The organism is Streptomyces sp. NPDC088157, from assembly GCF_044741545.1.
In the GTDB taxonomy this organism is placed as follows: domain Bacteria; phylum Actinomycetota; class Actinomycetes; order Streptomycetales; family Streptomycetaceae; genus Streptomyces.
The window spans coordinates 286958-341299 of the sequence record NZ_JBIUSU010000006.1; the positions used below are offsets into that span (position 1 = coordinate 286958).

Below are 54342 nucleotides of genomic sequence, written 5' to 3' on the forward strand. Positions count from 1 at the left end.
CAGGGGCGCAAGGTGGAGGCGCGGGCCGAGTTGTCCGCCGAGGCGGCCCGCAAGGACGGCCCCTTCTCCGGAGCGGGCGAACCCGCCTGACACGGGGCACTCGCGGATCCGACCCGCGGTCGTGACACACGACCGCACGTCATTCACCGGCGGGGCCGGGACGACCTGTGCACAGCAGGCCGCTCCCGGCCCCGCCGGTTTCATCGTTGCGCCGTCGCCGGACGGCTCCACCGGCGGCCACGGCGGCCACGGCGGCCGCCGGGTTCGCCGGGTGCTCGCGGTCCGTTCCCGGTGCCGTGTGCGCCGAGCCACGGCACCGGGACGAGAGGTCGTCCACGTCGAGGCCTTCGAGGGACGGGGCGGCGGACCGCGGGCCCGCCCCGCGACCGACACATTCCCCTTAGGGTTTGACGATCAGTCAATTCAGCTGCGCATATGCTTCTTTTCGTCGTCGGCGCCCCGTTCCGGATCACAATGCGGCAGCGGCACCTCACACCTTGTGGTTGCTCACTTGACTACCAGCGGTCACACACGGTTGGCTCCGAGCCAACGAATCCCTCTCGCCGGTGCGCACCTCTTCGCTCCGGCGGTGCTCGCCCCGTCCTCCCTGCTCTGCCGCACAGCGAGGTGCAGCCCCCCATGAACACTCCCCTCTCCGCCCCGACCGCTCCCGCTCCACTCGGGTCCGCACGCCTCACCGCCCTGGCCGCGGCCTGCTGCCTCCTCCTGCTGACCGGCTGCTCCGGCGCCACGTCGTCCGGCTCGGACACGGACGCGGCAGGCCGGTCCGGCGACCGGATCAAGATCACCCTGATCACCCACGGCGCCAAGGGCGACGCCTTCTGGGAACTCGTACGCAAGGGCGCCGAGGCCGCCGCCGCCAAGGACGGCGTCGATCTGACATACGCCAGCGACTCCGACGCCGGCGGACAGGCCGAGCTGGTGCGGGAGGCGGTCAGCGACCGGGTCGACGGCATCGCGGTGACCCTCGCCAAGCCACAGGCCATGAAGGGCCCGGTGGCCCGGGCCAAGGCGGCCGGCATACCCGTGGTGGGACTCAACTCTGGTATCGACGCCTGGCGTTCGGTGGGACTTCTGGAGTACTTCGGCCAGGACGAGAGTGTCGCGGGCCGCGCCGTCGGCGACAAACTCGACGGCCTCGGGGCGAAGCACGCCCTGTGCGTCATCCACGAGCGGGGCAACATCGCTCTGGAGGCGCGCTGCGCGGGCGTGAAGAAGACGTTCACCGGCGAGACCGAGATGCTCTACGTCGACGGAACGGACATGGACGCCACGACCGCCACCGTCGAGGCACGCCTCCGGCAGGAACCCGACATCGACGAAGTCATCACCCTGGGCGCGCAGTTCGCGCTCGCCGCGGTGCAGGCGGCAGGGAAGGCCGACAGCAAGGCCAAGGTCGCCACCTTCGACCTCAACAAGGATCTGGTCACGGCCGTGCGCGACGGCGGCGTGCAGTTCGCGGTGGACCAACAGCCTTATCTCCAGGGCTATCTGGCCGTCGACGCGCTCTGGCTCCACAAGACCAACGGCAACGTCAGCGGCGGCGGTGTGGCGCCCGTACTGACGGGCCCGGCCTTCGTCACGAAGACCAACGTCGCCGCAGTCGCCCGCTTCGCCGCCGCCGGAACCCGCTGACCCGGCAGTTCGCCTCCCTCCCCCGCTCCGCTCCCCCTCGCTGATCGCCCTAGGACGACTATGTCTCCACGGACAGGTGCCCGGCGCCGACGTCTCGGCTCCATACGTCTCTCCCTGATCCTGCTGGCGCTGGTGCCCAGCGTCACCCTCGCCGCCATGTGGGGTGTGACGACGACCCAGATGTTCACGGAAGGGCTGCGGCTGCGCGCGCAGACCGAACTGAGCCGTTCGACCGGTGCCATGGGCACCGAGGCGACGCTCACGCTCCAGCAGGAACGCAGCCTGTCGGCCGTGTGGCTGGCCTCGCGGCCCGCCGGTTCACGGGCCGCGCTGGAGGCACAGCGCGAGAGGACGGACGCGGCGGTCGCCAAGCTCGTCTCCCGGTCGGACGCCATCCAGCAGGCGCCCGCCCGGGTCAGGGACCGGCTGTACTCGGTCGTCGCCTCCGTGGGCAGCCTGGAGTACTACCGGGGCCAGGTGGACGACCCCACCGACATCACCCCCGCTCAGGCACTCGATCAGTACACCTCGATCATCGACGACCAGATCCACGCCTTCGAGGAGCTGTCCCAGGTCGACGACGGCGACCTCACCTCGCAGGCCGGCCCGCTCGTCGCCCTGGAGCACGCGGCCGAACTCGTCTCCGAGGAGGACCTGCAGCTCACGCTGGCCGGACCCGAGAAGCGGATGGACGAGAAGACCTGGGCCTCGTTCGGGCAGTTGGTGAACACCCGGCGCTGGCTCGTGCAGGACCAGATCGTCCCCTCGCTCACCGGCACGGCGAAGGCGCAGACCGAGAAGATCCTGACGAGCTACCAGTGGCAGATCCTGGAGTCCGTCGAGGACAAGGTGCTCGCGGCCCGGGCGAAACAGAGCGAGAACGGTGACGTCGCCCTGCCGGAGGTGCAGAAGGAGTGGCGGTCCGCCCTCATCGTGGTCTCCGACCAGTACTCGGGGCTGATCCGGCTGCAGACCACTGCCCTGCTGCAGCGCAGCGCGGACGAATCGCGTGAGCTGCTCATCACGGCCGCCTCGCTGAGCGCCGGCGGTCTCGTCGCCCTGCTGCTGTGCGTCGGCATGTCCTGGCGGATCACCCGTTCGTTGTCCCGGCGGCTGCACGGGCTGCGGATGGCCACGCTGAGCCTGGCGCAGGAAAGGCTCCCGGACGTCGTGGCCCGGCTGGACCGGGGCGAGACCGTCGACGTGGACTCGGCGACCCCTCCGCTGGACTACGGGGGCGACGAACTCGGCCAGGTGGCGGAGGCGTTCAACGCGGCCCAGCGCACCGCCGTGCACACCGCGGTCGAACTCGCCGACACCCGGCGCGGATTCCAGAAGGTCATCCTGGGCATCGCCCGGCAGAGCCAGAACCTGGTCAACCTCCAGCTCAGCAAGCTCGACGCACTGGAGCGGCGGCACCAGGACCCGGACGTCCTCAACGGGCTGTACGAACTGGACTCCACGGCGAGCCAGTTGCGCCGCTACGAGGAGAATCTCGTCATCATCAGCGGCGGCCGGCCGGGACGCAGCTGGACGGAGCCGGTGGCGCTGGTCGACATCCTGCGCAGTGCCGTCGGGGAGGTAGCCGAGTACCGGCGGGCCGAGGTGCACACCGAGGAGGACGTCTGCATCGCGCCGCCCGCGGTGGCGGACCTGATCCACCTGCTCGCCGAGCTCATCGACAACGCGACGTCCTACTCGCCGGCGCCCAGCCCGGTCGGGGTGCGGGCCGCGCTGGTGGCCAGGGGCCTGGCGATCGAGGTCGAGGACCGGGGCCTCGGCATGTCCGAGGAGGACTACGCCTCGTTCAACGCGCAGTTGGCGGTCCCTCCCCAGTTCGACGTGGTGGCGCTCGCCGACGATCTGCGGCTCGGCATGTTCGTGATCGCCCGGCTCGCGACCCGGCACGGCATCGCCGTCACCCTGCGCTCGTCGCCGTACGGCGGGACCACGGCGATCGTGCTGGTCCCGCACGACGTGGTGGTCCGCGAGGCCCCCGGCCCGGCGACCCCGGCGACGGGTGTCTCCGCCGAGCCTACGACCGCCGGTTCCCTCAAAGCAGACCTCCCTTCGCGCGAGCGGGACACGGCAGGCACGCCGGGCACGGCAGGCACGGCAGGCACGGCAGGCACGGCAGGGGAAGCGTCCGACGCGGGGCGGGAGAGCTCCGGTGGTTCCCGTAGGTCCCGGGCCACCCCGGCCCCGGCCCCGGCCCGCGACGCGTCGTCCTCGTCCTCGTCCTCCAGAGGGTGGGACCCGGCGCTCAGCCGGCCGGGCTCGGTGGGCAACGCGTCCGACCCGACCGACTCGCCCTCCGCGACGGGGGATGCGCCCTCGCCGGGCAGGTCGTCGATCCCGACAGGCAATGCGCCGCTCCCGGCACGCAGGTCCGCCACCCCGGCGACCTCCGCGAAGCCTGCGACCGGCGCCGCACACACCTCTTCGGCGGCGGCGGTCGACGAGCCGCCCTCCGCGGACGCCTCGTCGACCGTCGCGCCCTCCGCGACGGGCGTGACGGCCGCGACCGGTGCGTCCCTCCCCGGCTCCACGGCGCCGGACGCCTCGCCCGACGGTGACGCCCGGACGGGACGGGCGGCGACTTTCACCGCCCGGCCCCCGGGGGCGGCCGCTCGACCCGAAGGTCTCGCCCGGTTGCCGCGGAGGGTCCCGCAGACCAGTCTCGCCACCGAGTTGCGCGAGGAGGCCGGTGCCGCCGAGGCGGACGGTTTCCCGGACGACTTCACCGCGGAGCGCGCCGCCTCTTCCCTGGCCGGCTTCCAGCGCGGCACGCTGCGAGCACACGCCGACGCCGACGGGCCGCTCGCCGACCCGCGACAGACATCCGCCGAGGAGGTTCCCGGCCCGCCGGTGACCACCGCGGGCGCCTCCCGGACCCCGACACCCCCCGCCGACCGCTCATGAAGGAATTCGCCATGACACGCTCCGTCCCCGGCACGAACACCCAGCTCGACCAGCTGCTCACCGGCCTCGTGGACCGGGTCGCCGACGTCAACCAGGCCGTCGTCCTCTCCGAGGACGGCCTGGTGGTGAGCAAGTCCACCGGATTCCTGCGTGAGGACGCCGAACGGCTGGCGGCGACCGCGTCCGGCCTGATGAGCCTCAGCAAGGGCGTCAGCATGGACTTCCGCGGCGGCCCGGTGCGCCAGGCTCTCATCGAGATGGCCAACAGCTTCCTCATCCTCACCTCGGCCGGCCCGGGCGCCCATCTCGTCGTGCTGGCGGGCAAGAACGCTGACGTGGGCGTGGTGGCGTACCAGATGAACATGCTGGTGAAGAAGATCGGCGAGCACCTCAGCGCGGCGCCGCGGGCCCATGTCGGTCCCGCCGTCGGCACCAACGGCGGGTGAGGTGAGCGGAGGCGACGAAGCGGGCCGACTCGTCAGGCCGTTCACCCTCACCGGTGGCCGGACCCGGCCCAGCCGTGCCGACTTCACGCTCATCACGACAGTGACCGCCGTCGACCCGCCGCCGGAGCGGGCCACCCGGCCGCAGCCGGAGCACGCCCGGATCCTGCGGCTGTGCGCCCGGCCGCTCGCCGTGGCCGAGCTCGCGGCCCGTCTCGACCTGCCGGTGAGCGTGGTCGTCATCATGCTCTGCGATCTGCTGGAGGCGGGCCTGATCACGGCCCGGCCGCCCCGTCCCGTCGCCGGCACCCCGGATCTCGATCTGCTGGAGAAAGTGAGGGACGGCCTTGGCCGGATCTGATCCCACCGCTCCCACCGCCCTCAGCACCGCGCCGACGGCTCCCGACACGGTGAAGATCCTCATCGCCGGCGGCTTCGGCGTCGGCAAGACCACGATGGTCGGGGCGGTCAGCGAGATCACGCCGCTGCGCACCGAGGAGCCGCTGACCGTCGCCGGGCTGGACGTGGACGACCTGAAGGGCATCGAGGAGAAGCGGTCCACCACCGTCGCCCTCGACTTCGGGCGCATCACCATCGGCGACGACCTGGTGCTGTACCTCTTCGGCACGCCGGGCCAGCAGCGGTTCTGGTTCATGTGGAACGACCTGGCGATCGGCGCCCTGGGGGCGGTGGTGCTCCTCGACGTACGACGGCCGGAGTGCAGCTTCGCGGCGATCGACTTCTTCGAGCGCCGGGGCATCCCCTTCGTGGTCGCGGTGAACGGCTTCGACGGGTTGCACCCGTATCCGACGGACGAGATCAAGGAGTCGCTGGCGTTGCCCGCGCATGTTCCGGTGCTGCTGTGCGACGCGCGCGAGCGGAAGTCGTGCCGGGACGTGCTGATCGCTCTGATCGACCGGCTGATCGAAGACGTGGAACTCCGGTCGGGCCCGTTCCGCTGAGGCCCCGACCCGGTCAGCGCGCTCCCGCCGCCCGCAGTACGGCGACCGTGTCCGGGTGCGGTCCCGCGGCCGCCCACTCGAGCGGCGTCAGCCCGGTGCCGTGGTCTTCGCGAAGGCCGGGGTCGGCGCCGTGGGCGAGGAGGACGCGGACCGTGTCGGTGTGACCCCAACAGGCGGCCGCGCACAGGGGCGTTCCCTCGGCTCCGGGGCCCGCGCTCTCGGCATCGGGCGGCGCACCGGCCGCCAGCAGTCTGCGCGCGGTGTCGGCGGCTCCCTGGACGCAGGCGGCGTACAACGGTGTCGTCCCGTCGGCGTCGGCGGCAGCCGGGTCGGCGCCGGCTCTGAGCAGCAGGTCCACCCGAGGGCCTTCCTCGGACATCGCCGCCGACATCAGGCGCTTCGTCAGTTTCTTCTGCCGTCTCCTGTTCACGGTCGCCGAGACTAGCCCGGCCCGTTGACGAGATCGCTCGAATTTCCACGGGCCTCGCACAGGGACGAGGCGGGAAACCGCCAAGCGTGTCCCAGTGATTGACCTGTTCCCCCCACGCCCCTACCTTCTGACCGATTCACCGAACCGAGTTCGATATTTCGAACTTTCGATCGGCGTCAAAGGTCAATACCGGTCGGTATCAAAGGGCACCCCGCACCCCTTGGAGCGCGGGCACCCCGCACCCCCCTGGAGCGCACATGACCCCCAACCCGTCCCGCCGTCTCTTCCTGGGCGCGGCCGCCTCCGTCCCCCTGGCTCTCACCCTCGGCGTCCCCTCCGCCCAGGCGGCCGACTCCGCGTACGTGATGAGCTACTTCACCGAAACGACCAGCCTCGGCGCCGGCTCCGACTACGGCCTCCACCTCGCCGTCAGCACGGACGGGTTGCAGTGGATGCCGCTGAACCAGAACAACCCCGTGGTCACCCCGACCGAGGGGGCGCTCGGGCTTCGCGACCCGTTCATCCTGCGCAAGCAGGACGGCACCTTCGTGGTGCTCGCCACCGACCTCAAGGGCACCGACTGGAGTTACGTCAGCCAGTACGTGCATGTGTGGAACTCGGCCGACCTGCGCACCTTCACCGGCTACCACCGGCTGAAGCTGCACGACATGAACACCCACTGCTGGGCGCCGGAGGCGTTCTGGGACGCGGGGCGAGGACAGTACGCGCTCATCTACTCCGCCGTGAACTCCAGCGGGCACAACGTGATCATGGTCAACTACACGACCGACTTCGTCACCGCCTCGGCGCCCCAGGTGTTCTTCGACCCGGGCTACGACGTGATCGACGGCGACATGGCCGTGGGTGTGAACGGCGTCAACTACCTCTACTTCAAGAAGGACCAGACGCTGGTGGGCGCGCGGTCCGGTTCACTCGACCCCGGCAGCTTCACGGCCTTCAACACGGGAGTCGCACACGGCGGCACGGAGGCCCCGACCCTCGTCAAGTCCCTCACCTCCGGCACCTGGTGGCTCTGGGGGGACACCTACACACCCAACGGCGTCTTCTACGCCTGGCAGTCCACGGACCTGTCGTCCGGCACCTGGACCGCGCTCGACCAGAAGACGTACACCCAGCCGGTGAACTCCAAGCACTGCGGCATCACGCCGATCACCGGCACCCAGTACAGCAACCTGGTCGCCAAGTGGGGCGCACCCGCCTGGAACCGGCTCAAGTCCTACAACTACCCCGACCGCTACGTCCGCCACGCCAACTACGTCGGCCGCATCGACACGTACCCCTTCGACCTGTACACCGACTCGGAGTGGAAGCTCGTCCCCGGCCTGGCCGACAGCGCCGGAGTCTCCTTCCAGTCGGTGAACTACCCGACCCGGTACCTGCGGCACTACAACTACCAGCTCCAACTCGACGTCAACGACGGCACATCGACGTTCGCCGGGGACGCGACCTTCTACCGCACGGCGGGCCTGGCGGACTCGACGTGGTCGTCGTTCCGCTCGTACAACAACCCGACGCGCTACATCCGGCACGCGAACTACGTACTGCGCATCGACCCGGTCTCGACGACCACCGAGAAGCAGGACGCGACGTTCCACGTGGGTTACTGAGCACCGGACCCGTCACTCAGGAGCGGGCGGCCCGCCGGACCCCGGGGGCCACAGCCGGTACGGCCTCACCGTCGACGAGCGCGATCAGCCCGCCGACGGTGAGGGTGGTTCCGTTCAGGACGGCCCGGGTTTCCCCATGGTGCGGGGAGACCCGGGCCGGTCCGTCCGCTGTCGTGTCCGACGGTTCGAGGGGTCCGGCGGAACGTCAGCCCAGCCCGGCCGACTTCAGCCAGGCCTTGGCGACGTCCAGCGGGTCCTTGCTCTCCAGCTGCACCTGGGAGTCCAGGTCGAGCAGGGTCTTCGTGTCGAGCTTGGCGGAGACCGCGTTGAGCGCGTCGATGCCCTCCTGGGAGAGTCCGCTCTTGTAGACCAGCGGGGTCACGTTCGCGAATCCGAAGAGGTTCTTCGGGTCCTGGAGGACGACGAACTTCTCCTTGGTGATGGTCGGGTCCGTGGTGAAGATGTCCGCCGCCTGCACGGTGTTCTTCTTCAGCGCGGCCTGGGTCAGCGGGCCGCCCGCGTCGAGGGCCTTGAAGGACTTGAACTTCAGCCCGTACTCCGACTCCAGACCGAGGATGCCCTGCTGGCGGGTCTGGAACTCGGGCGATCCGCCGAGGACCAGCTCCGGCGCGACGGCCTTGAGGTCGGCGAGCGTGGACGTCGCGGTGAGGTTGTACTTCTTCGCGGTCGCCGCGTTGACCGTGACGGAGTCCTTGTCCTCGGCCGGCGACGACTCCAGCAGCGTCAGCTTGGAGTCCAGCTTGGCCTTCGCAGCGGCGTTCACGGTCGCGAGCGAGGTCTGCTCGGCCTTCGCGTCCAGGTAGGCCAGCAGCGAGCCGTTGTACTCCGGCAGAACGGTGATGGAACCGTTCTTGAGCAGGCCGTACGTGGTCTCACGGCTGCCGATGTTGGGCTTGTAGGACACCTTGACGCCCTTGGCCTTCAGGGCCTCGCCGTAGATGTCGGCGAGCAGGATGCTTTCGGCGAAGTTGTTGGAGCCGACGACCACGGTGTCACCGGCCGCCTTGTCGCCGGCGAGCGGGTCGGAGGTGTCGTCGGACGAGGAGGAACATCCCGCCAGCAGGATTGTCACCGCCGCGAGGGCGACGGCCGCCGCACCTGGGTGGTTCCTGAGGGACCTGCTGCTGTGGGCGTTGGTAGTCACGGTTCCCGTTCCGGGCTGGGGGGTTGATGAGAAATCAAACACTCTGGCCTGATCCAATCCAGCCGCTTCTCGATCAGTCAAGAGGAGCCGGGTTACCGATTGGCTTCGATCCGTGATCACTTGTGTACGGATCGAAGATCACCTGTGTACTCCCCGGGAGGCCCCCAAGAGGCCCCTGCACACCCCTTCGTAATGGATTCTTGACGTAGGGCGACGCGCTCGACCGTTCGAAGAGGGGATAGTCTCGCCGGAGTTGGCGTCCGCCACAGCAGTCGGCGGAGGCCACAGCGGTGTGCGGGGGCCGCTTCCATATCATTCACATTCGGACACGTGTGTGCAGAAAGTCGGCATGCATGCGAACCCCCCTTGCACGCCTGCAACACCTTCTTGAAGGAGGCCCGGTGTCCACGAAAGAGGTGGACGCGTCCGCCCGGCCGGCATCCTCGGCACCGACGTCCACGCGACGGGGCCTGCGGGGCTTCGCCGACCGATGGCCCTTCCAGCGCAAACTGAACGTACTCGTCGGTATCCCGCTGACGGTGATCGCGCTGCTGCTGACGTACCTCATCGTCGACCTGGTGCAGGAGTCCAACCGCGCGGAGGACGCCGCACAACTGGTCCGCGACAGCGCCCAGGTCGCCCAGCTGGTCGCCCAACTGCAGGACGAGCACCAGCAGGCCATCCTGCTCTCCGTGCGGCACGAGGCGTCCTTCGACGGCGGCACCCCCTCCACCGACGGCTACCGGCAGGCGCAGGCCGCCGTGGACGCGCAGGTGCGGAAGGTGGTCGACACCTTCGGCGGCCGCCTGCCGGACACCGAGGTGCAGGCCCTCAAGGAGGTCCAGGGCCTGGCCGGCCTGCGGGCCACCATCGAGCAGGGCTATCTGCCCGCCGACAACATCGACCCGGCGTACTCCGGCGCGGCCGACGGCCTGATCGACGGCCTGGGCCTGGACCGCAACGCCGACCTCGCGACCACCTTCACCGGAAACCTCCTCGACTCGCTGCTGCGCGCCGACGCGGCGCACGGTGCCTTCGAGACCGGCGTGTTCTCCGCGCGGACCGGCGACAGCAACGCCCTCATCGAGTTCACCGGCTCCGTCGGCTCGTACCAGCTGTTCACCTACCAGGCCGAGCGGTTCGGCCGGTTCGCCAGTGAGACGCAGGCCGAGGAGTTCGGCGGCATCGAGCACAACTCCGCGCAGGCGGCGATCGGCCAGCACTACGCCGAACTGGCCGTGGATCCCAGCGCGTTGCAGGCCGAGTCCAAGGCCGACATCCGTGCGGCGTTCCGTACGGCCATCGCCTCCTACCCCGACTACAGCACGCAGGCCGAGACCCGGCTGAAGATCACCGCGTCGCTCATCGACCAGATCGCCGACCGGGCCGACGACACCGCCTCCAGCGCCCAGTGGCGCGCGGGCCTGCTGCTGAGCCTGGCACTGCTCTGCTTCGCCCTGTGGATCGCCTTCTCCATCCTGGTCCGACGCTCCGTGGTCCGCCCGGTGCTGGCGCTGACGGGGGCCGCCCAGGAGGTCGCCGACGTGGCGGGCCGCGAGCTCGCCCGCGTCGCCGACGACGACGCCGAGGAGTCCGGCTCCCCGCGGCTGCGTGAGCTGCCGGTCACCGCCGACGACGAGATCGGTGAACTCGCCGAGGCCTTCAACAACGTGCAGACCACCGCGGCCGCGCTGCTGGAGCGCCAGGTGCTCAGCCGGCGCAACGTCGCCGAGATGTTCGGCAACGTCGGTCGTCGCGTCAGCAACCTGACCACCCGCCAGCTCGCGCTGATCGACGCGGTGGAGCGCGGCGAGACCGACCCGGCGCTGCTCGAACGCCTCTACTCCATCGACCACATCGCGGTCCGGCTGCGTCGCAACGCCGACAGCCTGATGCTGCTCGCCGGCATCCGCGAGACCGTCCTGGACGCCGGGCCGACCGCGCTCACCAACGTCGTACGCGCCGCGCTGGGCCAGATCGAGGGCTTCCAGCGGGTACGCCTGCGCGCCGCGACCGAGGCCATGGTGGAGCCCGACATCATCGGCGACCTGACGCTGATGATCGCCGAACTCCTCGAGAACGCCGTGTCGTTCTCGCCCGAGGGCAGCCCCGTCGAGGTGGTCGTCGGCTCCGACCACGACGGCGCGTCGATCACCGTCTCCGACCACGGCCTCGGCATGAGCGCCGAGCGCCTCGCCGAGGAGAACTCCCGCCTCGTCCGCCGCGAACGCCTCGATGTCGTCCCGACGAAGGTCCTCGGCCTGTTCGTGGTCGGTGCGCTGGCGCGCCGCTGGGACGTCGACGTCACGCTGTCCCGCACCCCGGGCGGCGGTGTGACGGCCGAGGTGCTGATCCCGTCGACGCTGCTCCTGACGATGAGCGGGCTGGAGCCCGCGGGCCGGCTCGGCTCCACCGACGCCTCCTCCCCCGCCGCGCTCGCCGCCCCGTCGGCCCCCGCGGCCGGCCCCTCCCCGTCGTCCTCGATCCCGTCGACGGTGCCGTCCTGGGCCACGAAGGAGGACGAGGCGACCGCACTTCCCCGCCGCGTCCCCCGCCGCGACCCGTCTCCCGGCGAACAGGAGACCGAGGCCCCGCTGCCTTCGGCGACCGACGTCGAGGACCCGACGCGCGAGACCGCCACGGTCGTCACAGCCACCTCCGACGACTCCGACGCGGCCGGTGTCCTGGCCCGTACGGCGAAGTCCGCGTCTCTCGGACTCCCCGCCCGGCCCGGAGCCGCGGCCACCGTCGGGGCCGAGCCCGGGAGTCCCGCTCCGCTGCCGGCCTCCGCGGCCCGTGCCGACCTGCCCGAGCCCGGGGCCACGGCCGAGCCCGCCTCCCGGGTCCGCCCGGACGGGGTCGGGATCCCGTCCCCCCGCACCTCCGAGCCGACGCTCCACACCCGCGCCGCGGACGAGCCCGGGACGCACGCCCGGACGGCGGAGGCCATCGCCCCCGCCGCTGCGGCGGAGCCGTCGCCCTCGCACCCGGCCGGGTCCCGGCCCGCCGCCCGTGCGACGGAACCGGCGCCGTACACCCACCCGGCCGGCTCCGGAAACGGTACGGCGGGCGGCCCCGTGGACCCGGTCCGCGGGACGGAGCGGGGCGGTGCCGACCACGGCGCCGAACCGCCCTCGGCCGGCGGCGCCGCCGGCCCCGACCCGTTCGCCGTCGGTCCCGACGGTTCCCGTCCGCTTCGTCGACGGGTGCGCGGGGCGACGCTCCGGACGACCGCCGACGCCGCCGCGCAGCAGGCCGCCCGCCGGCCCGCCCGCCCCGCCGACGCGGACGCCGTGCGCGACTCGCTGGAGGAGTTCGAGGCGGCCGTGGCCCGCGCGCACCGCGACACCGGCGAACACCCTCGCCCCACCGAAGACCCGGTCGACCGCCGGAACGACCGCCGGCCCGACCGCCGTCCCGACGTTTCGTCCGACCGGACCGACCGGACAGAGTCGTCCGACCGGTCCGGCCCGACGGAGCCGATCACCGACCCGATCAGCGTCCGGGACACCCCGCACCACCAGAACCACCTTCCGGAAGGAGCCGAGCAGTGAGCACGTCGACAGGTGAGACTCCCGCCGGAGACGCCAGGCCGACCGACCTGCGGGCCGCCGCAGCCGATTTCACCTGGCTGCTCAACCGTTTCGCCACCGAGACCGCAGGGGTCGTGGACGCCATCGCGGTGTCCTCCGACGGACTGCTGATCGCCGTGTCGGAGCTGCGCGAGCACGCCGACTCCGAACGGCTGGCCGCGATCGTCTCGGGCATCACCAGCCTGGCCGCGGGCGCCTCCGGCAACTACGGCCTGGGCGGCCTGAACAAGGTCATCATCGACCTGGAGGGCGGCCACGTCCTGGTCTCCGCGATCGGCAGCGGCGCCGTGCTCGGCGTCGTCACCGACAAGGAGGCGAAGTTGGGCAACATCGCCTACGAGATGACGGTGTTCGCCAACCGCGCCGGCACCGCGCTCAGCCCGCAGCTCGTCCTGGAACTGAAGAACAGCGTCGGCGCCACGCGTACGCGCTGAGCGCGTGCCACCGTAGAGAGAGCGAACACCGATGGCGGACGGCCGCACACCGCGCGAGCCCGGCGAGGACGGCGTCGCACCCGTCGGCCCCGCACCCGCCGTCCGGCCCTTCCTGGTCACCGCCGGCCGGGTCGCGGGCGGCGCGGGCGAGGCGTCGTCCGGCCGGACGATGCCCGTGGAGACACAGTTGGTGGCCACCACCGGCGGGCTCGGCGCGCTCGACCGGCTCTCCTTCGAACAGCACGACATCGTCGCCGCCTGCCGCGTCCCGCAGTCCATCGCGGAGATCGCGGCCAGGCTGCGGCTGCACCTGAACGTGGTGCGGGTCCTCGCCGAGGACCTTCGGACGGCGGGGCAGCTGTCGGTGCACGTGCCCGACTCCGGCGTCACCCACGACGCATCCGTTCTGCGCAGGGTTATCGATGGCCTGCGGGCCATCCCCGACTCCCGGGGGGTACTCCGTGACACCGACTGAACCGCTGGTCCGCACCTCGGCCGGGCAGGCCGCCGTACGGCCGCCGTTGCCGGTGAAGCTGGTGATCGCGGGTGGCTTCGGCGTGGGCAAGACCACCGCCGTCGGCTCGATCTCCGAGATCGAGCCGCTGACCACCGAGGCGGCCATCACCGAGGTCGCGGCGGGCGTGGACGACCTCAGCCACACCCCGCGCAAGACCACCACCACGGTCGCGATGGACTTCGGCTGCATCACCATCGACCCGACGCTGAAGCTGTACCTGTTCGGCACGCCCGGCCAGGAGCGGTTCGGGTTCATGTGGGACGACATCGTGGAGGGCGCGGTCGGCGGGCTGGTCATCGTGGACACCCGCCGTCTCGACGACTGTTACGCCGCCGTCGACTACTTCGAGCACAAGCAGATCCCGTTCGCCGTCGCCGTGAACGCCTTCGACGGCCAGACCGCGCACACGCTGGACGAGGTGCGCTGGGCCCTCGACGTGTCCGAGGGCGTTCCGCTGCTCGTCTTCGACGCCCGCGAGCGCGGCTCGGTTCGCGACGCCCTGCTCGTCGTACTGGAACAGGCGCTGGCCCGCTCGGGCGGCTGACCCGGCGGCAAACGACCACGGTGCGGGGGGACTCGCCTTCCCTGCGCACCGTGGTCGTTGTTGCCGTCGCCCGTCGTGGGCCACCGCGACGGCGCCCCGAAACCGGCCGCGCCCGGAGCTAGTTGCTCCTGCGCACTCCCGGCGAGACCGCCACCTTCGACGCCGCCCAGAACACCGCGAGCGTCGCGAGCGCCATGCCGGCGACCAGGGTGGCGCCGCCCACCACCTTCTCGTAGTCGTGCTGGTAGAGACCGTCGACGATGTAGCGGCCGAGGCCACCCAGGCTGACGTACGCGGCGATGGTGGCCGTGGAGACGATCTGGATGGCCGCCGAGCGCAGACCGCCGAAGATCAGCGGGAGCGCGACGGGCAGTTCGACGCGCAGCAGGATGTCGGACTCGCGCATGCCCATGCCCCGCGCCGCGTCGACGGGGGGCGGGTCCACGGAGCGCATCGCCTCGTAGGTGGTGACCAGGATCGGCGGGACGGCGAGGACGACCAGCGGGATCATCACGGGCAGCATGCCGAACCCGAGCACGAGGGTCGTCACCACCAGCAGACCGAAGGTGGGCAGTGCGCGCCCGGCGGTGGCCACCAGGGAGAGGACGTTGCCGCCCCGGCCGTAGTGACCGGTGACCAGACCGATCGGCAGTCCGATCGCGGCGGCGATGGCGAGCGCCTCCAGGGAGTACTGGACGTGCTCCCACAGCCGGGTGGGAATGCCGTCGTAGCCGTGCCAGTGCGCGCTGTCGCCGAAGAAGGCGTGGATGAAATTGATGACGTTCACCGGGCTGCGTCCTCCAGGGCGGGCACGGCCCTGTCGGGACCGGCCCCGGCGGGCTTGGACTTCGCGCCCCGCGCGGCGCTCGGCATCCAGGGAGTGAGCAGGATGCGTACGACGACCAGCAGGGCGTCCGCGAGCACCGCCAGAGCGGCACTGGTGATCACGGAGTTCCAGGCGAGTTCCGGCCGGTTGTAGATCTGCGCGTCGTGGAGCAGGTTGCCGAGCGCGCCCTGGTTGCCGATCAGCATGCCGACGCTGACGAGGCTGATGCTGGACACGGTGGCCACCCGCAGACCGGCGATGATGGCGGGCACCGCGATAGGCAACTGGACCTGGATGTAACGGCGTACGGGGCCGAAGCCCATGGCGGTCGCGGCGGCGAGGGTCTCCTGCGGGACCGAGCGGACGCCGTCGACGATCGCCGGGACGAGCACGACCAGGCTGTAGACGGTGAGCGGGATCATCACCGTCAGTTCGGTCTGCCCGGTGTAGTCGATGAGCACGACGAAGAAGGCCAGGGACGGGATGGCGTAGAGCACGGTCGTCACCCACAGCACGGGCGGGTACAGCCAGCGCAGCCGCACGCACAACTGGGCCAGCGGAAGCGCCAGCAGCAGCCCGCCCAGCACCGGCAGCAGGGCCTCGCGCAGATGGAGCCCGATGAGGCCGAACCAGTCGTGCTGGAGGTCGCTGGGAATGTCGAAGAAGCGGTTCACCGGGTGGCCTTCTGGAAGCTCGCCCCGGTGGGAGGCGTCCCCTCACGGCCTGCCGCGTGGGCGCCGCGGATGGCCTCGCCGATGGCCGCCTGCGAGACGACCCCGGCGGCCCGGCCTTCGGCGTCCACGGCGACCGCCCAGCCGGTGGGCGACAGGACGGCACAGTCGAGCGCGGCGCGTAGCGAGTCCCGCCCGGCGACGAACGGCCGCCCGTAGGGCAGCAGTCGGCCGGGGTCGACCTGTCCGGCCGTCAGCGCCTCGGGCTCGCTCCAGCCGAGCGGACGGCCGTCCAGACCGGTGACGAGGAGGTAGGGGGCCTCCGTCGCGCCGCGTGCGTCGATCTGCTCGGCGGTGGCGTCGATCGCGACGATCGGGGTGGTGAGCAGTTCCAGGCCGCCGGAGGAGAAGAACGACAGCCGCCGGATGCCCCGGTCGGCGCCGAGGAAGTCCTCGACGAAGGCGTCGGCGGGGTCGGACAGCAGTTCGGCGGGTGGCGCGAACTGGGCGAGCCGGCCGCCGGTGCGCAGCACGGCGACCATCGTGCCGAGCTTCACGGCCTCGTCGATGTCATGCGTGACGAAGACGATGGTCTTGCCCAACTCGTCCTGGATACGCAGGAGTTCGTCCTGAAGCCCCTTGCGGACGACGGGGTCGACGGCGGAGAACGGCTCGTCCATCAGCAGCACCGGCGGATCGGCGGCGAGGGCGCGTGCCACGCCGACGCGCTGCTGCTGCCCACCGGAGAGCTGATAGGGGTACCGCTTGGCGAACGAGGCGTCGAGCCCCACCCGCTCCATCAGTTCCCGCGCCCTCGCGCGGGCCTTGTCCTTGCTCCAGCCGAGCATCCGGGGCACGGTGGCGATGTTGTCCACGATCGTCCGGTGCTGGAAGAGTCCGGCGTTCTGGATGACGTAACCCATGGACCGGCGCAGGGTGTTCACCGGCTGCTGACGGCTGTCGACGCCGTCGATGAGGATCGTGCCCTCGCTGGGCTCGACCATCCGGTTGATCATCCGCAGGGTGGTCGTCTTGCCGCAGCCCGAGGGGCCGACGAGGACGGTGATCGAGCGGTCCGGTATGTCGAGGGAGAGCCGGTCGACTGCCACCGTGCCGTCCGGGTATCGCTTGGTGACTGCATCTATCCGTATCAAAACGCCGAATACCCTTCGGGTCTGGCTGTTTCCGCCCACTCTCGACCAGACGAGTTTCGGGCCGTTGCGGGGAGAGTCTAAACCGCTTACGTTTCGGACGTTTTCACGGGAGAGGCGCGTTCTCGAAGCGGTCCGGACTGTGCACGACCTGTGAGTCCGCTGATTCTCACTCTCCCCTCAGGACCGGCTCAGGGATCCCCCAGACATGGCCCCGATCGTCAGGGCCATGAGCGAAACGAACGCGGGAGTCCTCCGGCAGCGGTCCGCCGAGATCGTGGCGCCGGTGTACGAACTGCCGGTCCCGGCCCAGCGCAACGGGCTCCGCGTCCACGAGGCGCCGGTCGACCGGACCGACGCCTCCGACAGTCGGGTCGACGTCGTCGGCACAGCCGTCGACGACCTCGGGGGCACGGTCCGGATGCTGCGGTCCCCCCTCACCGGCCGCACCCGCGTCTCCGCCCTGCCCCGCCGAACGAGCACCCCCCAGGTGCCGGCCGCGCGCACGACCACCCCTGTCGCCGTCCTGCCCACCGGGGCGAACACCCACCTGGAGTACGCGTCATGACGACACTCGCCCCGCCGCACGCCCCCGTCCGGGAGGACGGCGCCCGCCACCGGACGGCCCCGCCCTCCGGCGGCGGACTCGCCTCCCGCGCCAAGCGGCTGTTCACCGGCGCCCCCGAGGACCCGCGCTGGGCCCGCCCGGCCCTCTGGGCGATCCTCGTCCTGGCCACGGCCCTCTACGCCTGGAACCTCTCCTCGATCACCGGCAACACCTTCTACGACGCGGCTGTCTACAGCGGCACCAAGAGCTGGAAGGCGTTCTTCTTCGGCGCCCTGGACGCGGGCAGCTTCATCACCGTCGACAAGCCACCCTTCGCCCTGTGGGTGATGGGCCTCTCCGCCCGCGCCTTCGGGTACGGCACCTGGCAGTTGACGCTGCCGATGGTCGCCGCGGGAACCGGTTCCGTCGCGCTTGTGCACCGGCTGGTCAAGCGGGACTTCGGCGCGGTGGCCGCGACGGTCTCCGCGCTGGCGCTGACGCTCACCCCGATCACGGTCGCCCTCACCCGGGACACCAACCCCGACCCGATCCTGGTCTTCCTGATGCTGCTGGGCGCGGCCGCGCTGCTGAAGGCGGTGCGCACCGGCCGGATGATGCCTCTGGTGTGGTCCGGTGTCGCCATCGGCCTCGCCTTCAACACGAAGATGATGCAGGCGTACGTCGTCCTGCCCGCGTTCTTCCTGGTGTACCTGTGGGCCGCTGACGCCTCGCTGGGCAGGCGCGTCCGCAACCTCGCGGCAGGCACGGTCGCGCTGATCGTCTCCAGCGCCTGGTGGATGGTGGTCGTCGACCTGATCCCGGCCTCGTCCCGCCCGTACATCGGCGGCTCGACCGACAACACGGTCTGGGACCTCGTCATCGGCTACAACGGCTTCGGCCGCATCTTCGGGGCGAGTTCGTCGGTGGGCTCGCAGGGCAACGGCGCGAGCTTCGGCGGCGAGGCGGGCCTGTACCGGATGTTCAACGACATCATGGGCGGCCAGATCTCCTGGCTGATCCCCTTCGCCGCGATCGCGCTGGTGGCGGGGCTCGTCCTGCGCGGCCGGGCGCCCCGTACGGACGCCAGGCGCGCCGCGCTGATGCTGTGGGGCGGCTGGTTCGTCCTGCACTACCTGACCTTCGCCCTCGCCGAGGGCACCTTCCACCCGTACTACGTCACCGCCATGGCCCCCGGGATCGCGGCCCTGGCCGGCGCGGGCGGCGTCATGCTCCACCACGCCTTCCGCGAGCGCTCCGCGGCGGCGGGGGTCCCGCCGCTCGAGCGAAGCCGGGAGTGGGGGACGGGGTGGATGCTGCCGGCCGCGGTCGCGGTGAGCTCGGTGTGGGCGGTCGTCCTGCTCCAGCGGGTCTCCGGCTCCGGAACGCTGTACACGGTCGCCGAGGTCGTGGCCGGTGTGGCGGGCGCCGCCTCGGTGATCGGGCTGCTGGTCGCCCGGTTCACGAAGCGGCAGCGGCTGGTGGGCGTCGCGGCACTGGCGGCGGTCGTGGCGCTGCTCGCCGGTCCGGCCGCCTACTCGGCCTCGGCCGCCGCCTCCGCCACCAACGGCACCAACCCGACGGCCGGGCCGAGCACCGGCGGCATGGGCGGTGGCGGCGGCCAGCGGCCCAGCGGTTCCAGCGGCGGGCCGGGCACCGACTCCGGTGAGGCGCCGAGCGGTTCGGGCGCCGGCCAGGGGACGGGCGAGCCGCCGTCGAACAGCGGCGGCTCCGCGCGATCGGGCACGTCCGGGTCCGGTACGACGGAGTCCGGTACGACGGAGTCCGGCACGGCGGGGTCCGGCACCGCCGACGGTCGCACCGGCGGAGGCATGGGCGGCGGCACCCAGGTGTCGTCCGCGATGATCACGTACCTGAAGAAGAACCAGGACGGCGCCACCTGGCTGGTGGCGGTGGCCACCGACCAGACAGCCTCCGCGATCATCCTGGAGTCGGGGGAGCCGGTCATCTCGATGGGCGGCTGGTCCGGCAGCGACGACGCCATGACGCTCGCCAGGCTGAAGAGCCTCGTCAAGGCGGGCACGCTGCACTACATCGTCGTCAGCGACAGCGGCCAGGGCTCCTCGAACTCCGAGATCTCGACCTGGGTCAAGGCGAACGGCACGGCCGTGTCCGACTACAGCGGTCTCTACCGCCTGGACGCGTCCGACGTCGGCTGAGAACCCGTACGGAGCCGGCCGTACACGCAAAGGGCGGGCCGCCTGCTTCACCGGCGGCCCGCCTCCCGTGTGCCCGTCCGGGCGGTGACCCGAGGTGCCTCAGCGGCACCGGCGTCGGGGGCGCGAGAGCGGCCGGCGTCCCCGACCCGAGGTCCATGCGAGGACCGTCGCACCCCACCCGAGCAGCCACACGGCCGCTCCGAGGGCCCCCGCCTCGACGCTCACGCGGCCGCTGCCGCCGCCGTCGGGAACCCGCCGGTGCGCAGCACGCGCCCGCCGGGCAGTACGGCGTACACCTCGCAGTCGTCCAGCGTGGCGGCCCACTCGACGCCCTCCGCGCCCATGGCGAAGGCGGCCGTGGCGACGGTGTCGGCCTCGGTCAGGGTCGGCGCCACGACGGTGAGGCTGTCGAGGCCGGTGGCCGGGCGGCCGGTGCGGCCGTCGACGATGTGGTCGCCGCGCTCGTAGCGGGCGGAGGTCGCGACCGCCCCGTCGGTGAGGTCGAGGACGGTGCACAGCCGGTCGGCGATCTCCGGATGCCGTACGCCGACCCGCCAGGGCCCGCCGGAGACGACCACGTCACCCCCGGCGTTGAGGCAGAACCGGCTGAGTCCGGCACCGGTCAGCGACTCCGCCGCCCGCTGCACGGACCAGCCCTTGACCACCGCGCAGGGGTCGAGTCCGCGGCCGGGCAGCCGGACGTCGAACGCGCCGCCGGTGGCGACCCGGTACCGCTCGCAGATGCCAAGGACCTCCACGAGGTCGGCGCTCAGCCCGCCGGCCGACAGCTCGCCCCGGCCGTACCGGGAGACCTCGCTGTCGGCCCTGAACGGGCTGAACCGGGTGTCGACCTCGCGCAGCCACGCGAACACGGCGTCCACGGCCTCGTCGGGGACGACGGTGTCGTCGACCCGCAGCGAGACCGGGAACCCCATGACGTGTTCGACGCGGTGCACCTCAGGCGCCCTTCGCGTCGATCACGGCCTGGAGGGACTCCTTGTAGCCGTCGCTCGTGAGGGTCGCGCCGGACACGGTGTCGATGTCCGCACTCTGCGCCGTCAGCGTCTCCGCGATCAGCTTGGGCACCGCCGCGGTCGTCTGCGGATGATTCGGCTGCTTCAGCATCCTCACAGCCGTGATCCTGTCGCCCTCGAAGGTCACCTGGACCTGCACGTCACCCTTCTCCGTGGTCACGGTCGTGCCGGTGAAGGTGGTCGATCCGGAGGAGCCCGAGGACGAGGCGGAAGAGGACACGGAGGGGGTCGAGGCGGCTTCGGTGGTCGATGTCGTACCGGTCGACGGCTCGTAGCGCCAGACCGGGATCAGACCCGCCACGGACAGGACCAGGACAGGTATTGCTCGCTTCATCACGGTGACTTCCTCGTATCTCTCATCCCGCCAGGCTGAAGCGCTCGAAGTGGATCTGCGGCTTGGGCACGTCCAGCTCGCGCAGGGTGCCGAGGACCGCGTTCATCATCGGCGGCGGTCCGCACAGGAAGACGTCCCGCTCCGCGATGTCCGGCACGAGCGCGGCGAGTTCGCGCGGCGCGAGCCGGTCCGGCACCGGCGGCCCGGTGACCAGGTGCAGCTCGGCGCCCTTGGTCAGGGCGAGCTCGCGCAGTTCGTCGTAGAGCACGGCATCGCGCTCGCCTGCCACCCGGTAGATGACGACCGCGTGCCCGCGGATCTCCTCGAGGAGCGCCCGGATCGGGGTGACACCCACGCCGCCGGCGATGAGCAGGGCCTCGGGGCGGGTGCGGTGCATGGCGGTGAAGGCGCCGTAGGGGCCCTCGGCGAAGACGCGGGTGCCGGGCTCGAGGTGACGCAGTCCCGCGGAGCCCTCGCCCGCCGCCTTCGCGGTGAGGCGCAGCCGGGTGCCGTCGGGCGCGGCCGACAGGGAGAAGGGGTTGGCCTGCCACCAGCGGTCCTTGGTCAGGAACCGCCACAGGAAGAACTGGCCGGCCCGCGCGGGCAGCCTGTCCAGGTCACGGCCGGTGATGTAGACGGACACGACGTTGTCGGCCTCGGGGACGACCGCCTCGACGCGGAGCTGGTGACGCCAGTTCCGCCAGAGCGGCAGGACCAGCCGGCCCAGGAACACCGAGCCGAGGGCGACGCCCCACACCGCGTACCAGTACGCCGTGGCGGCGGACGACGCGGTGAATGTCGTACCGACCGCGACCTGGTGCGTGAAGGCCAGTACCACGGCGACGTACGTGTACAGGTGGATGAAGTGCCAGGTCTCGTAGGCGAGGCGACGGCGGGCCCAGCGTGCGGAGACGCCGCCGATGACGAGGATCAGCACCACCGCGACGGCGGCGCGCAGGACGCCCTCGACGGTCTCGGCGAGGTCGACGAGCTGGCTCACCGGGTTCATCGACGAGGACTCGGCGTAGCCGAAGGTGATGAACACCACGTGGCCGACCAGCGTCCAGAGCAGGCCGAAGCCGGTCCAGCGGTGCCAATTGGTCAGCCGGTCCATGCCGATGCGGCGGTCCAGCCAGGGCAGCCGGGCCACCAGCAGCAGTTGGAACGCCATCAGCAGAGCGCCGTAGAGGCCGGCGAAGCGGCCGATCACGACCAGCGCGTTGGAGGCGAAGCCGGCCTGGACGGCGAAGAGGGTCACGACGGCCGCGTTCGCGGCCAGCACGGCGTACAGGCCGGTGCGGGCCACTACTTTGGGACGTATCGCCGTGGGGGGCACGGGAGGCGATTGGACGGTCGTCACGGACGGAAACTCCTAGATCGGGTCCTCAGAACACAGAGCTTCTCCGTGCTTCGCTGTCGTTTTCCTGTCGTACAACTTTCAAGATCTTATCGATTCGCGTACGGGTGGGACGCGGGTCTGGCGCCGCGGGATGTGTGGCGCACTATGTGCAGGTGGAAAAAGTACGACTCCTCGTCGTGGACGACGACCCGCCGATCGCCGATCTCGTGGCGACGGTCGCCCGCTACGAGGGCTGGGACGCGGTCACCGCGAACTCGGGCGCGGAGGCGCTGCGCCGTGCCGCCGAGTTCCGTCCCGACATCGTGGTGCTCGACCTGATGCTGCCCGACATCGACGGCTTCGGCGTGCTCGACCGGCTGCGGCACAGCGGCACGATGGTGCCGGTGGTCTTCCTCACGGCGCGCGACGGGGTCGCCGACCGGGTCGCGGGGCTGACCCGGGGCGGGGACGACTACCTGGTGAAACCGTTCGCCGTGGAGGAGCTGATGGCCCGGCTGCGGACCGTGCTGCGGCGCAGCGTCGGTCCCGGCGCCCAGCGCTCCGTGCTGCGGGTGGCGGACCTCACCATGGACGAGGACACCCGGGAGGTCCGGCGCGGCGGCAGGCTGCTGACGCTCACGCCCACCGAGTACGAGGTGCTGCGCTATCTGATACGCAAGTCGCCGACCGTGCTCACCAAGGCGCAGATCCTCGACCACGTGTGGGAATACGGATTCGGCGGCCGTTCCAACGTCGTCGAGCTGGTCGTCAGCCGACTGCGCCGCAAGCTCGACACGACGGGCGACGACCCGCTGATCCAGACGGTGCGCGGATTCGGGTACGTGATCCGGCAGGCGGCCGAGTGATCGGCCGGCTCTGGCAGTCGTACCGCAGACTTCGGCTCGGCACCCGGCTGGCGCTGGGTCTCGGCGCGCTGTCGCTGGTGGTGTTCGCGGTCGTCGGCACGGCCCTGACGACCTACATGCGGGACTACCTGTCGGCCCAGCTCGACGACCAGCTCGGGATCGCCCAGGTCGCGCAGTCCAAGAGCATCGTGGACTCCGGCTCGCTGACCGGGAAGAAGTACTGGGGCTGGTACTACGCCGTGTACGACGTGCGGGACGGCAAGCCCGTGCTGCGCAAGCCCGAGGACCCCGGCGACGTGCCCGAGGACGTCGACGACCTCACCGCCCTGGCCACGGCGCAGACAGCCGCCGGCACGGAGGTGCTGAGCACCGCGCACCTCGCGGGCAAGGGCGTGTACCGGCTGCGCGCCTGCGCGGTGGAGCCCGGAGTGGTGCTGGTCAGCGGCGCGCCCATGGACGACCTCGAGGACACCGTCCGGCACCTGATCACGATCCAGGTCGTCACCTTCGGCCTGGCGCTGCTGGCCCTCGTGGTCTTCGGCCGGGCCCTGCTGCGGCGCGGCCTGAAACCACTGAGCGACATGGCGCACACCGCGCACGGCATCACCTCGCACAACCTCACCGAGTCGGCGTCCCGCCTCCCGCTCCGCGCGGACGGGCCGGGCGGCGGCCCCGAGGTGGAGGAGCTGCGCACGGCCTTCAACACGATGCTGGAGCACATCGACGACTCCCTCGCCGTGCGCGCGGAGGCGGAACAACGGCTGCGCCGGTTCGTCGCCGACGCCTCGCACGAACTGCGCACGCCGCTGATGTCCGTACGCGGTTACGCGGACCTCTTCCAGTACGCGGCCGCCAACGCGCCCGAGGAACGGGACAAGCACCTGGCCCGGCTGCGCGCCGAGGCCGCCCGGATGGGCTTCCTCCTCGACGATCTCCTGCTGCTCGCCCGTCTGGACGCGGCCGAGGTGGAGACACCCCTGCGGATGGAGAACGCCGACCTGGTGGAGCTGGTCGAGCAGGCGGCCGACGCGTTCCGCGCGAGCCACCCCGGCCATCCGCTGACGGTGTCGCCGGGCCCGGCCGCCGTACCGCTGCGGATGGACCCGCACCGGGTCCGCCAGGTCCTGGACAACCTCCTCACCAACGCGGCCGTGCACACGCCGGCCGGCACCCCGGTCTCCGTCGAGGTCGCCGTCTCGCCGAGCACGGCACGGGTCCACGTCACGGACAGGGGCCCCGGCATCCCGCCCGGCGACCGCGACCGCGTCTTCGACCGCTTCTACCGCGTCGACAAGGCCCGCAGCCGTGACCGCGGCGGCAGCGGCCTCGGCCTGTCGGTCGCCCGGTCCCTGGTGCGGGCGCACGGGGGCTCCCTGGAAGTGGGCGAGGTGGGGGGAGCCACGGTCTTCACGGTGACACTGCCCCCGACCCCGGCCGTGCACTGACCGACCGCCGACTCACGCGGACCGACCGCCGACTCACGCGGACCCGAGAACGCCTGTCGGCGGACGTGGCGGACGGTCTCGGCGGAAGTGGCACGGGTCGCGACGGCTGAAGTCGCTCGGGCGGTCTCGGCACGAGTGGGGCGGCCGGAAGGGGCCGGCAGTACTGCGGGCCGGTGAACCTCGGGAGGCGCCCGGGATGAACCGCGAGGGGTACGGGCAGAAATCCCACAGCCTCATCGCACTCCCCCGCTTCACCGCACCTTGCCCCACCGCACCTTGCCCCACCGCACCGCGGTCGCCCTTCGGCCCGCACTCCGTCGGCTTACGGACACCGCACCGTCACACCGGAGGGGAACGACCTCCCCGTCCCCTCCCCAGGCCCGATCCGTCGCGCCGCCGTGCGCGGTCACCACGCGGAAGGACGACGTGCGCCGTGTCCCTGCTGCCCCTCGACGACCCCACGTCCCCGCCCCCGCCTCAGCCACCGCTCGCGGACGACCGCCGCCGGCCCCTGGCCGCCACCGCCACCCGCCGGGCCCTCGCCCTGTCCCCGATCCTGCTGCTCGCGGTGTGGGCGGCGGTCGACTGGCACGCCGTGCGCGACGGCACCGCCCTGCTGGCCACCGCCGATCCCTGGTGGCTGCTGGCCGGGCTCCTCTTCACCTACCTGGGCTCGGTCGCCGCGGCCTGTGTCCGCCAGGGCGCGATCCCGGACCGGCTGCCACCGGGGCTGCTGGTGGCCTCGCAGATCGCAGCGGGCGCCGCGAACCACATACTGCCCGCGAGCATAGGCGCCCACGCGGTCACGGTCCGCTTCCTGCAACGCCAGGGCGTCCCCCTCCGCCGCGCCACCGCATCGATCGCCCTGTACTCCCTGGCCAGAGCCGTGGCGAAGACCCCCGTCGTGCTGATCTTCCTGCTCGCCGCACCCGGCGCCGTGCCGCCCGCCAGGCTGCTCCCCGAGGGACGGACGCTGCTCCTGGCCGCCGGGGGCCTGCTGCTGGCCCCCGCGGCGGGAGCGGCGCTGTTCGTCCTGGTTCGGCCGCTGCGCCGGCCCACCCTGGACTTCGTGCGCACGGCCCTCACGGACGCCCGGCATCTGCACACCCGCCCCGCCCGCTTCCTCCCCCTGTGGGGCGGAGCGGCCGCGGCGCCGCTGATCCAGGCGAGCGTGGTGGCCTCGGTGGGAACGGCGCTGGGCCTGCCCCTCTCCTGGCCGCAGCTGCTCTTCGCGTTCCTCGCGGCGAGCACCGCGGCCGGCGCCGTCCCGGCACCGGGTGGCATCGGACCGGTCGACGCGGCCCTGGTCCTCACCCTGGCCGGCTACGGCACCCCGCTGCCCCTCGCCACGGCGACGGTCATCGGCTACCGGGTCCTGACGGTCTGGCTGCCCATGGTGCCCGGGATGCTGGTGCTGTCGGCCCTGGTGCAGCGGAAGCAGCTCTGAGCCGCCGGCCGTCGCCGGCGGCTCCCGCCGTCCGCCGTCGGCTCTCCGCCCTCAGCCCTCGCCGTCCGCCGCCAGCCGCAGCGAGATGCTGTTGATGCAGTAGCGCTGGTCGGTCGGGGTCGCGTACCCCTCGCCCGCGAACACATGGCCGAGGTGCGAACCGCACCGTGCACACCGCACCTCGGTGCGCAGCATCCCGTGCGAGCGGTCCTCGATCAGCTCCACCGCGTCGGTGTCCTTGGGGTCGAAGAAGGACGGCCAGCCACAGTGGGATTCGAACTTGGTGGCCGAGGTGAACAGTTCGGCGCCGCAGGCCCGACAGGAGTAGACCCCCTCGGCCTTGGTGTCGGTGTACTCACCGGTGAACGCGGGCTCGGTGGCAGCCTGCCGCAGGACGGCGTACTCGCCCGGCGTCAGCTCCGCCCGCCACTGCTCGTCCGGCTTTTCGACGTCGTACGACATGAGCCTCAGCCCCTCACTGGGAAAGACGGTCCAGAATGCGCGGGCCCAGGTCCGTCACGTCACCCGCGCCCATGGTGAGAACGAGATCACCGGCCTTCGCCATTCCCGCCACGACCTCCGGCGCCGTGTCCTTGTCGTGCACCGCGGTCACGTCCGCGCCCGCCGTCCGGGCCGCGTCGATGATCAGCGCGCTGGTCACGCCCGGGATCGGGTCCTCGCGGGCGGGGTAGATGTCGAGGACGACGGAGGCGTCCGCCAGGGCCAGCGCCTGCCCCATCTCCCTGCCGAGCTCCTGGGTCCTGGAGAACAGGTGCGGCTGGAAGAGGACGAGGATGCGGGCGTCACCGACCGCCGCGCGCATCGCCTCCAGGTCGGCCGTCATCTCCGTCGGGTGGTGGGCGTAGGAGTCGACGACCTGGACACCCGCCTCCTCGCCCTTGAGCTGAAGGCGGCGCTTGACGCCCGTGTAAGCGGCCAGGGCGGAGGCCAGTTCCGCGGCCGGGACGCCCAGGGCGACGCCCGCGGCCAGCGCGGCGACGGCGTTGTGCGCGTAGTGGCGGCCGGGCACCGAGACCGTGAAGGTGAGCCGCTGCCCGTCGAGCAGCACGGTCACCTCGCTCTTCAGCCCCTGCGGGACCACGGACAGCACCCGCACATCGGCGTCCTCGGCCTCCCCGTACGTCACCACGCGCACGCCCTCGACCCGCCGGGTCAGTTCCCGCGCGCCCTCGTGGTCGGCGGCGATCACGAGGGTGCCGCCGGGCACGATCTTCCCGGCGAAGGTCTCGAAGGACTCGTAGATCTCGTCCATCGAGGCGTAGTTCGCGTGGTGGTCCAGCTCGACGTTGAGGACGATGGCGACCTCGGGCGCGTACTTGTGGAAGCTGCGGTCCGACTCGTCCGCCTCGGCGACGAAGATCTCGCCCTCGCCGTGCAGCGCGTTGGAGCCGGGCGCGTCGAGGTCGCCGCCGATCGCGTACGAGGGGTTGAGGCCCAGCTCGGACAGGGACACCGCCAGCATGGACGTGGTGGTCGTCTTGCCGTGCGTTCCGGCGACGGCGATCGGCCGCAGCCCGTCCATCAGCCGGGCGAGCGCGTCCGAGCGGTGGACCACCGGGATGCCCAGCTCGGCCGCGCGGGCGAGCTCCGGGTTGTCCGCGCGGATCGCCGACGACACGACGACGCAGCTGGCGTCGTCGGCCAGGTGCCCGGCGGCATGGCCGATGTGCACGGTCGCCCCGAGCGCCCGCAGCGCCGCCGCGGTCTCGGACTCCCTGGCGTCGCTGCCGGCCACCTTCGCCCCGCGCTGAGCCAGAACCTTCGCGATCCCCGACATCCCCGCCCCACCGATGCCGATGAAGTGCGGTCGGTCCATGGCGGTAGGAAGGCCGGGTGCCATGTGTGTTCTCCCAGGGTGCGCTACGACGGTTCGGTGCGCCCCCACCCTATTGCGCGGGGCGCACCGCACCCACCCAGGGGCGCGGGACGGGACCGGGGTGCGGCCGTGCCGGACCGAGGTGCGGCCGCCACGTGTCGGCGTACGGCCGCGCGTTGCGGGCGCGGGCGCGGGCGGCGACAGGGCACCCCCCATCGCACCGGTCGCACCCGTCGCACCCGCCCTTCAGTGGCGGCCCGCTCACGCCTTGCTGTGCGAGAAGAGTTTCAGCACCGGCACTCCCACCTTGTGCCGAGCCCGGGAGGCCCAGTCCCGGTGGAAGAACTCCTCGACGTAGTGGGGGTCGGTGAGAACGATCACCTCGTCCGCCCCCGCCTCCGCGACCAGGGACTTCAGCGCGTCCAGCGGATGGTCCTCGACGAGGCGCCCCACCGCGTCGCTGCCCGCCGCGTGCAGCGCCTGCAAGGACACCTCCAGAGCCCGGACACCGAACCCCTTCGCCTCCTCCCCCTCGGGCGTCTCGCCCTCCCGCGTCGCCTCGTCGAGTTCGCCGAGAGCCACGTCGTCGATGGCCCGCAGCAAGCGGTCCGCCTGGTCGCCGCGCGGCTGGAGCAGCACATGGAAGGAGACCGGCTCGTCCCCGTGCAAGGTGCTGACGAACTCCACGTCGGCGGACGTCAGGGCTTTCTCGATCATCAAAACGCTTGTGAACACCAGCGCCCCATTCTCCTTCGAGGACCCCCGTGGCCCTCGCTCCTCCGTGGGCCGTTCGCGGCCCTGCGGAAACCATCCTGCCCCGTGATCGCACGGGGACTGCGAGATTCAGTGTGCCCGTCGGACGCTAAGCGGAACGGTTGATTCCGCCGTTTCAGGGTCAACGGTGACGTTCGGACTCGTATCCGGCATCACGGCCGCCCATACCTGCCGAACAGGAAACCCTCCTCCTCCAGGAGCGACACCAGGGCGAACCGCCGCGGAACCACGACCGACGGCCCGCCCGTGATCCGCTGCGCGTCGCCGACGGTGAGCATCGGCGAGAGGGTCAGGCAGAGCTCGTCCAGTACCCCGGCGGCGACGAACTGACCCAGCAGCCGGGGCCCGCCCTCCGTCAGCAGCCGCGTGTGCCCGAGTTCGGCGAGAGCCTGTACGGCCCGGGCCGGCTCGACCCCCATGCCGTCGCCGGCGATCACCACGCGCGCGCCCGCCTTCTCCGCCGCCGCGACCTTCTCGGGGGCCGCCGCGGCACCCGTCAGGATCAGGGTGGGAACCAGCGGGGAGGTGAAGAGCGGGAGCGAGAAGTCCAGGTCGAGACTCGCACTGACCACCGCGACGGCCGGCGCGGGCCCCTGCCCGGCCGCCTCGCGCCGCTCGGCGAACTCGGCACGCGCGCGTGCCGGGCGGTACCCCTCCAGGCGCGCGGTCTCCGCGCCCACGACCACCACGTCCGCGAGCCCTCGCAGCGTGCCGAAGATCCGCATGTCGGTGGCGGTGGAGATGGGCTGGGAGCGCCCGTCGTGCTGGGCCGCGCCGTCGAGCGTGGACACCATGTTGGCCCGCAGCCAGGGCCGCGGCTCTCCGGGCCCGGGCTCCGGATACCCGTAGGCGTCGGCGAGCTCGTCGAGGCTCCACTCACGGTCCGCCGCCGCGCCGCCCCCGTCGCCGGGAGCCCCGGGCGGCCTGCCGCCGGAGTCGGTCGTCACTGTCTGGTCGGTCACAGGGAACAGCCGTCGCATGCCAGGCAGTCTGGCACGCCCCGTAGCATGGGGAACCGTGTCGTCCTCCTCCCCCGCCCCCGGCCTCGGCCCGATAGCCGACGCGGCCCCGGTGTCCCTCTGCACCCGTCAGCCGCATGTCCCCGCGGACCGGCTGGTCGCCGAGATGGTGCCGCCGCCGCGCTTCGACTCGGTCCGTTTCAGCACGTACATCCCGGACCCGAACCAGCCCACCCAGACCGAGGCGGTCGGCGTCCTCGAGGGCTTCGCGGCCGGACTCGGCGGCGCGCACGCCACGGGTACCGCCAAACGGGGTTTCCTCGGCTTCGGCAGGGCGAAGGCGCCCAAGGTTCCCGCCGGGCCGCGTGGCGTCTACCTGGACGGCGGCTACGGCGTGGGCAAGACCCACCTGCTGGCGTCCCTGTGGCACGCCACCCCGGCCGAGCCTGCCCTGAAGGCCTTCGGCACCTTCGTCGAACTGACCAACCTGGTCGGCGCCCTCGGCTTCCAGCAGACGGTACGCACCCTCTCCGGGCACCGCCTGCTGTGCATCGACGAGTTCGAGCTGGACGACCCGGGCGACACCGTCCTCGTCTCGACGCTGCTCGGCAAACTGGTCGAGGCGGGTGTCGCACTGGCCGCCACCTCCAACACCCTGCCCGGCAAGCTCGGCGAGGGCCGGTTCGCGTCCGCCGACTTCCTGCGTGAGATCCAGGGCCTGTCGGCGCACTTCCGCGCGCTGCGCATCGACGGCGAGGACTACCGCCACCGCGGTCTGCCCGAAGCCCCGGCGCCGTACTCCGACGAGCAGGTGACGAAGGCGGCGTACGCCACCGAGGGCGCCTCGCTCGACGACTTCCCGCATCTGCTGGAGCACCTCGCCAAGGTCCACCCGAGCCGCTACGGCGCGCTGACGGACGGCCTGAAGGCGGTCTGCCTCACGGACGTGGGGGCGGTACCCGACCAGTCGACGGCTCTGCGGCTGGTGGTCCTGGCCGACCGGCTCTACGACCGCGAGGTCCCGGTCCTGGCCGCCGGGCTCCCCTTCGACCGGTTGTTCAGCGAGGAGATGCTGAACGGCGGCTACCGCAAGAAGTACTTCCGCGCGATCTCCCGGCTCACCGCACTGGCACGCGACGCCAAGCGGCTCGTCGAGCCTCAGTAGACCCCCCAATAAACGATCTTGGCCTCTGGGTCAAGAGTCGGTTCGCGCCAGAAACCCCTCCCTTTTGAGGCGCACTCTCTCTCGAAACGTCACGTTAACCCTGCAAACAACTTCGCAGGGTTAACGTGTTTCTTGACCAGTGGTTGACCAACCGTTGGTCTGGACTAGAGGCGTGAACGGACCTGAGGGGGGCGCATGTTCCGAGGCACGACGGCCCGGACCGTCATTTCGCTCCTCGCCGCCGTCCTGCTCGCCCTCCCGTTCTTCGCACCCGCGCCATCCTTCGCACACGCGCATACGGTGCGTCAGGCCGAGGCCAAGACCCAGCCCGGAATCAAGCTCTCCGGTAAAGCGATGCGCGACGAGATCGCCACTTTCCGCGACTGCGACCGGTCCGGGACCCCCGCCGACCCCCTGCGCACCCGCGACCGCCACCGGGCCTCCACCTCGGCCGGCCCGGCGCCCCAGGAACCCGAGCGCGCGCTGCTGGCGCAGGATCCCGCGGCCGCGCACCAACCGGCACGGTCCGGCGACCCCCATCACCGCTCGTCGAGATCCTCGACGGCCCACTCCCCGGCGGCACTCCAGGTCTTCCGCTGCTGAGAGCGGAGCAGAACAGCAGTTCCCCCACCTGTCCTGTTTCCCGCAGTTCCAGCACACCCGACGCGCCCCCACCGCGCGTCAGGAGGAGTCACCACGTCATGCAGCCCCTCATCGACAACGCCCGTACGTTCGGACAGCGCCCTGAGGAGTTCGCCAAGCTCGCAGAAGGCCAGTCCCCCCAGGTCCTCTTCATCACCTGCTCCGATTCGCGGGTCGTCCCCGCCCTGATCACGGGCGCCCGGCCCGGCGAGCTCTTCGAGCTGCGCACCGCGGGCAACATCGTGCCTCCCTACGGCGCCGACCGCCCCACCGGCGAGGCGGCCACCATCGAGTACGCCGTGGAGGTGCTCGGCGTCCAGGACGTCGTCGTCTGCGGCCACTCGCACTGCGGTGCCGTCGGCGCGCTGGTGCGCGGCGACGACCTCGACGGCGTCCCCGCCGTACGCGACTGGCTCGCGCACGCCGCGGACGAACCGGGGGTCACCGACCCCGACGACCCGACGGTCATGCGCGCGGTGCAGAGCCACGTGCTCGCCCAGCTGCTGCGGCTGCGCTCCTACCCCTGCGTGGAGAAGCGGCTGGCGGACGGCCGGCTGCGGGTGCGCGGCTGGTACTACGAGGTGCACACCGGTGCCGTGCGCGAGCACCGCGTGGACACCGACGGCTTCGAGGCGCTGTGAGCGCCGCGACGGGCCGGCGGCCCACCGGGCGAATATCCCGGTTCCCCCACCTGAAGCAGGACTTCGCCGCCTCTCTCGTGGTCTTCCTGGTCGCGCTGCCACTGTGCGTGGGCGTGGCCGTCGCCTCCGGCGTGCCGGCCGAGCTCGGGCTCGTCACCGGCATCGTCGGCGGCATCGTCACCGGCATGCTGCGGGGCAGCTCCCTCCAGGTGTCCGGTCCGGCGGCCGGACTGACCGTGCTGGTCTTCGAGGCGGTGCGGGAGTTCGGCCTGCCCGCCCTCGGAGTGATCGTCCTCGCCACGGGCGCCCTGCAACTCGCCATGGGCGCCCTGAAGCTGGGCCGCTACTTCCGGGCCATCTCGGTCTCGGTCGTCGAGGGCATGCTGGCCGGAATCGGCCTGGTGCTGATCGCCGGCCAGCTGTACGCGGTGGTCGGCGCCAAGGCACCGGAGTCCGGCCTGGGGAAGATCGCCGGGCTGCCCGGGGCCCTCGTGGACGCGGCGGGCAGCGCCGCCGCGCTGGCCTCGCTCTCGATCGGCGCCGGCACCATCGCGGTGCTCGTGCTGTGGAAGCGGTTGCCGGCGAAGGTGCGTACGGTGCCCGGTCCGCTCGCCGCGGTGGGCCTGGCGACGCTCTCCGCCCTGCTGCTGAACCTGCCCGTGGCCACCGTCGAGGTGCAGGGGCTGCTCGGTTCCGTCCAGCCCCCGTCGCTGAGCGCCTTCGGTGATCTGGCGAACGTCGGCCTGCTCGGCACGATCGTCGCGTTCACCCTGATCGCCTCCGCCGAGTCGCTGTTCAGCGCTGCGGCAGTGGACCGGCTGCACGACGGTCCGCGCACCGAGTACGACAAGGAGCTGATGGCGCAGGGCGCGGGCAACGCGCTCTGCGGAGTCCTCGGCGCGCTGCCGATGACCGCGGTGATCGTGCGCAGCGCGGCCAACGTGCAGGCGGGCGCGCGGACCAGGGCGTCGCGCGTGCTGCACGGTGTGTGGCTGCTGCTGTTCGCGGCCCTGCTGCCTGACGTGCTGGCGTACATCCCCATCCCGGCACTGGCCGGCATCCTCGTGCACGCGGGCGCCAAGCTCGTGCCGGTGCGGGGGCTCGTGGGGCTGTGGCGCGAGCACCGCGGCGAGGCACTGATCCTGGTCGTCACCGCCGTGTCGATCGTCGCGGTCAGCATGTTCGAGGGCGTGCTCATCGGTCTCGCGCTGGCCGTCGCGAAGACGGCCTGGGAGGCCTCGCACATCAGGCTGGAGATCGTCGACAAGGGCGCCGGGCCCGTCCAGGCGTACCTGTCGGGCAACGCGACGTTCCTGCGTCTGCCGAAGATCCTCGACAGCCTGGAGGCCCTCCCGCAGGACCGCCCCGTCGAGGTGGACCTCTCCGGTCTGCACCATCTCGACCACGCCTGCCGTACGGCCCTGGAGTCCTGGGCCGAACGGCACAGCGCGGTCGGCACGGAGCCGGTGAAGGTCACGGAACCGGTGACGGCCGTGTAGCCCGGCCCCCCGTTCGCCGTGCGGCCCGGGGCCCGGGGCGTGGCCCCGGGCCGCACGGCGGGCATATCGTTACAGAGCAGGCATGAATCGCTCTTACTGGCCTCTCGGCGAGGAGGTCGTCATGCTCCAGGAAATACTGGGCGCGGCCGCGGCGGTCGCCGCCGGAGCTCTCGTGTATGTCGGAGCGGCGGCGCGGGTCGTCAAGCAGTACGAGCGCGGGGTGGTCCTCCGGCTCGGCCGGCTGCGCGGCGAGGTCCGCCCGCCGGGCTTCACCCTGGTCATCCCGGGCATGGACCGGCTGCGCAAGGTCAACATGCAGATCGTGACGATGCCCATTCCCGCCCAGGAGGGCATCAGCCGGGACAACGTGACCGTGCGGGTCGACGCCGTCGTGTACTTCCGGGTGGTGGACGCGGCGGCCGCGCTCATCAACGTCGAGGACTACCGTTTCGCCGTCTCGCAGATGGCGCAGACCTCGCTGCGTTCGATCATCGGCAAGAGCGAGCTGGACGACCTGCTGTCGAACCGGGAGAAGCTCAACGAGGGCCTGGAGCTGATGATCGACAGCCCCGCCATCGGCTGGGGCGTGCAGATCGACCGGGTGGAGATCAAGGACGTGTCCCTGCCGGACACGATGAAGCGCTCGATGGCCCGGCAGGCCGAGGCCGACCGTGAGCGGCGGGCGCGGATCATCAACGCGGACGCCGAACTCCAGGCGTCGAAGAAGCTCGCCGAGGCCGCCAAGGAGATGTCCGAGCAGCCCGCCGCGCTCCAGTTGCGGCTGCTCCAGACGGTGGTGGCGGTCGCCGCCGAGAAGAACTCCACGCTCGTCCTGCCGTTCCCGGTGGAACTGCTGCGCTTCCTGGAGAAGGCCCAGCAACCACTCCCCCCACCACCACAGCAGCCGCAACCTCCGCAGCAACAGCAGCCGCCGCCACCCCCACCCCCGCCGCCCTCCCCGAAGGCCGTGGAGGAGTGACGCGCGCGATGACACGCGGAGTGACACGTGCTACGCGCGTGGTTCCCGGGGCGCACCGCGGGTGATAGACACAGCGGGATCACAGTTCCTGTCCGCCAGCAGGAAGGTTTTTCCCATGTCTACGACACGACGTCAGATCCTCGCCGGTACCGGCGCGTTGGGGGTGGGTGCGGGCATCGCGTTCACCGGCGCCCTGTCCGATCTCTTCGCGGGCACCGCGGCCGCGCAGAGCCTCGGCCACGACGGCTACGGCCCCCTCGTCCCCGACGCGGCCGGTCTGCTCGACCTCCCCGCGGGCTTCCGCTACCGGGTCCTCTCCCGCGAGGGCGACCCGCTGCGCTCCGGCGAGGGCCCGGTGCCCTCGAACCACGACGGAATGACGGCCCTGCCCGGCCGGGGCGGGCGCGTCCACCTGGTCCGCAACCACGAGAACCGCCCCACCGCGAAGTTCCCCGTCCCCACCGTCGAAGGTCTGACCTACGACCCGGCCGGCAAGGGCGGCTGTACGGCCCTGACGCTCGACTCCCGGAACAACGTGCTCTCCGAGCGGGTGGCCATCGCCGGCACGGCCGTCAACTGCGCGGGCGGACCCACCCCGTGGCACACCTGGCTGACCTGCGAGGAGAACGAGGACAAGGCAGGCACCAACGGTTACACCAAGGACCACGGCTTCATCTTCGAGGTCGACCCATCCGACCCGCGCCGCAGCGGGGCCGTCCCGCTGACCGCGATGGGCCGCTTCCAGCACGAGGCGATCGCCGTCGACCCGCACCGCGGAATCGTCTACGAGACCGAGGACGCGTTCCTCGAGCCGTTCGGCCTCTTCTACCGCTTCCTCCCGGAGAAACCGCTGGGCGGGGTGGGCTCGCTGCGCGCGGGCGGCCGTCTCCAGGCGATGCGCGTCCCCGGCGTACCGGACCTGTCCTCGATCCAGGACACCGGTGCCACCTTCGACCGTATCGAGTGGGTCGACGTGCCGGACCCCCTCGCCGTCGAGACCCCGGTCCGTCTCCAGGACTTCGGCAGGAAGGGCATCACGCACGCCCAGAAACTCGAAGGCTGCTACTGGGGCGGACGGTGCGTGTACTTCGTGTCGTCGTTCGCGCGCGGCTCGGACGGTTCGGCGGCCGACCACTTCGGCCAGATCTGGCGGTACGACCCGCAGCGCCGCCGCCTCACCCTCGTCATCGTGTTCGGCCCGGACACGGACGTGCAGCTCCCGGGCGAGTCCCCGGACAACATCTGCCTCGCGCCCAGCGGCGGTCTGATGGTCTGCGAGGACGGCGGCGGCGCCCAGCACGTCTTCGGGGTGACCAGGTCGGGCGAGGTGTACGCGATGGCGCGGGGCCGCCAGAACATCGGGACGCCCGAGGCCCCCGAGTGGGGCGAGTTCGCCGGCGTCACCTTCTCCCCCGACGGCGACACGATGTACGTCAACTGCTACACCCCGGGCACGACGTTCGCGGTCACAGGGCCCTGGCGGCGTTGACCCCCGCGTTTCCGCCCGCCCGGGTGAGCGAGAGCCCGGGCGGGTGACACCGCCAAAGGCGCGGTCATATTTGCACACAAACAGCAATATGCTGCTCATACCTTCGTACGATGATGCCTCCCGTACGCCGACTGGCCGCCCTCTGCGCCCTCGGTGCCGCCCTCGCCCCGCTCACCGCCTGCGGCGCCGCTCAGCAACCTCGCACCGTCCCGCCGGCCGCCCCCTCGCACGCTTCCGCCGCCCCCTCCCGGCCCCCGACGCTGGCCCCCGGCCCGGCCGGCCTCACCCCCGTCTTCCGCAACGCGCCCCGCACCGCCGACAGGACCGTCGCCCTCACCTTCGACGCCGACATGACCGCCGACCAGGGGGCCCGCGCGGCGGCCGGCGAGCACTTCGACAACCCGGGGCTGATCGCGGCGCTGCGGGCGCTGAAGGTGCCGGCCACCGTGTTCATGACCGGCCGCTGGGCCGAGGAGTACCCGGACCAGGCGCGCTCCCTCGGCCGCGACCCCCGCTTCGAGGTCGCCAACCACTCCTACAGCCACTACGCCTTCACCGACGACTGCTACGGGCTGCCGACCGTCCCCGAGGACCGGATGCGCGCGGACGTGGAGCGGGCGTACACGGCCTTCCGCGAGGCCGGGGTGCCGGACGCGATGCCGTACTTCCGCTTCCCCGGCGGCTGTTACGACCACCGTGCGCTGCGTGCGGTGAGCGGCCTGGGCATCACCGCGGTGCAGTGGGACGTGGTGAGCGGGGACGCGTTCGCGACCGACGCGGACGCGGTGGCCCGGCAGGTGCTGGAAGGGGTCCGACCCGGATCCGTCGTCGTCATGCACTGCACGCGCAGCGCCGCCCCGACGACCGAACGGGCGGTCCGGAGCGTCGTGCCGGAGCTGCGCCGACAGGGGTACCGGTTCGTGAAGGTGTCCGAGCTGATCGGAACGGCGAGCGGACGACGATGAGCGACGGCAAAGGCCCCGCACGCCCATCGGCGTCGCTTCGTAAGCCGTCATGCCGTCATGCCGTCATGCCGTCATGCCGTCATGCCGTCATGCCGTCATGGTCTCCGTACGCTGGAGGTATGAGCGACGACGACAGCGACCGGGAGTACTGCCTGATCGACGCGACCACACCGCCCCGGGCGGAGGGGCCGCCGTACGCCGAGTGTGTGCTGTGCCGAGAGCCCACCGAGTATCCGGAGTCGTACAAGGGGATCACCATGTGCCCGGTGTGCGAGTGGCAGGAGGCCCAGAGGACCGCGTGCTCGGGGTGACGTTCGCGTCGCCTCCGTCGTCACGGCGAGCGGCGGGACGTGAGCGCGCAGGCCGCGGCCGTCGCGGCGGCGCTCAGCAGGGCCGCCGCGGCCAGGGGGAGGAGCGGTACGTGGACCGTCGCCGAGTGGGAACCGCCGACCAGAGCGCTCACCGCCGCCTGCGCCGGGGAACCGGTCACCACCAACGCCAGCAGGGCCGCCAGCAGCAGCGCCGGGACCGCCCGGCCCGGTGAGCGCAGCACGGGCCAGGCGGTGAGCGCGCCGACGGCCGCGCCGAGCAGGGCGCAGGTCAGGACGGCGAGCAGTCCGGCGCCGGCGGCTTCGAGGACGGGAACACGCTTCCGGTGGTCGCTGCCGACCGGGTCGCTGATGAGCGTGACGATCACGGTCGCCGTCGTACCGAGCACGGCGGCCGCGGTCAGCGCGACCAGCACACAGGCCAGGTGCGCCCGGCCGGGCCCGGCCGCCGCCGCGACGACGGTGCGGGCGGCCGGCGGCTCGTTGGCGACACAGATCCGCACCAGCCAGGCGGCGACGGGCAGCAGGAACGCGGCCGTGTAGCCGAGCGAGTCCAGCAGTGGCTGACCGCCCTGCACACCGACGCCCAGGAAGACGGCGTACAGGAGGAACGGGGGCAGCCAGCGCTGCGAGCGCACGAGCAGCGCGGTCTGGTAGCGCAGAAGGGCCGTCATCGGGGGCTCCCGTCCTGACGGACGCTCACCACGTGCCACGGTGGGCGGGCGGTCAGCAGAGCCCGGAGCAGGACGTCGGAGTGGGAGGCGGGGACGGTGAGCCGGTGGGTGCGGTCGGCCGTCTCCTCGGCGGCGGTGGCCAGCCGGAGCGCTTCCGCGGGGAGCGGCCCGGTCGGGCCGTACACCTCGACGGTCGTGCGCGGGCCCTCGGGGGCGGCGGTCGGTCGCGTCGCGGTACGGCGGTGCAGGGTGCCGTCGCGGACCGTGTACTCGGCGTCCGCCCGGCCGACGAGCCGGCGGGGGTCGTGGTCCACGAAGACGACGGCCGACCCGGCGGCGGTCCGCTCGGCGACGGCCCGTTCCAGTTCGGCGCGCGCGTCGGTGTCGAGACCGGTCCAGGCCTCGTCCAGGATCAGCAACTCGGGCTCGGCGAGGAGTGCTTGGGCCACGGCGACCTTCTGGCTGCTGCCCTTGGACAGCCGGCTCATCGGGGTGTGGGCGTGAGCGGTGGCGCCGAAGCGGTCCAGCCAGGCGCCCGCAGCCCGCTCGGCCGCGGTTCGGGACAGGCCGTGGACGGCGCCGAGATGGGTGAGGTAGCCGAGGGCGGTGAAGGGGAGGGCCGCGGGGAACCGTTCGGGGACGTAGGCGGTGCGGGGCGCGCCGGTGACCCTGCCCTCGGTCGGGGCGTCGACGCGGGCGAGCAGCCGGAGAAGGGTGGACTTGCCACTCCCGTTGGGGCCCTCGACCCGGGTGAGGGTGGCCGGCGCCGGGTGCAGGTGCACCTCGCGGAGCACCCAGGGGCCACGAACGCCGTAGCGGCGGCCCACGGCCTCCAGCCGTAGCTCACGCGGCATGCGGACCGTCCTTTCCCTCGCGGATGCATGGATCTTCCACCTGGCAGACTGGAGGACGTGACCAGTGATCCGGCCGTTCCCGGCGACAGCCCTTTCCGTTCCGAGCGTTCGACGCGGGACGAGGCTCCGCAGTTCGTCCTGCCCCTGGTGGTCCGGATCGAGCGGGCCGCCCCACCGGCGCGCACGGACGCGCTGGAGACGGCCGCGCGCGCCGTGCTGACGCTCCTGGCGGACGAGCGGGCGCTGGGCGAGGGTGAGTGGGCGGCGGCCGTGCGGGACTGGCAGGACGCCCGGATCCGCAAGGTGGTGCGGCGGGCGCGTGGCGCCGAGTGGCGGCGGGCGGAGACACTGCCCGGCATCACGGTCACGGGCAAGGCGGCGGAGGTACGGGTCTTCCCGCCCGTCCCGCTGGACGGCTGGCCCAAGGACCTGGCCAGGCTCCAGGTCTCCGGAACCGACCTCGACGACCCGGAACCGCCCGTCGACATCGACCCGACGGCCCCGGTGATCTGGCAGAACCCGGACGTCGCCATGTCCGCGGGGAAGGCGATGGCGCAGGCCGGGCACGGCGCGCAGCTCGCCTGGTGGGAGCTGTCGGACGAGGAGCGGACCGCCTGGCGCGAGGCGGGTTTTCCGCTCGCCGTGCGGACCGCGGAGCCACGGCGGTGGCGTGAGCTGACGGAGAGCGGACTACCGCTGGTGCGCGACGCGGGTTTCACCGAGATCGCCCCGGGCAGCTGCACGGTCGTCGCGGACCACCCGGCCCTGAGGACCCGTACCCCGTAACCCGCGGACCCACCAGCCCGGCGACCGGGCGGCCCGCTGCTCCGGCAGCCCGCGAACCGTGCCGCCCCGGCCCTCGGCAGCGCAGGACCCCACCCCACCGTCCAAGGACCCGGCGCCCCGCCGCCCGACAGGGCACGGCCGCCCGACAGGGCACGGCCGCCCGAACCTCAAATGTTGCTCTGAAGGAGGGCGGCGGACGGTTCGGGGGGCGGTGGCGGGGCCATACCACCGTCACCACGCAGGGGGCGTGAAGGAGGCGGGGACCATGAGGCGACTGGGAACGGGGATCGGCTGGCGGCCGGAGATCGCGGACGCCGTGGAACGGATGCCGGGCATCGACTGGGTCGAGGCCGTCGCCGAGAACGTGTGTCCCGGGCACCTGCCCGACTCCCTGCTACGGCTGCGCGAGCGCGGCGTCACCGTGATCCCGCACGGCGTCTCGCTCGGCCTCGGCGATGCGGAACGGCCCGACGCGGGCCGGCTGGCCGCGCTCGCCGAGCGGGTGGAGGCACTGGGCTCGCCGCTGGTCACCGAGCACATCGCCTTCGTCCGCGCCGGCGGCCCGCTGACGGCGTCCCCGCGGCTCGAGGCGGGGCATCTGCTGCCTGTCCCGCGCACCCGCGACGCCCTGCACGTGCTGTGCGAGAACGTGCGCATCGCACAGGACGCCCTGCCCGTGCCGCTCGCCGTCGAGAACATCGCCGCGCTCGTCGCGTGGCCGGGCGAGGAGATGACCGAGGGACAGTTCCTGTACGAGCTGGCCGACCGCACGGGCGTACGGCTGCTCATCGACGTGGCCAACCTGCACACCAACCACGTCAACCGGGGCGAGGATCCCGTCAAGGCGCTCGCCGAACTGCCCCTGGAGGCCATCGCCTACGTGCATGTCGCGGGCGGCGTCGAGCGGGACGGCGTCTGGCACGACAGCCACGCCCACCCGGTGCCCCGGCCGGTCCTGGACATCCTCACCGATCTCGCCTCCCGGGCGTCGCTTCCGGGAGTGCTGCTGGAGCGGGACGAGAACTTCCCTGAACCGGTGGAGCTCGAGCGGGAGTTGGGCGCCATCCGGGAAGCCGTCGCCATCGGCGGGACGATGCGCGGCGCGACGGGGACGGGAACGGGAACGGGAGCGCGGACGGGCCCCAAGACGGAGACGAAGACGGAGACGAAGACGGAGGCCGGGGCCGTGACGGGGGGCGGCTCCGCCCCGGCCGCCCGGCAGGCGGAACCGATCGTCCACGACGAGGCCGCCCGTCAGCGCCTCGGCCTCGCCCAGGCGGCGCTCCTGTCCGCGCTCGTCGCCGGGACACCGGTCCCCGAGGGCTTCGACCGGGTGCGACTCGGCGTACAGGCCCGGGCGCTGGCGGCCAAGCGGGCGGACGTGGTGGCGAAGGTGGCCCCGGAACTGCCGCTGATCCTCGGAAGCGGGTACCGGACCGCGTTCGTCACCTACGCACAGGGGCACCCGATGCGCGGCGGCTATCGGCAGGACGCCCTCGACTTCGCCGAGGAGCTGCTCACGGGCGGACGATCGGCGGAGGGCCGGTCCCGACGCGAACTGCGCCGCTGGTGGCTGGACCGCTCGGGACCCGCACCGAGACCGAAGTCACGGCTGGAACAGGTGGGGCGGGTGGGACGGTCGTTGATCCGCCGGTGAGGGACCTGCGGGATCCAAGGGATCCGAACCCCCGGCCGCCCGAATGTGCCAGGGTTAACACCCCACCGCGGACGACACGCGCCACCACCGCTTCCTCGCCCTTCCCTCACGCTTCCTCCCCTTTTGGCACCCCTCCGGGCCCTGCGGTTTCGCCCGTCGCGCCCCATTCGTAACCCTTCGCCTCCATAAGGCAGTTGGCGGGGACGGCGCAGTAACATGCCAGTCCCGCAACCGAAGCGCACTAACGTGCAGTGCCGCTGGCAGGAGGCACCCATGCGGCCCCGACCCCCCGTCAAGGGCAGAGGCATCTTCAGTGGTACCGGGCTCATCATCACGGGCCTGGCGGCGACCCTGGCGGCGCTGGTCTTCCCGATCTGGTCGTACGCCGACCGGTCGGGCACCGGAGTGGACGTGCTGAACGCGCAGACGGTGTCGACACAGTACGGGCCGCTGTCCGCGCTGGACCGGGAGTTCGTCACCAAGGTCCGGCTGGCGGGGTTGTGGGAGCTGCCCGCCGGTCAGCAGGCGGAGGCCAAGGGCACGACCGAGGCCGTACGGACGGCGGGCCGGCACCTGGTCGAGGGGCACACCTTCCTGGACGAGCGGGTGCGTACCGTCGCCTCCCGGCTGGGCCTCGCGCTGCCGAACGAGCCCAACGAGCAGCAGCAGGGCTGGCTGAGCGAGCTCGACGCGGCGCGGGGCGAGCAGTACGACTGGAAGTTCGCCAACATCCTGCGTCTCGCGCACGGACGGGTGTTCTCCGTCGTGGCCCAGGTGCGGGCCAGTACCCGCAACTCGCTGGTGCGCGAGCTCGCCGACGACGCCAACACCACCGTGCTGGACCACATCAAGATCCTGGAGGCCACCGGGTACGTCGACTTCGACGCCCTCGCCCGGGACATGGCCGCCGGCAGCACCCCGCCGATCACCCGCTCCCCCGGCCCGCCGGGCCCGACGACGGACCCCGGGGCCGCCGTGCCGGTGACGCCGTCACCGGCCGCCACCTATACGCTCCCGCCGGCCGTGGCCAGCCCGCCGCCCGGCTCCTGAGGCCGGGGCGAAGGCAAGCGGAACGTCACATATCCACAACACCGGGTCCGGATGGTGAACAGGGCATGGTGTTCCGCGGTGCGCATGGCATAGAAACGCGGCATGGTCTGGGTGCTTCTCCTGCTGCTGGCGTGGGCCGTCGCGGGTGCCTCGTGCACACGGCTGTGCCTGGCCGCCGTGCGGGCGGCGACCGTCGACGAGCACGCGGGCCGAAACCACGATTTGACGCTCTACGAGGCGGCCTTCCTGTCCGGCGGCCCCGGCCGGGTCGCCGACCTGACCATGGTCTCCATGGCGCGGCAGCGGCGGCTGCTGCTCGCCCGCACCGGCTGGGCGACCGTCGTGGACCCGCGCGGGCGTGACGAGATGGAGCGGTCGGTCATAGGGGCCATCGGACCCGAGGGGCAGTCCCGGATCGCCCCGGTACGGGCCGCCGCGGCGGCCGCCGACGCGGTGGGCGGCCTCGCCGACCGGCTGGTCCGCGCCGGTCTCGCGGTGCCCGACGGAGCCCGTACGACGGTCGCGGCCGGGGTGCGGCAGGTGCGGGCCGCCGCCGCGTTCGTCCTCGCGCTGGGCGCCACCGCGCTGCTGCTCCCCGCCACCCCCGACATGCCCCGCGACCTGGTCGCGCTCTGGTTCGCGCTGCCGCTGGCCCTCACGCTGAGCTGTCTCGCCATCGCGCGGGTGGAGGTGCATCCGTACTCGCGCTGGGCCTCCCCGGCCGGGCAGCGGCTGCTGGGCGCCCTGGCGAGGCGCGCCGGCGTCGCGGGGGACGACCGCACGTACCTGACCTCCGTGGCCGTTCGCGGGATCCGCGCGGTGGACGAGCCGGACCTGCGGGCGGCCTTCGCTCACCGCGAGCAGTCCGGGCGCGACTGAGGCGGGGCGCGCTCGACCACCGGGGGGCGCACAAGGGGCATTGGCGCCGACACCCGCCGTTGGTGCTTGCCTTCCCCCACGGTCGAACCAAACATCCCTTTTGTCGCCGCCGTGCACCGAAGGGACACCCGATGAGAGCCGCCGCCCTCCACTCGGCCGCAGGAGCCCTGCTCCTGACCGCCCTCTCCGCCGTCCCGGCCGGCGGCGTCCCGAGCGCCGGCGGCCTTTCCGCGTCGACCGGTGTCGTACTGGCCGCCACGCGGGCCGCCGCGAAGGGCGTCGACTTCGGGAAGTGCTCCGACGCGCAGGACCTGCCCGGCAGCATGCGATGCGGCACGGTCTCCGTCCCGCTCGACTACACGCACCCGAACGGCAAGCAGCTCGAGCTGACCGTCAGCCGCGTGAGCGCCACCCACCGGGACCCGCACAACAGCAGGCACCGGGTGCCGCGCCAGGGCGCGCTGGTCTTCAACCCGGGCGGTCCCGGTGGTTCGGGCCTGTACTTCCCGCTGATCGGACTGCTGCCGGAGTGGAAGCGCATCGGCGCGGCCTACGACCTCGTCGGCTACGACCCGCGCGGGGTGGGCCGTTCGGCGCCCCTGTCCTGCCAGGACCCCAAGCGCTTCTTCAAGGGGCCCTCCCCCGCCCCGACCCATCCCTCGGAGTCGTACAAGCGGGAGCGCATCGCGCAGGCGAAGGCGTACGCGCAGGGCTGCGCGAAGCGGGCGGGCAGCGGCCTGCGGCACTACAACTCGCTCAACAACGCCCGTGACCTGGACGTGCTGCGCGCCGCGCTCGGCGAGGAGCGGCTGACGTTCATGGGAGCGTCGTACGGCACCTACTTCGGGGCGGTCTACGCGACGCTGTTCCCGTCCCACGTGAGGCGGATGGTGTTCGACGCGGCCGTGAACCCGGACCCGGCGCAGATCTGGTACCGCAACAACCTCGACCAGTCGGCGGCGTTCGAGAGCCGCTGGACGGACTTCCGGGAGTGGATCGCGAGGCACGACGACGTGTACGGCCTCGGCGGCACGGCGCAGGCGGTGCTGAACAGCTACGAGCGGGCGCGGGCGCGGCTGGCCGCGGAGCCGGCCGGCGGGAAGGTGGGACCGGGCCAGCTGCAGGGCGCGTTCCTGCAGGCCGGGTACTACGACGACTACTGGCCCGCCCGGGCGCAGGCGCTGTCGCAGTACCTGAAGGGCGATCCGAAGCAGCTGATCGCCCTGGCCGGGCCGGTGCGGGAGGCCGCCGCGGAGGCGGAGAACGCGAACGCCGTGTACACGGCCGTGGAGTGCAACGACGCGTCCTGGCCGACGGACTGGAAGGTGTGGGACCGCGACAACACGCGGCTCGCGCGCGTCGCGCCGTTCGAGACGTGGGACAACGTCTGGGCGAACCTGCCGTGCGCCTACTGGCCCGCGCCCCGGCAGCAGCCGCTCGACGTACGGACCGGGCCGGGCGAGCTGCCGCCGACGCTGATCCTGGCCGCCGAGCACGACGCCGCCGCGCCTTATGACGGAGCCCTCGAAATGCGCCGGCGCCTGTCGGGCTCGGTGCTGGTGACGGAGCGGGACGCCGGCACCCATGGCATCGCGGGCGGGCCCAACCGGTGCGTCAACGGCCACCTCGACGCCTACCTGTTGGAGGGACGGCTCCCGGGGCGGCGCGCGGCCTGCGCACCGCACCCGGAACCCCGGCCGGCGGCCGCCCCCGCGGAGCGCGCCGCCCGGCAGGGACACTGATCAGGCGAGGCCCGCGACCAGCTCCGTGAGGTCCTTGCGGCGGCCCGTGTAGAACGGGACCTCCTCGCGGACGTGCATGCGGGCCTCCGAGGCACGCAGGTGGCGCATGAGGTCGACGATGCGGTACAGCTCGTCGGCCTCGAAGGCCAGCATCCACTCGTAGTCGCCCAGCGAGAACGAGGCGACGGTGTTGGCGCGGACGTCCGGGTAGCCGCGGGCCATCTTGCCGTGGTCGGCGAGCATCCGGCGGCGGTCCTCGTCGGGCAGCAGGTACCAGTCGTAGGAGCGCACGAAGGGGTAGACGCTCACGTAGTTGCGGGGCGTCTCGTCGGCGAGGAACGCCGGGATGTGCGAGCGGTTGAACTCGGCGGGGCGGTGCAGCGCCATGTTCGACCAGACCGGCTCCAGGGCGCGGCCCAGCCTCGTGCGGCGGAAGAGGTTGTACGCCTCCTGGAGCTGGTCGGCGGTCTCGGCGTGCCACCAGATCATGACGTCGGCGTCGGCGCGCAGGCCGGACACGTCGTACGTGCCGCGGATCGTCACGTCCTTGGCGGCGAGCTGGTCGAACAGCTCCTGGACCTCGTCGGCGTACCCCGCGCGGTCCTCGGGCAGTACGTCCTTCAGCTTGAAGACGGACCACAGCGTGTAACGGATGACCTCGTTGAGGTCCTTGGCCAGCTTGCCCTTGTTCGGGACCCTGCCGGACTCGGTGGTGGGGGCGTCGTCACTCATGGCTCTCATTCTCCCGCTCCGCCGTGCAGACTCTGCACCGGGTTGGCCGCGAGGTCCCGTACGGCGCTCAGGTCGCCGCCGAGCTGGTCGACCGCGGCGTACGCGCTGGCGATGCAGGCGGGGATGCCGACGCCGTCGTACTGCGCGCCGCACACCGCGAGGTTCGGGAGCTTGGCGACCTGCTCGCGGATGCGGGCCACGCGCGCGTGGTGGCCGACCGGGTACTGGGGCAGGCCGTCGGTCCAGCGGGTGACGCGCGTCTCCAGGGGCGTGGCGTCCAGGCCGGTGGCCGCGCGCAGGTCGTGCCGGGAGACGGCGACGAGGTCGGCGTCCTCGCGCTCCAGGATCTCCGTCTCGCCGTACCGCCCGACGGAGGTGCGCAGTACGACCGTGTCCGGGTTCTCCTCGGCGATCCAGCCCCACTTCTGGGAGGCGAAGGTGGACGCCTTGATGGTGCGTCCGTCGACGGGCGGGACGAGGAAGCCGCTGCCGTCGGGCAGGGCCGTGCCGGCACGCCGGTAGGCGAGGGTGACCAGGGCCATGGAGGCGTACTCCACCGTGCGCAGCCCGGCGGCGGCCTCGGGGGACTCGGCGGCCAGCAGCGCGGCGGCGGCCGGTGCGGGGACGGCGACGACCACGGCGTCGGCGTCCAGTGCCCGCTGCCCCGCGGTGACGCGCCAGCCTCCGCCGGGTCCTCGGTGCAGTCCGGTCACCGCCACGCGCGTGTGGATCTCGCCGCCGCGCGCTTCGACGGACTCGGCGACCGCGAGCGGCAGGGAGCCCACACCGCCCTTGATCCCCATGAACACCGGGCCGGTCTGCGAGCTCGCCGCCGCCTTCGCCTGGATCTCGCGGACGGCCTCCGTCAACGAGGTGTGGGTCCGGGCCGCCTGGAAGAGCTGCGGGACCGCCGAGCGCATCGAGATCCGGTAGGCGTCGCCTGCGTACACCCCGCCGAGCAGCGGTTCGACGAGACGGTCGACGACCTCGCGGCCCAGGCGCGCCGCCACGTACTCCCCGACCGCCACGTCGTCGCCGACCTCGGTGCGGGGCAGATCGGCGTCGCGCCCGATCCGGGCGAGGCCCTCGTCGGAGAGCACTCCGGCGAGGGCGGCCGCGGTGCCGGGGACGCCCATGACGTGTCCCTTGGGCATGGGGCGCAGCGCGCCGCGGGTCCAGATCGACGCCGTCGCGGTGGCCGGCGGTCGCAGACGGTCGGAGAGGCCCACCTCGCGCGCGAGGGCGACCGCCTCGGGCCGGCGGGCCAGCATCGACTCGGCGCCCAGGTCCACGCGCGCGCCCGCGATCTCGCCGGGCAGCAGCTTGCCGCCCACCCGGTCGGTGGCCTCGAGCACGGTCACCCGCGCCCCGCGCTCCAGCAGCCGGTGGGCGGCGGCCAGCCCGGCGATCCCGGCTCCGATGACGACGACGTGCTGCCCCGTACCCGTACCCGTTGCGGTCATACGCCCACTGTCTCAGACCCCGCCGACCCCCCGGCCGCCGCCCGGTGTCCTTCCCGCGTCCCGACCGTGACCTGTTCGGAACCGATTCCCGCCAACGTCCCGGCCCACCCGGGCGTCGAAGGAGCGTCAAGGTCGTCAGAACCCCGGGGGTACACCCACATGCGCACACGACGTTCCGCAGAACGCTCCGTACGACGTTCCGCGCGGCCGGTCGGCGCCCTGGCCGCGCTCGCGCTGGCCGCGGCCCTCGCACTCACCGGATGCAGCGGCGCGAACGACTCGGGCGCCAACAGCACGGCCGACAAGGCCGCCGTCGGTGAGGCCGGCGCCGGGGACGCGGACGCCGCGCAGGACGCGAAGGAGGGTGCGGGCGCGAGCGGGTCGAAGGCCACCGCCGCGCCGGACCTCACCGTCAGCCGCATCATCCGCACCGCCTCTTTGACCGTGCAGGTCAAGGACGTCCCGAAGGCACTGGACGAGGCTCGCGCGACCACGGAGAACGCGGGCGGCTACGTCGGCGACGAGACGACCGTCCGGGACGAGAACGGCGCCGAGCGCACCCGGGTGGTGCTGCGGGTACCCGTCGGGAAGTACGACGACGTGCTCGCCGCCCTGCAGGGAGCGGGCAAGCTCCTGGAGCGCACGGCTAAGGCCCAGGACGTCACCGACCAGGTCGTCGACGTCGACAGCCGCATCGCCACGCAGCGTGCCAGCGTCGCCCGGGTCCGCGAGCTGATGGACCGGGCCACCAAGCTGAGCGACGTGGTCACCCTGGAGGGCGAGTTGAGCAGCCGGGAGGCCGACCTCGAGGCGCTGCTCGCCCAGCAGTCGTCCCTGAAGGACCGCACCAGCCTGGCGACCGTCACGCTGACCCTGTCCGAGAAGCCGGTCGTCCCGGCCGCCGAGGACGACGACCCGGGGTTCGTGGACGCTCTGGCGGGCGGCTGGGGCGCGTTGGTGACGATGCTGCGCTGGATCGCCGTCGCGTTCGGAGCGGTGCTGCCGTTCCTCGCGGTGGCCCTGCTGCTCCTGCTGGTGTGGCTGCGGCTGGTGCGTCCGCGCCGCCGAGCGGCAGAGGCGAACCGGTCCCGGGTGAGCGTGCCCGGGCAGACCGGAGCGAGGCAGACCGAAGCCGGGACGGCCGGAGGATGGCAGACCGGAGCCGGAACGGCCGGGCCCGGGCACACCGGAGCCGGGCACACCGGAGTCGGAACGGCCGGGCCCGGGCACACCGGAGCCGGGACGGGCGGAGCAGGGCAGACCGGAGCCGGGACGGGCGGGCCCGGGCAGACCGGAGCCGGGGCGGGCGAGCCTGAGCAGCACTGAACTGCGGGTCCCCCGTAGCGTGTTCGCATGAGCATCGAACGACTGGTGGTGATCGGCGGTGACGCCGCGGGCATGTCCGCGGCGTCCCAGGCCCGTCGGTTGAAGGGACCGGGCGAACTGGAGATCGTGGCCTTCGAACGCGGCCACTTCACGTCCTATTCGGCGTGCGGCATCCCGTACTGGGTGGGCGGTGACGTCACCGAGCGGGACGATCTGATCGCCCGCACGCCCGAGGAACACCGCGCGCGGGAGATCGACCTGCGACTGCGCACGGAGGTCACGGAGATCGACGTCGCGGGACGGCGGGTACGCGCGCGTGCGGTGGATTCAGGGGCGGAGTCCTGGACGTCGTACGACAAGCTCGTCATCGCGACCGGGGCCCGCCCGATCCGGCCGGACATGCCGGGAGCGGACGCGCCGGGCGTGCACGGGGTGCAGACCCTGGACGACGGTCAGGCCCTGCTCGACACGCTGGCACGCGCGCGTGGCAAGCGCGCCGTGGTGGTCGGGGCGGGCTACATCGGCGTGGAGATGGCCGAGGCGCTCATCAAGCGCGGCTACGAGGTGACGATCGTCAACCGGGGCAGCGAACCGATGTCGACCCTCGACCCGGACATGGGCCGGCTGGTGCACCGCGCCCTGGAGGGCCTGGGCATCACCTTGGTGAACGACACCGAGGTCACCGCGCTGCGCACGGCGGAGGACGGCCGGGTACGGGCGGTGGTCACCCAGGAGGCCGAGTACCCGGCGGACGTGGTCGTGCTGGGCATCGGCGTCCGCCCGGAGACCGGGCTGGCGAAGGCCGCCGGGCTGCCCCTGGGCGCCCACGGCGGGCTGCTCACCGATCTGGCGATGCGGGTGCGCGGGCCCCTCGCCGACGGGACGGTCTGGGCCGGCGGCGACTGTGTCGAGGTCCTCGACCTGGTCTCCGGCCAGGAGCGCCACATCGCCCTCGGCACCCACGCCAACAAGCACGGCCAGGTCATCGGCACCAACGTCGGCGGCGGCTACGCCACGTTCCCCGGTGTGGTCGGCACGGCCGTCAGCAAGGTCTGCGATCTGGAGATCGCCCGCACCGGCCTCCGCGAGAAGGACGCCCGTCGCGTCGGCCTCCAGTTCGAGACGGTCACCATCGAGTCCACCAGCCGGGCCGGCTATTACCCCGGCGCATCTCCCATGACGGTCAAGATGCTCGCCGAACGAAGGACGGGCCGGCTGCTGGGCGTCCAGATCGTCGGGAGGGAGGGCGCGGGCAAACGCGTCGACATCGCGGCGGTGGCGTTGACGGCCGGGATGACGGTGGAACAGATGACGGCCCTGGACCTCGGCTACGCCCCGCCGTTCAGCCCGGTCTGGGACCCGGTGCTGGTGGCCGCCAGGAAGGCCACGGCCAGGGTGCACGGCAGCCGGCGTTAGGGGCGCGGGGAACCGCGCGACCAGCCGCCCACTGCTCGCGGCCGCCGCACCACCCGCACCCCTTACGCGGACGGTTACGCGGTCCCGCTGAGCCTCGGCAGAGCGGAAACGGCGGCCGGGGCCGCAGGGTGCTCCGTGGGCTTCGCATGGGCCGCGGGCACCGGCCGCGACCGCAGCCGGCTGCTGACAGCCTCGTCCAGCGTCACCGGCCGCTGCATCTGCGCAGCGAGCCGCCCGGCCTCCTGGCCGAGCCGTGCCACGTCTTCCCAGGGCAGCCGGATCACCAGGGAGATCTCCGCCTCGCCGTCGGGGGTCGCGTGCATCGGGGGAGTAACTCGGTCGTTCATCGCTGTTCCTCACGTCGTCCCCGCGGCCCGCCTTCCTCGTGCCGCGAGCAGTTGACGGTTCATACGCGCCCGTGGGGATCGGCGTTCACCGGTTCACCGACCGGATCGGGGGCAGTACTTCCTTGTGGTCATCCCCGTCCATGACGTGAATCCCGTGCGCCGCACCCCGGTGGTGACGTACGCCCTCATCGCGGTGAACGTCTTCGTCTTCCTGTTCATGCCCGGTCTGTCCGGCTCCGTGGCGGGCGACAGCAGTCTGGCCCAGACGTGTCATCTGCACGCCTTCCTGGAGCATTACGCGGCCGTGCCACAGGAGTTGATCCACCATCAGCTGCCGCAGCTCGTCCCCACCGGCGACGTGCGCGGCGCGGCCTGCGTGCTGAACCCGCCGGACTACGACAAGTCGCCCGCGCTGAGCGTTCTCACCGCGATGTTCCTGCACGGCGGCTGGCTGCACCTGCTGGGCAACATGCTGTTCCTGCTGATCTTCGGCAACAACATCGAGGACCGCATGGGGCACGTCCGCTTCGCGCTCTTCTACGTCGCCTGCGGCTACGCGGCGTCGTACGGTTTCGCCCTGCTCAACGCCGACTCCGCCGACCCGCTGATCGGGGCGTCGGGGGCGATCGCGGGGGTGCTGGGCGCCTATCTGGTGCTGTATCCGAAGGCCAGGGTGTGGGTGCTCGTCCCGTTCCTGGTGTTCCTGCCGCTGCGCCTGCCGGCGTGGCTGGTGCTGGGCTTCTGGTTCGTACTGCAGGCGGTGTACTCCTCCGGCGAGGGTGTCTCCGGCGCGGGCACCGTGGCGTACGCGGCGCATGTCGTCGGTTTCCTCGCGGGGATGCTGCTGGCCTGGCCGCTCAAGGCGGGCACGCCCCCGCCGCCGGAGCCGCGCGGTCTGCTGTTCGGCAGACGGGCGCGCCCCCGGCACAGCTGGTGAGACGGCTCAGCGGGCGGTCCGGGTGTGGACGTACTCGACGAGGCGGGTCAGCGCGTCCGGGTCGGTGGACGGCATGACGCCGTGCCCGAGGTTGAAGACGTGGCCCTCCAGCCCGGCGGCCGTGTCGAGGACCTCGCGGGTCTTGGCCTCGACGGCCTCGGTGCCGGCGAACAGGACGGTCGGGTCGAGGTTGCCCTGGAGCGCCTTGCCGGGGCCGACCCGGCGGGCGGCCTCGTCGAGCGGGACGCGCCAGTCGACGCCGACGACGTCCGCTCCGGCCTCGCCCATCAGCTTGAGCAGCTCGCCGGTGCCGACCCCGAAGTGGATGCGCGGTACGCCGTACCCCTCGACCGCGCGGAAGACCTTCGCGGAGGCGGGCAGCACCGAGCGGCGGTAGTCGGTCGGGGCGAGCGCGCCGGCCCATGAGTCGAAGAGCTGGACGGCGCTGGCGCCGGCCTCGATCTGCACCTTCAGGAAGGCCGACGTGATCTCCGCGAGCCGGTCGAGCAGGTCGGCCCAGAGCTCGGGATCGCCGTACATCATCGCCTTGGCGTTCTCGTACGTGCGCGACGGACCGCCCTCGACGAGGTAGCTCGCGAGGGTGAACGGGGCGCCGGCGAAACCGATGAGGGGGGTGGCGCCGAGCTCGGCCGTCAGCAGGCCGATGGCCTCGGTGACGTACGAGACGTCCTCGGGGGTGAGGTCGCGCAGCTGGGCGAGGTCGGCGCGGGTGCGGATCGGGCGCTCGACGACCGGGCCGACGCCGGGCTTGATGTCGAGGTCGATGCCGATCGCCTTGAGCGGGACGACGATGTCGCTGAAGTAGATCGCCGCGTCCACGTCGTGCCGGCGCACCGGCTGGAGGGTGATCTCGGTGACCAGTTCGGGCCGCATGCAGGACTCGAGCATCGGGATGCCCTCGCGGACCTTGCGGTACTCGGGCAGTGAGCGTCCGGCCTGCCGCATGAACCACACGGGCGTGTGCGGCACCGGTTCGCGCCTGCACGCCTTGAGGAAGGCACTGTCGTAGGTCGCTGTCGGCTGCCGGCCCGCCGGGCTCTCGTTCGCACTCACGACGGCAAGTCTCCCACGGCCCCGGACGCGGTGAGGCCGCCCCCCGCCCGGCCGCCGGCCGGCCGCCTCCCGGCGCTGCCGTACCCCTGCCGGGCCTCCGGCGCGCCTGAGCCGTGCTCCTCGGGCGTGCGCGGTCCGTGCGCCTGTTCGCCCAGCGCGCACCCGTCCGCGAGCCCCGCACGGGTGTCTTGCCCTGCGCGAAGGCCCCGTTCCCCTTAATCTTCCCCGCATGGCTGCGGCTCAGGGACGACTGTCGGACGGCGCTGGCGGGATGGATGACGCGAACGAGGGGGACGGGGATGGGAACAGGTCGGCTCCACCGCCCTTCCGGGCGGCCGTCGACGCGCTGAGGGCGGCCCGGCTGCGGCCGCAGATCGAGGTCGAGTCGACACCGGCCCCGAAACGGCTGGCCCCGTTCGCGTACGCGCTGGAGGCGACGGTCGTGGACGGCGACCAGGACCTGGCCGACGGCCGGCTGGTGCTGCTGCACGACCCGGCCGGGCACGACGCCTGGCGCGGAACGTTCCGGCTGGTGACCCTCGTCCGGGCGGAGCTGGAGCCGGAGATGGCGGCGGACCCGCTGCTGCCCGAGGTGTGCTGGTCCTGGCTGACCGGCGCCCTCCAGGCGCGCGGGCTGACCTACGGCGAGCCGAGCGGGACCGTCACGCGCGCGAGCTCCCACTATTTCGGCGGGCTGGCGGAGCGCCCGGCGGCCTCCCAGATCGAGATCCGGGCCTCCTGGACACCGCGTGAGGGGCTGGGCGGCGTGCCGGAGACGGGAGCGCACCTGGCGTCCTGGTGCGATCTGCTGGCGCAGGTGGCGGGACTGCCGCCGGCCGGCCCCGGGGACGCGTCGGTGGTGACGCTGCCGCAGCGCAGGGGGCCCCAGTCGCGTTGACCATCTCTTTGTCGATACGGCCATTTTCGGTCCCGTAAGACACCCACTTAAACCGACTCGATCTTCGGATGATCGATCGCGTGTCCGAATTGCACGGATTGTTACTCACTAGATCGTGATCATTCTCTAAAGGACCCCGGGTTCGCTGCCGAAGACGACTGTGACCTTGAAAGCACGGTTCGTCCCGGCTTCCTCCCCACAAGCCCCGCGAGCCGGCTCCCGTCCCCCACCCAGGAGGCCTGGTGTCCGTTCTCCTCGAGCAGCCCGCAAGCCTGGTCGCCTACCGCCCGAACAAGCCCACCGCCATGGTGGTCGTGGCCGACCCCCGCGTCCGCTCCACCGTCACCCGCCACCTGTGGGCGCTCGGTGTGCGCGACGTCATCGAGGCCTCGTCCATCGCGGAGGCTCGTCCCCGCATCGGCAACCCCCGCGACATCTGCGTCGCCGACGTCCACCTGCCCGACGGCTCCGGCCTCACCCTGCTGTCGGAGACCCGCGCCGCGGGCTGGCCCAACGGGCTCGCCCTCTCCGCCGCCGACGACATCGGCGCCGTGCGCAACGCCCTCGCGGGCGGCGTCAAGGGCTACGTGGTCACCGGCACCCGCACCAACCTCGGCCTCCCCAGCCGACCCGGTGCCGTCCCCATGGGCTCCGCCGCCCGTATGCACCGCCGCCCCCCGGGTGCCCCGAGCCACCCGGGCGGCTACCGCGAGCTCTCCGGCCGTGAGGTCGAGGTGCTGCGACTGGTCGCTGAAGGCCAGTCGAACAAGGCGATCGGCGTCTCCATGGGCCTGTCCGCGCTGACCGTCAAGAGCCACCTCGCCCGCATCGCCCGCAAGCTCGGCACGGGTGACCGCGCCGGCATGGTCGCGGTGGCCCTGCGGACCGGCATCATCCACTGAGACCCCATCCGGCCCGGGAAGGTTTTCCCAGGGCGGCCCGGTGACCGCCGGTCCGGCTCCTCCCGTCCTCTCCCGTTCCCTCCCGTCCCCTCCCGCCTCTTCCCGGTTTCTTCCCGACCTCTTCCCCTTCGTTCACCGGCCTGACCGGTTTACGACCCTCCGGCGCCCGCCGACGGAACGTTCCGTCGGCGGGCG

Annotated in this window: 52 protein-coding genes (1 of these 52 running past the window's edge); 34 read left to right on the forward strand and 18 right to left on the reverse strand. The window is 72.2% G+C overall.

The window, feature by feature from the left end; translation table 11 throughout:
- From ACIPFH_RS25255 to ACIPFH_RS25280, 6 genes are all read left to right on the forward strand, one after another.
- Nucleotides 1-90, forward strand: partial view of a DUF6114 domain-containing protein gene (locus ACIPFH_RS25255; RefSeq protein ID WP_401829655.1) — the final stretch only. It extends 375 nt beyond the left edge of the window; only the last 90 of its 465 coding nucleotides appear in the window; its start codon lies off the left edge, out of view; its stop codon occupies nucleotides 88-90.
- Nucleotides 91-639: 549 nt separating this feature from the next.
- Nucleotides 640-1656, forward strand: coding sequence for a substrate-binding domain-containing protein (locus ACIPFH_RS25260; RefSeq protein WP_401829657.1), 1017 nt, complete (start codon nucleotides 640-642; stop codon nucleotides 1654-1656).
- A gap of 60 nt (nucleotides 1657-1716) precedes the next feature.
- Entirely contained in the window at nucleotides 1717-4578 is a 2862-nt protein-coding gene (locus ACIPFH_RS25265) for a nitrate- and nitrite sensing domain-containing protein (protein ID WP_401829659.1), read from the forward strand.
- A gap of 11 nt (nucleotides 4579-4589) precedes the next feature.
- Complete coding sequence (locus ACIPFH_RS25270; RefSeq protein ID WP_356254420.1) at nucleotides 4590-5024, forward strand: roadblock/LC7 domain-containing protein; 435 nt, start codon at nucleotides 4590-4592, stop codon at nucleotides 5022-5024.
- A gap of 1 nt (nucleotide 5025) precedes the next feature.
- A complete protein-coding gene (locus ACIPFH_RS25275; protein ID WP_401829661.1) occupies nucleotides 5026-5382 on the forward strand; it encodes a DUF742 domain-containing protein in 357 nt (118 codons plus the stop codon).
- Nucleotides 5369-5983 carry a GTP-binding protein gene (locus tag ACIPFH_RS25280; protein ID WP_401829664.1) on the forward strand — a complete coding sequence of 205 codons (615 nt, stop codon included), beginning with the start codon at nucleotides 5369-5371 and terminating at the stop codon, nucleotides 5981-5983. Before ACIPFH_RS25275 ends, ACIPFH_RS25280 begins: the two co-directional genes overlap by 14 nt.
- A 13-nt stretch (nucleotides 5984-5996) precedes the next feature.
- On the opposite strand, the gene ACIPFH_RS25285 is transcribed toward ACIPFH_RS25280, so the two are convergent.
- Entirely contained in the window at nucleotides 5997-6413 is a 417-nt protein-coding gene (locus ACIPFH_RS25285; protein ID WP_401829666.1) for an ankyrin repeat domain-containing protein, read from the reverse strand.
- 257 nt (nucleotides 6414-6670) lie between these two features.
- Here ACIPFH_RS25285 and ACIPFH_RS25290 point away from each other — a divergent pair, with 257 nt between their 5' ends.
- Nucleotides 6671-8041, forward strand: coding sequence for a glycoside hydrolase family 43 protein (locus tag ACIPFH_RS25290; RefSeq protein WP_401829669.1), 1371 nt, complete (start codon nucleotides 6671-6673; stop codon nucleotides 8039-8041).
- Between the two features lie 205 nt (nucleotides 8042-8246).
- Here the strand turns inward: ACIPFH_RS25290 and ACIPFH_RS25295 are convergent, their stop codons facing one another.
- Nucleotides 8247-9206 (reverse strand): ABC transporter substrate-binding protein, encoded by a 960-nt coding sequence (locus ACIPFH_RS25295; RefSeq protein WP_401829670.1) that lies wholly within the window; start codon nucleotides 9204-9206, stop codon nucleotides 8247-8249.
- Nucleotides 9207-9607: 401 nt separating this feature from the next.
- On the opposite strand from ACIPFH_RS25295, the gene ACIPFH_RS25300 reads away from it, so the two are divergent.
- The 4 genes from ACIPFH_RS25300 to ACIPFH_RS25315 are packed head-to-tail and all read left to right on the forward strand — an operon-like array spanning nucleotide 9608 to nucleotide 14294.
- Nucleotides 9608-12760 carry an ATP-binding protein gene (locus ACIPFH_RS25300; RefSeq protein ID WP_401829672.1) on the forward strand — a complete coding sequence of 1051 codons (3153 nt, stop codon included), beginning with the start codon at nucleotides 9608-9610 and terminating at the stop codon, nucleotides 12758-12760.
- Nucleotides 12757-13233 carry a roadblock/LC7 domain-containing protein gene (locus ACIPFH_RS25305; RefSeq protein WP_190147619.1) on the forward strand — a complete coding sequence of 159 codons (477 nt, stop codon included), beginning with the start codon at nucleotides 12757-12759 and terminating at the stop codon, nucleotides 13231-13233. The genes ACIPFH_RS25300 and ACIPFH_RS25305 overlap by 4 nt, the downstream gene beginning before the upstream one ends.
- A gap of 31 nt (nucleotides 13234-13264) precedes the next feature.
- Complete coding sequence (locus ACIPFH_RS25310; protein WP_401829675.1) at nucleotides 13265-13708, forward strand: DUF742 domain-containing protein; 444 nt, start codon at nucleotides 13265-13267, stop codon at nucleotides 13706-13708.
- Nucleotides 13695-14294 carry an ATP/GTP-binding protein gene (locus ACIPFH_RS25315; protein WP_053742700.1) on the forward strand — a complete coding sequence of 200 codons (600 nt, stop codon included), beginning with the start codon at nucleotides 13695-13697 and terminating at the stop codon, nucleotides 14292-14294. Before ACIPFH_RS25310 ends, ACIPFH_RS25315 begins: the two co-directional genes overlap by 14 nt.
- 118 nt (nucleotides 14295-14412) lie before the next feature.
- On the opposite strand, the gene ACIPFH_RS25320 is transcribed toward ACIPFH_RS25315, so the two are convergent.
- Genes ACIPFH_RS25320 through ACIPFH_RS25330 form a run of 3 tightly spaced genes read right to left on the reverse strand, consistent with a single transcriptional unit; the run spans nucleotide 14413 to nucleotide 16945 of the window.
- Complete coding sequence (locus ACIPFH_RS25320; RefSeq protein ID WP_401829678.1) at nucleotides 14413-15081, reverse strand: ABC transporter permease; 669 nt, start codon at nucleotides 15079-15081, stop codon at nucleotides 14413-14415.
- Entirely contained in the window at nucleotides 15078-15794 is a 717-nt protein-coding gene (locus ACIPFH_RS25325) for an ABC transporter permease (protein ID WP_401829680.1), read from the reverse strand. The genes ACIPFH_RS25320 and ACIPFH_RS25325 overlap by 4 nt, the downstream gene beginning before the upstream one ends.
- Nucleotides 15791-16945: an ABC transporter ATP-binding protein gene (locus ACIPFH_RS25330; RefSeq protein ID WP_401829683.1), complete on the reverse strand. Its 1155-nt coding sequence runs from the start codon at nucleotides 16943-16945 to the stop codon at nucleotides 15791-15793. Before ACIPFH_RS25330 ends, ACIPFH_RS25325 begins: the two co-directional genes overlap by 4 nt.
- A 226-nt stretch (nucleotides 16946-17171) precedes the next feature.
- On the opposite strand from ACIPFH_RS25330, the gene ACIPFH_RS25335 reads away from it, so the two are divergent.
- Together ACIPFH_RS25335 and ACIPFH_RS25340 are read left to right on the forward strand one after the other, a co-directional pair.
- Nucleotides 17172-17510 carry a hypothetical protein gene (locus tag ACIPFH_RS25335; RefSeq protein WP_401829685.1) on the forward strand — a complete coding sequence of 113 codons (339 nt, stop codon included), beginning with the start codon at nucleotides 17172-17174 and terminating at the stop codon, nucleotides 17508-17510.
- Nucleotides 17507-19666, forward strand: coding sequence for an ArnT family glycosyltransferase (locus ACIPFH_RS25340; protein ID WP_401829688.1), 2160 nt, complete (start codon nucleotides 17507-17509; stop codon nucleotides 19664-19666). Before ACIPFH_RS25335 ends, ACIPFH_RS25340 begins: the two co-directional genes overlap by 4 nt.
- 221 nt (nucleotides 19667-19887) lie before the next feature.
- On the opposite strand, the gene ACIPFH_RS25345 is transcribed toward ACIPFH_RS25340, so the two are convergent.
- The 3 genes from ACIPFH_RS25345 to ACIPFH_RS25355 are packed head-to-tail and all read right to left on the reverse strand — an operon-like array spanning nucleotide 19888 to nucleotide 22394.
- On the reverse strand, nucleotides 19888-20622 hold the full coding sequence (locus tag ACIPFH_RS25345) for an FAD:protein FMN transferase (RefSeq protein ID WP_401829690.1): 735 nt from the start codon (nucleotides 20620-20622) through the stop codon (nucleotides 19888-19890).
- Nucleotide 20623: 1 nt separating this feature from the next.
- On the reverse strand, nucleotides 20624-21034 hold the full coding sequence (locus tag ACIPFH_RS25350) for an FMN-binding protein (RefSeq protein WP_356254444.1): 411 nt from the start codon (nucleotides 21032-21034) through the stop codon (nucleotides 20624-20626).
- A gap of 22 nt (nucleotides 21035-21056) precedes the next feature.
- Nucleotides 21057-22394 (reverse strand): ferric reductase-like transmembrane domain-containing protein, encoded by a 1338-nt coding sequence (locus tag ACIPFH_RS25355; RefSeq protein WP_401829692.1) that lies wholly within the window; start codon nucleotides 22392-22394, stop codon nucleotides 21057-21059.
- A 152-nt stretch (nucleotides 22395-22546) separates the two neighbouring features.
- On the opposite strand from ACIPFH_RS25355, the gene ACIPFH_RS25360 reads away from it, so the two are divergent.
- The 3 genes from ACIPFH_RS25360 to ACIPFH_RS25370 all read left to right on the forward strand — a co-directional run bounded on the left by ACIPFH_RS25360 (nucleotide 22547) and on the right by ACIPFH_RS25370 (nucleotide 26131).
- Nucleotides 22547-23239 carry a response regulator transcription factor gene (locus ACIPFH_RS25360; RefSeq protein ID WP_356254375.1) on the forward strand — a complete coding sequence of 231 codons (693 nt, stop codon included), beginning with the start codon at nucleotides 22547-22549 and terminating at the stop codon, nucleotides 23237-23239.
- Nucleotides 23236-24684 (forward strand): sensor histidine kinase, encoded by a 1449-nt coding sequence (locus tag ACIPFH_RS25365; RefSeq protein WP_401829693.1) that lies wholly within the window; start codon nucleotides 23236-23238, stop codon nucleotides 24682-24684. The genes ACIPFH_RS25360 and ACIPFH_RS25365 overlap by 4 nt, the downstream gene beginning before the upstream one ends.
- A gap of 433 nt (nucleotides 24685-25117) precedes the next feature.
- Complete coding sequence (locus tag ACIPFH_RS25370; protein ID WP_401829696.1) at nucleotides 25118-26131, forward strand: YbhN family protein; 1014 nt, start codon at nucleotides 25118-25120, stop codon at nucleotides 26129-26131.
- Nucleotides 26132-26182: 51 nt separating this feature from the next.
- On the opposite strand, the gene msrB is transcribed toward ACIPFH_RS25370, so the two are convergent.
- The 4 genes from msrB to ACIPFH_RS25390 all read right to left on the reverse strand — a co-directional run bounded on the left by msrB (nucleotide 26183) and on the right by ACIPFH_RS25390 (nucleotide 29722).
- Nucleotides 26183-26593, reverse strand: a complete 411-nt coding sequence (msrB, locus tag ACIPFH_RS25375) for a peptide-methionine (R)-S-oxide reductase MsrB (protein WP_356254366.1) — start codon at nucleotides 26591-26593, stop codon at nucleotides 26183-26185.
- Nucleotides 26594-26606: 13 nt separating this feature from the next.
- Entirely contained in the window at nucleotides 26607-27992 is a 1386-nt protein-coding gene (murC, locus tag ACIPFH_RS25380) for a UDP-N-acetylmuramate--L-alanine ligase (protein WP_401829698.1), read from the reverse strand.
- A gap of 237 nt (nucleotides 27993-28229) precedes the next feature.
- Nucleotides 28230-28703 (reverse strand): indole-3-glycerol phosphate synthase, encoded by a 474-nt coding sequence (locus tag ACIPFH_RS25385; protein WP_401829700.1) that lies wholly within the window; start codon nucleotides 28701-28703, stop codon nucleotides 28230-28232.
- 191 nt (nucleotides 28704-28894) lie between these two features.
- Nucleotides 28895-29722 (reverse strand): pyrimidine reductase family protein, encoded by an 828-nt coding sequence (locus tag ACIPFH_RS25390; protein ID WP_401829701.1) that lies wholly within the window; start codon nucleotides 29720-29722, stop codon nucleotides 28895-28897.
- Here ACIPFH_RS25390 and zapE point away from each other — a divergent pair.
- The 8 genes from zapE (at nucleotide 29721) to ACIPFH_RS25430 (ending at nucleotide 37392) form a co-directional block, all read left to right on the forward strand.
- Nucleotides 29721-30866: a cell division protein ZapE gene (gene zapE / locus ACIPFH_RS25395; RefSeq protein WP_401829704.1), complete on the forward strand. Its 1146-nt coding sequence runs from the start codon at nucleotides 29721-29723 to the stop codon at nucleotides 30864-30866. The two genes, ACIPFH_RS25390 and zapE, sit on opposite strands and share 2 nt — an antisense overlap.
- 195 nt (nucleotides 30867-31061) lie before the next feature.
- Nucleotides 31062-31469, forward strand: coding sequence for a hypothetical protein (locus ACIPFH_RS25400; protein ID WP_401829707.1), 408 nt, complete (start codon nucleotides 31062-31064; stop codon nucleotides 31467-31469).
- A gap of 98 nt (nucleotides 31470-31567) precedes the next feature.
- Nucleotides 31568-32149 (forward strand): carbonic anhydrase, encoded by a 582-nt coding sequence (locus ACIPFH_RS25405; RefSeq protein ID WP_401829710.1) that lies wholly within the window; start codon nucleotides 31568-31570, stop codon nucleotides 32147-32149.
- A complete protein-coding gene (locus tag ACIPFH_RS25410) occupies nucleotides 32146-33648 on the forward strand; it encodes a SulP family inorganic anion transporter (protein ID WP_401829712.1) in 1503 nt (500 codons plus the stop codon). The genes ACIPFH_RS25405 and ACIPFH_RS25410 overlap by 4 nt, the downstream gene beginning before the upstream one ends.
- A 121-nt stretch (nucleotides 33649-33769) precedes the next feature.
- On the forward strand, nucleotides 33770-34627 hold the full coding sequence (locus ACIPFH_RS25415) for a slipin family protein (protein WP_401830222.1): 858 nt from the start codon (nucleotides 33770-33772) through the stop codon (nucleotides 34625-34627).
- 115 nt (nucleotides 34628-34742) lie between these two features.
- Entirely contained in the window at nucleotides 34743-36116 is a 1374-nt protein-coding gene (locus ACIPFH_RS25420) for a PhoX family protein (protein ID WP_401829713.1), read from the forward strand.
- Between the two features lie 110 nt (nucleotides 36117-36226).
- Nucleotides 36227-37081 (forward strand): polysaccharide deacetylase family protein, encoded by an 855-nt coding sequence (locus ACIPFH_RS25425; protein WP_401829714.1) that lies wholly within the window; start codon nucleotides 36227-36229, stop codon nucleotides 37079-37081.
- Nucleotides 37082-37200: 119 nt separating this feature from the next.
- Nucleotides 37201-37392 carry a hypothetical protein gene (locus ACIPFH_RS25430; RefSeq protein WP_356257015.1) on the forward strand — a complete coding sequence of 64 codons (192 nt, stop codon included), beginning with the start codon at nucleotides 37201-37203 and terminating at the stop codon, nucleotides 37390-37392.
- A gap of 20 nt (nucleotides 37393-37412) precedes the next feature.
- Here the strand turns inward: ACIPFH_RS25430 and ACIPFH_RS25435 are convergent, their stop codons facing one another.
- Nucleotides 37413-38084 carry an ABC transporter gene (locus ACIPFH_RS25435; RefSeq protein ID WP_401829716.1) on the reverse strand — a complete coding sequence of 224 codons (672 nt, stop codon included), beginning with the start codon at nucleotides 38082-38084 and terminating at the stop codon, nucleotides 37413-37415.
- On the reverse strand, nucleotides 38081-38938 hold the full coding sequence (locus ACIPFH_RS25440; protein WP_401829718.1) for an ATP-binding cassette domain-containing protein: 858 nt from the start codon (nucleotides 38936-38938) through the stop codon (nucleotides 38081-38083). The genes ACIPFH_RS25435 and ACIPFH_RS25440 overlap by 4 nt, the downstream gene beginning before the upstream one ends.
- 27 nt (nucleotides 38939-38965) lie before the next feature.
- Here ACIPFH_RS25440 and ACIPFH_RS25445 point away from each other — a divergent pair, with 27 nt between their 5' ends.
- From ACIPFH_RS25445 to ACIPFH_RS25465, 5 genes are all read left to right on the forward strand, one after another.
- A complete protein-coding gene (locus ACIPFH_RS25445) occupies nucleotides 38966-39724 on the forward strand; it encodes an aminoacyl-tRNA hydrolase (RefSeq protein WP_401829719.1) in 759 nt (252 codons plus the stop codon).
- 265 nt (nucleotides 39725-39989) lie between these two features.
- On the forward strand, nucleotides 39990-41381 hold the full coding sequence (locus ACIPFH_RS25450; protein ID WP_401829722.1) for a DUF692 domain-containing protein: 1392 nt from the start codon (nucleotides 39990-39992) through the stop codon (nucleotides 41379-41381).
- Between the two features lie 273 nt (nucleotides 41382-41654).
- Nucleotides 41655-42431: a DUF4142 domain-containing protein gene (locus ACIPFH_RS25455; protein WP_401829724.1), complete on the forward strand. Its 777-nt coding sequence runs from the start codon at nucleotides 41655-41657 to the stop codon at nucleotides 42429-42431.
- A 102-nt stretch (nucleotides 42432-42533) separates the two neighbouring features.
- Complete coding sequence (locus tag ACIPFH_RS25460) at nucleotides 42534-43310, forward strand: TIGR04222 domain-containing membrane protein (protein ID WP_356256997.1); 777 nt, start codon at nucleotides 42534-42536, stop codon at nucleotides 43308-43310.
- Nucleotides 43311-43441: 131 nt separating this feature from the next.
- A complete protein-coding gene (locus ACIPFH_RS25465; protein WP_401829726.1) occupies nucleotides 43442-45052 on the forward strand; it encodes an alpha/beta hydrolase in 1611 nt (536 codons plus the stop codon).
- Here the strand turns inward: ACIPFH_RS25465 and hemQ are convergent, their stop codons facing one another.
- Nucleotides 45053-45784 carry a hydrogen peroxide-dependent heme synthase gene (gene hemQ / locus ACIPFH_RS25470; protein WP_356256991.1) on the reverse strand — a complete coding sequence of 244 codons (732 nt, stop codon included), beginning with the start codon at nucleotides 45782-45784 and terminating at the stop codon, nucleotides 45053-45055.
- A 5-nt stretch (nucleotides 45785-45789) separates the two neighbouring features.
- Nucleotides 45790-47247 carry a protoporphyrinogen oxidase gene (hemG, locus tag ACIPFH_RS25475; protein WP_401829728.1) on the reverse strand — a complete coding sequence of 486 codons (1458 nt, stop codon included), beginning with the start codon at nucleotides 47245-47247 and terminating at the stop codon, nucleotides 45790-45792.
- A gap of 159 nt (nucleotides 47248-47406) precedes the next feature.
- On the opposite strand from hemG, the gene ACIPFH_RS25480 reads away from it, so the two are divergent.
- Together ACIPFH_RS25480 and ACIPFH_RS25485 are read left to right on the forward strand one after the other, a co-directional pair.
- Nucleotides 47407-48573 carry a DUF4349 domain-containing protein gene (locus tag ACIPFH_RS25480; RefSeq protein WP_401829729.1) on the forward strand — a complete coding sequence of 389 codons (1167 nt, stop codon included), beginning with the start codon at nucleotides 47407-47409 and terminating at the stop codon, nucleotides 48571-48573.
- Between the two features lie 27 nt (nucleotides 48574-48600).
- Complete coding sequence (locus ACIPFH_RS25485; RefSeq protein WP_401829730.1) at nucleotides 48601-49989, forward strand: FAD-dependent oxidoreductase; 1389 nt, start codon at nucleotides 48601-48603, stop codon at nucleotides 49987-49989.
- Between the two features lie 74 nt (nucleotides 49990-50063).
- On the opposite strand, the gene ACIPFH_RS25490 is transcribed toward ACIPFH_RS25485, so the two are convergent.
- On the reverse strand, nucleotides 50064-50336 hold the full coding sequence (locus tag ACIPFH_RS25490) for a hypothetical protein (RefSeq protein WP_356256979.1): 273 nt from the start codon (nucleotides 50334-50336) through the stop codon (nucleotides 50064-50066).
- Nucleotides 50337-50460: 124 nt separating this feature from the next.
- Here ACIPFH_RS25490 and ACIPFH_RS25495 point away from each other — a divergent pair, with 124 nt between their 5' ends.
- Complete coding sequence (locus tag ACIPFH_RS25495) at nucleotides 50461-51273, forward strand: rhomboid family intramembrane serine protease (RefSeq protein ID WP_401829733.1); 813 nt, start codon at nucleotides 50461-50463, stop codon at nucleotides 51271-51273.
- Between the two features lie 6 nt (nucleotides 51274-51279).
- On the opposite strand, the gene hemE is transcribed toward ACIPFH_RS25495, so the two are convergent.
- A complete protein-coding gene (hemE, locus tag ACIPFH_RS25500; protein ID WP_401829735.1) occupies nucleotides 51280-52347 on the reverse strand; it encodes a uroporphyrinogen decarboxylase in 1068 nt (355 codons plus the stop codon).
- Nucleotides 52348-52618: 271 nt separating this feature from the next.
- On the opposite strand from hemE, the gene ACIPFH_RS25505 reads away from it, so the two are divergent.
- Together ACIPFH_RS25505 and ACIPFH_RS25510 are read left to right on the forward strand one after the other, a co-directional pair.
- Nucleotides 52619-53245, forward strand: coding sequence for a DUF3000 domain-containing protein (locus ACIPFH_RS25505; protein WP_401829737.1), 627 nt, complete (start codon nucleotides 52619-52621; stop codon nucleotides 53243-53245).
- A 242-nt stretch (nucleotides 53246-53487) separates the two neighbouring features.
- Nucleotides 53488-54147, forward strand: coding sequence for a LuxR C-terminal-related transcriptional regulator (locus ACIPFH_RS25510; protein WP_401829740.1), 660 nt, complete (start codon nucleotides 53488-53490; stop codon nucleotides 54145-54147).
- Nucleotides 54148-54342 lie beyond the last annotated feature (195 nt).

Coding starts and splice junctions, on each gene's coding strand:
- ACIPFH_RS25260 (WP_401829657.1), top strand. CDS start 640: ATGAACACTCCCCTCTCCGCCCCGACCGCTCCCGCTCCACTCGGGTCC.
- ACIPFH_RS25265 (WP_401829659.1), top strand. CDS start 1,717: ATGTCTCCACGGACAGGTGCCCGGCGCCGACGTCTCGGCTCCATACGT.
- ACIPFH_RS25270 (WP_356254420.1), top strand. CDS start 4,590: ATGACACGCTCCGTCCCCGGCACGAACACCCAGCTCGACCAGCTGCTC.
- ACIPFH_RS25290 (WP_401829669.1), top strand. CDS start 6,671: ATGACCCCCAACCCGTCCCGCCGTCTCTTCCTGGGCGCGGCCGCCTCC.
- ACIPFH_RS25310 (WP_401829675.1), top strand. CDS start 13,265: ATGGCGGACGGCCGCACACCGCGCGAGCCCGGCGAGGACGGCGTCGCA.
- ACIPFH_RS25335 (WP_401829685.1), top strand. CDS start 17,172: ATGAGCGAAACGAACGCGGGAGTCCTCCGGCAGCGGTCCGCCGAGATC.
- ACIPFH_RS25340 (WP_401829688.1), top strand. CDS start 17,507: ATGACGACACTCGCCCCGCCGCACGCCCCCGTCCGGGAGGACGGCGCC.
- ACIPFH_RS25350 (WP_356254444.1), bottom strand. CDS start 21,034: ATGAAGCGAGCAATACCTGTCCTGGTCCTGTCCGTGGCGGGTCTGATC.
- msrB (WP_356254366.1), bottom strand. CDS start 26,593: ATGTCGTACGACGTCGAAAAGCCGGACGAGCAGTGGCGGGCGGAGCTG.
- murC (WP_401829698.1), bottom strand. CDS start 27,992: ATGGCACCCGGCCTTCCTACCGCCATGGACCGACCGCACTTCATCGGC.
- zapE (WP_401829704.1), top strand. CDS start 29,721: ATGCCAGGCAGTCTGGCACGCCCCGTAGCATGGGGAACCGTGTCGTCC.
- ACIPFH_RS25390 (WP_401829701.1), bottom strand. CDS start 29,722: ATGCGACGGCTGTTCCCTGTGACCGACCAGACAGTGACGACCGACTCC.
- ACIPFH_RS25400 (WP_401829707.1), top strand. CDS start 31,062: ATGTTCCGAGGCACGACGGCCCGGACCGTCATTTCGCTCCTCGCCGCC.
- ACIPFH_RS25405 (WP_401829710.1), top strand. CDS start 31,568: ATGCAGCCCCTCATCGACAACGCCCGTACGTTCGGACAGCGCCCTGAG.
- ACIPFH_RS25415 (WP_401830222.1), top strand. CDS start 33,770: ATGCTCCAGGAAATACTGGGCGCGGCCGCGGCGGTCGCCGCCGGAGCT.
- ACIPFH_RS25420 (WP_401829713.1), top strand. CDS start 34,743: ATGTCTACGACACGACGTCAGATCCTCGCCGGTACCGGCGCGTTGGGG.
- ACIPFH_RS25425 (WP_401829714.1), top strand. CDS start 36,227: ATGATGCCTCCCGTACGCCGACTGGCCGCCCTCTGCGCCCTCGGTGCC.
- ACIPFH_RS25430 (WP_356257015.1), top strand. CDS start 37,201: ATGAGCGACGACGACAGCGACCGGGAGTACTGCCTGATCGACGCGACC.
- ACIPFH_RS25435 (WP_401829716.1), bottom strand. CDS start 38,084: ATGACGGCCCTTCTGCGCTACCAGACCGCGCTGCTCGTGCGCTCGCAG.
- ACIPFH_RS25440 (WP_401829718.1), bottom strand. CDS start 38,938: ATGCCGCGTGAGCTACGGCTGGAGGCCGTGGGCCGCCGCTACGGCGTT.
- ACIPFH_RS25445 (WP_401829719.1), top strand. CDS start 38,966: ATGGATCTTCCACCTGGCAGACTGGAGGACGTGACCAGTGATCCGGCC.
- ACIPFH_RS25450 (WP_401829722.1), top strand. CDS start 39,990: ATGAGGCGACTGGGAACGGGGATCGGCTGGCGGCCGGAGATCGCGGAC.
- ACIPFH_RS25455 (WP_401829724.1), top strand. CDS start 41,655: ATGCGGCCCCGACCCCCCGTCAAGGGCAGAGGCATCTTCAGTGGTACC.
- ACIPFH_RS25460 (WP_356256997.1), top strand. CDS start 42,534: ATGGTCTGGGTGCTTCTCCTGCTGCTGGCGTGGGCCGTCGCGGGTGCC.
- ACIPFH_RS25465 (WP_401829726.1), top strand. CDS start 43,442: ATGAGAGCCGCCGCCCTCCACTCGGCCGCAGGAGCCCTGCTCCTGACC.
- hemQ (WP_356256991.1), bottom strand. CDS start 45,784: ATGAGTGACGACGCCCCCACCACCGAGTCCGGCAGGGTCCCGAACAAG.
- hemG (WP_401829728.1), bottom strand. CDS start 47,247: ATGACCGCAACGGGTACGGGTACGGGGCAGCACGTCGTCGTCATCGGA.
- ACIPFH_RS25480 (WP_401829729.1), top strand. CDS start 47,407: ATGCGCACACGACGTTCCGCAGAACGCTCCGTACGACGTTCCGCGCGG.
- ACIPFH_RS25485 (WP_401829730.1), top strand. CDS start 48,601: ATGAGCATCGAACGACTGGTGGTGATCGGCGGTGACGCCGCGGGCATG.
- ACIPFH_RS25490 (WP_356256979.1), bottom strand. CDS start 50,336: ATGAACGACCGAGTTACTCCCCCGATGCACGCGACCCCCGACGGCGAG.
- ACIPFH_RS25505 (WP_401829737.1), top strand. CDS start 52,619: ATGGATGACGCGAACGAGGGGGACGGGGATGGGAACAGGTCGGCTCCA.